At 53.0% G+C, this 57671-nt stretch carries 51 protein-coding genes, 1 pseudogene and 1 other annotated feature (2 of these 53 running past the window's edge); of the genes and pseudogenes, 21 read left to right on the top strand and 31 right to left on the bottom strand.

All coding sequences use genetic code 11. The features are described from left to right. On the top strand, positions 1-155 hold the end of the coding sequence (gene allC, locus ACH0VJ_RS20420) for an allantoate deiminase (RefSeq protein ID WP_000589759.1). It extends 1081 nt beyond the left edge of the window; only the last 155 of its 1236 coding nucleotides appear in the window; the start codon falls outside the window, past its left edge; the stop codon is at positions 153-155. 10 nt (positions 156-165) lie between these two features. Beyond that, the gene (gene allE / locus ACH0VJ_RS20415; RefSeq protein WP_000540985.1) at positions 166-951 is read left to right on the top strand and encodes a (S)-ureidoglycine aminohydrolase; all 786 of its coding nucleotides are present in this window, start codon (positions 166-168) and stop codon (positions 949-951) included. Between the two features lie 79 nt (positions 952-1030). Here the strand turns inward: allE and glxK are convergent, their stop codons facing one another. From glxK to allA, 10 genes are all read right to left on the bottom strand, one after another. Beyond that, a complete protein-coding gene (glxK, locus tag ACH0VJ_RS20410) occupies positions 1031-2179 on the bottom strand; it encodes a glycerate 3-kinase (protein ID WP_000706326.1) in 1149 nt (382 codons plus the stop codon). A gap of 22 nt (positions 2180-2201) precedes the next feature. After that, positions 2202-3500, bottom strand: coding sequence for a uracil/xanthine transporter (locus ACH0VJ_RS20405; RefSeq protein WP_000484505.1), 1299 nt, complete (start codon positions 3498-3500; stop codon positions 2202-2204). Positions 3501-3558: 58 nt separating this feature from the next. Continuing rightward, a complete protein-coding gene (allB, locus tag ACH0VJ_RS20400) occupies positions 3559-4920 on the bottom strand; it encodes an allantoinase AllB (protein WP_000006865.1) in 1362 nt (453 codons plus the stop codon). A 78-nt stretch (positions 4921-4998) separates the two neighbouring features. Continuing rightward, entirely contained in the window at positions 4999-6453 is a 1455-nt protein-coding gene (locus tag ACH0VJ_RS20395; protein WP_000401063.1) for a putative allantoin permease, read from the bottom strand. A gap of 95 nt (positions 6454-6548) precedes the next feature. After that, positions 6549-7796 carry an MFS transporter gene (locus ACH0VJ_RS20390; protein ID WP_000005070.1) on the bottom strand — a complete coding sequence of 416 codons (1248 nt, stop codon included), beginning with the start codon at positions 7794-7796 and terminating at the stop codon, positions 6549-6551. Positions 7797-7861: 65 nt separating this feature from the next. Continuing rightward, positions 7862-8740, bottom strand: a complete 879-nt coding sequence (gene glxR / locus ACH0VJ_RS20385; protein WP_000765809.1) for a 2-hydroxy-3-oxopropionate reductase — start codon at positions 8738-8740, stop codon at positions 7862-7864. Between the two features lie 99 nt (positions 8741-8839). Next, a complete protein-coding gene (gene hyi, locus ACH0VJ_RS20380) occupies positions 8840-9616 on the bottom strand; it encodes a hydroxypyruvate isomerase (protein ID WP_000943591.1) in 777 nt (258 codons plus the stop codon). A gap of 12 nt (positions 9617-9628) precedes the next feature. Then, positions 9629-11410, bottom strand: coding sequence for a glyoxylate carboligase (gene gcl, locus ACH0VJ_RS20375; protein ID WP_001096865.1), 1782 nt, complete (start codon positions 11408-11410; stop codon positions 9629-9631). Between the two features lie 84 nt (positions 11411-11494). After that, positions 11495-12313 carry an HTH-type transcriptional repressor AllR gene (gene allR / locus ACH0VJ_RS20370; protein ID WP_000141265.1) on the bottom strand — a complete coding sequence of 273 codons (819 nt, stop codon included), beginning with the start codon at positions 12311-12313 and terminating at the stop codon, positions 11495-11497. Positions 12314-12391: 78 nt separating this feature from the next. Beyond that, the gene (gene allA, locus ACH0VJ_RS20365) at positions 12392-12874 is read right to left on the bottom strand and encodes an ureidoglycolate lyase (RefSeq protein WP_000764659.1); all 483 of its coding nucleotides are present in this window, start codon (positions 12872-12874) and stop codon (positions 12392-12394) included. A gap of 226 nt (positions 12875-13100) precedes the next feature. Between allA and allS the strand changes: the two genes are divergently transcribed. Both allS and mnmH read left to right on the top strand, forming a co-directional pair. After that, a complete protein-coding gene (allS, locus tag ACH0VJ_RS20360; protein WP_000460169.1) occupies positions 13101-14027 on the top strand; it encodes an HTH-type transcriptional activator AllS in 927 nt (308 codons plus the stop codon). A 69-nt stretch (positions 14028-14096) separates the two neighbouring features. After that, on the top strand, positions 14097-15191 hold the full coding sequence (mnmH, locus tag ACH0VJ_RS20355; RefSeq protein ID WP_001154071.1) for a tRNA 2-selenouridine(34) synthase MnmH: 1095 nt from the start codon (positions 14097-14099) through the stop codon (positions 15189-15191). Positions 15192-15229: 38 nt separating this feature from the next. Here mnmH and ACH0VJ_RS20350 read toward each other — a convergent pair whose 3' ends face one another. The 6 genes from ACH0VJ_RS20350 to ybbA form a co-directional block, all read right to left on the bottom strand. Next, positions 15230-15889 carry a methionine ABC transporter permease gene (locus ACH0VJ_RS20350; RefSeq protein WP_000342247.1) on the bottom strand — a complete coding sequence of 220 codons (660 nt, stop codon included), beginning with the start codon at positions 15887-15889 and terminating at the stop codon, positions 15230-15232. After that, entirely contained in the window at positions 15882-16898 is a 1017-nt protein-coding gene (gene sfbB, locus ACH0VJ_RS20345; RefSeq protein ID WP_000569660.1) for a virulence-associated ABC transporter ATP-binding protein SfbB, read from the bottom strand. The genes ACH0VJ_RS20350 and sfbB overlap by 8 nt, the downstream gene beginning before the upstream one ends. Before the next feature lie 36 nt (positions 16899-16934). Continuing rightward, complete coding sequence (locus ACH0VJ_RS20340; RefSeq protein WP_000524314.1) at positions 16935-17765, bottom strand: MetQ/NlpA family ABC transporter substrate-binding protein; 831 nt, start codon at positions 17763-17765, stop codon at positions 16935-16937. Positions 17766-18021: 256 nt separating this feature from the next. Then, complete coding sequence (locus ACH0VJ_RS20335) at positions 18022-19155, bottom strand: porin (protein ID WP_000152869.1); 1134 nt, start codon at positions 19153-19155, stop codon at positions 18022-18024. A gap of 185 nt (positions 19156-19340) precedes the next feature. Beyond that, the gene (ybbP, locus tag ACH0VJ_RS20330; RefSeq protein ID WP_000561775.1) at positions 19341-21755 is read right to left on the bottom strand and encodes a putative ABC transporter permease subunit YbbP; all 2415 of its coding nucleotides are present in this window, start codon (positions 21753-21755) and stop codon (positions 19341-19343) included. Beyond that, positions 21752-22438, bottom strand: coding sequence for a putative ABC transporter ATP-binding protein YbbA (gene ybbA, locus ACH0VJ_RS20325; RefSeq protein WP_001110598.1), 687 nt, complete (start codon positions 22436-22438; stop codon positions 21752-21754). The genes ybbP and ybbA overlap by 4 nt, the downstream gene beginning before the upstream one ends. Here ybbA and tesA point away from each other — a divergent pair. From tesA to cnoX, 3 genes are all read left to right on the top strand, one after another. Further along, positions 22409-23023 (top strand): multifunctional acyl-CoA thioesterase I/protease I/lysophospholipase L1, encoded by a 615-nt coding sequence (tesA, locus tag ACH0VJ_RS20320; protein WP_001010574.1) that lies wholly within the window; start codon positions 22409-22411, stop codon positions 23021-23023. The two genes, ybbA and tesA, sit on opposite strands and share 30 nt — an antisense overlap. 154 nt (positions 23024-23177) lie before the next feature. Further along, positions 23178-23948: an SDR family oxidoreductase gene (locus ACH0VJ_RS20315; protein ID WP_001172797.1), complete on the top strand. Its 771-nt coding sequence runs from the start codon at positions 23178-23180 to the stop codon at positions 23946-23948. 59 nt (positions 23949-24007) lie between these two features. Beyond that, on the top strand, positions 24008-24862 hold the full coding sequence (gene cnoX / locus ACH0VJ_RS20310) for a chaperedoxin (protein ID WP_000116060.1): 855 nt from the start codon (positions 24008-24010) through the stop codon (positions 24860-24862). A gap of 85 nt (positions 24863-24947) precedes the next feature. Here cnoX and fetB read toward each other — a convergent pair whose 3' ends face one another. Then, complete coding sequence (gene fetB / locus ACH0VJ_RS20305) at positions 24948-25727, bottom strand: iron efflux ABC transporter permease subunit FetB (protein ID WP_001002132.1); 780 nt, start codon at positions 25725-25727, stop codon at positions 24948-24950. Further along, positions 25714-26391: an iron efflux ABC transporter ATP-binding subunit FetA gene (gene fetA, locus ACH0VJ_RS20300; RefSeq protein WP_000140192.1), complete on the bottom strand. Its 678-nt coding sequence runs from the start codon at positions 26389-26391 to the stop codon at positions 25714-25716. The genes fetB and fetA overlap by 14 nt, the downstream gene beginning before the upstream one ends. Before the next feature lie 146 nt (positions 26392-26537). Here fetA and ACH0VJ_RS20295 point away from each other — a divergent pair, with 146 nt between their 5' ends. Then, complete coding sequence (locus ACH0VJ_RS20295) at positions 26538-27455, top strand: SPFH domain-containing protein (protein WP_000906146.1); 918 nt, start codon at positions 26538-26540, stop codon at positions 27453-27455. Next, the gene (locus ACH0VJ_RS20290; protein ID WP_000561177.1) at positions 27452-27904 is read left to right on the top strand and encodes an NfeD family protein; all 453 of its coding nucleotides are present in this window, start codon (positions 27452-27454) and stop codon (positions 27902-27904) included. Before ACH0VJ_RS20295 ends, ACH0VJ_RS20290 begins: the two co-directional genes overlap by 4 nt. Here ACH0VJ_RS20290 and cueR read toward each other — a convergent pair whose 3' ends face one another. Next, positions 27905-28321, bottom strand: a complete 417-nt coding sequence (gene cueR, locus ACH0VJ_RS20285) for a Cu(I)-responsive transcriptional regulator (RefSeq protein WP_001026760.1) — start codon at positions 28319-28321, stop codon at positions 27905-27907. A gap of 109 nt (positions 28322-28430) precedes the next feature. Here cueR and copA point away from each other — a divergent pair, with 109 nt between their 5' ends. From copA to ybaK, 4 genes are all read left to right on the top strand, one after another. Beyond that, positions 28431-30932: a copper-exporting P-type ATPase CopA gene (gene copA / locus ACH0VJ_RS20280; RefSeq protein WP_000083909.1), complete on the top strand. Its 2502-nt coding sequence runs from the start codon at positions 28431-28433 to the stop codon at positions 30930-30932. Between the two features lie 153 nt (positions 30933-31085). Continuing rightward, positions 31086-31913 (top strand): lysozyme inhibitor LprI family protein, encoded by an 828-nt coding sequence (locus ACH0VJ_RS20275; RefSeq protein ID WP_000488531.1) that lies wholly within the window; start codon positions 31086-31088, stop codon positions 31911-31913. An 85-nt stretch (positions 31914-31998) separates the two neighbouring features. Beyond that, positions 31999-32793, top strand: coding sequence for a TraB/GumN family protein (locus tag ACH0VJ_RS20270; protein ID WP_000421861.1), 795 nt, complete (start codon positions 31999-32001; stop codon positions 32791-32793). Between the two features lie 201 nt (positions 32794-32994). Beyond that, positions 32995-33474: a Cys-tRNA(Pro)/Cys-tRNA(Cys) deacylase YbaK gene (ybaK, locus tag ACH0VJ_RS20265; protein WP_000186618.1), complete on the top strand. Its 480-nt coding sequence runs from the start codon at positions 32995-32997 to the stop codon at positions 33472-33474. A gap of 116 nt (positions 33475-33590) precedes the next feature. On the opposite strand, the pseudogene ushA reads toward ybaK, so the two are convergent. Next, positions 33591-35243: pseudogene (ushA, locus tag ACH0VJ_RS20260) on the bottom strand (bifunctional UDP-sugar hydrolase/5'-nucleotidase UshA). Between the two features lie 172 nt (positions 35244-35415). Here ushA and ACH0VJ_RS20255 point away from each other — a divergent pair. Beyond that, positions 35416-36636: an MFS transporter gene (locus ACH0VJ_RS20255; RefSeq protein WP_001251593.1), complete on the top strand. Its 1221-nt coding sequence runs from the start codon at positions 35416-35418 to the stop codon at positions 36634-36636. Positions 36637-36850: 214 nt separating this feature from the next. After that, complete coding sequence (gene ybaL / locus ACH0VJ_RS20250; RefSeq protein WP_000546211.1) at positions 36851-38527, top strand: YbaL family putative K(+) efflux transporter; 1677 nt, start codon at positions 36851-36853, stop codon at positions 38525-38527. A 48-nt stretch (positions 38528-38575) separates the two neighbouring features. On the opposite strand, the gene gsk is transcribed toward ybaL, so the two are convergent. Then, entirely contained in the window at positions 38576-39880 is a 1305-nt protein-coding gene (gene gsk, locus ACH0VJ_RS20245; RefSeq protein ID WP_000671592.1) for an inosine/guanosine kinase, read from the bottom strand. A gap of 152 nt (positions 39881-40032) precedes the next feature. On the opposite strand from gsk, the gene aes reads away from it, so the two are divergent. Then, the gene (gene aes, locus ACH0VJ_RS20240) at positions 40033-41004 is read left to right on the top strand and encodes an acetyl esterase (protein ID WP_000801787.1); all 972 of its coding nucleotides are present in this window, start codon (positions 40033-40035) and stop codon (positions 41002-41004) included. Here aes and hemH read toward each other — a convergent pair. The 8 genes from hemH to ACH0VJ_RS20200 form a co-directional block, all read right to left on the bottom strand. Next, positions 41001-41963, bottom strand: a complete 963-nt coding sequence (gene hemH / locus ACH0VJ_RS20235) for a ferrochelatase (protein ID WP_001250077.1) — start codon at positions 41961-41963, stop codon at positions 41001-41003. The genes aes and hemH overlap by 4 nt on opposite strands. Before the next feature lie 228 nt (positions 41964-42191). Next, the gene (gene adk / locus ACH0VJ_RS20230; RefSeq protein ID WP_001220237.1) at positions 42192-42836 is read right to left on the bottom strand and encodes an adenylate kinase; all 645 of its coding nucleotides are present in this window, start codon (positions 42834-42836) and stop codon (positions 42192-42194) included. Between the two features lie 357 nt (positions 42837-43193). Then, entirely contained in the window at positions 43194-45068 is a 1875-nt protein-coding gene (htpG, locus tag ACH0VJ_RS20225) for a molecular chaperone HtpG (RefSeq protein WP_001523272.1), read from the bottom strand. Between the two features lie 110 nt (positions 45069-45178). Beyond that, positions 45179-45784 carry a recombination mediator RecR gene (recR, locus tag ACH0VJ_RS20220; protein WP_001195023.1) on the bottom strand — a complete coding sequence of 202 codons (606 nt, stop codon included), beginning with the start codon at positions 45782-45784 and terminating at the stop codon, positions 45179-45181. Next, complete coding sequence (locus tag ACH0VJ_RS20215) at positions 45784-46113, bottom strand: YbaB/EbfC family nucleoid-associated protein (protein ID WP_000467098.1); 330 nt, start codon at positions 46111-46113, stop codon at positions 45784-45786. Before ACH0VJ_RS20215 ends, recR begins: the two co-directional genes overlap by 1 nt. Positions 46114-46158: 45 nt before the next feature. Then, complete coding sequence (gene dnaX / locus ACH0VJ_RS20210) at positions 46159-48087, bottom strand: DNA polymerase III subunit gamma/tau (protein ID WP_000121967.1); 1929 nt, start codon at positions 48085-48087, stop codon at positions 46159-46161. Then, positions 46762-46826: a sequence feature (DnaX frameshifting element), on the bottom strand. Its footprint overlaps the gene before it by 65 nt. Before the next feature lie 113 nt (positions 48088-48200). Further along, positions 48201-48752 carry an adenine phosphoribosyltransferase gene (gene apt, locus ACH0VJ_RS20205; RefSeq protein ID WP_000127350.1) on the bottom strand — a complete coding sequence of 184 codons (552 nt, stop codon included), beginning with the start codon at positions 48750-48752 and terminating at the stop codon, positions 48201-48203. A 152-nt stretch (positions 48753-48904) separates the two neighbouring features. After that, positions 48905-49282 (bottom strand): DUF454 family protein, encoded by a 378-nt coding sequence (locus ACH0VJ_RS20200; protein WP_001189860.1) that lies wholly within the window; start codon positions 49280-49282, stop codon positions 48905-48907. Positions 49283-49350: 68 nt separating this feature from the next. Here ACH0VJ_RS20200 and priC point away from each other — a divergent pair, with 68 nt between their 5' ends. The 3 genes from priC to ACH0VJ_RS20185 all read left to right on the top strand — a co-directional run bounded on the left by priC (position 49351) and on the right by ACH0VJ_RS20185 (position 51052). Next, positions 49351-49878, top strand: coding sequence for a primosomal replication protein N'' (gene priC / locus ACH0VJ_RS20195; RefSeq protein WP_001519637.1), 528 nt, complete (start codon positions 49351-49353; stop codon positions 49876-49878). Between the two features lie 13 nt (positions 49879-49891). Beyond that, positions 49892-50059 carry a pleiotropic regulatory protein RsmS gene (gene rsmS, locus ACH0VJ_RS20190; protein ID WP_000051159.1) on the top strand — a complete coding sequence of 56 codons (168 nt, stop codon included), beginning with the start codon at positions 49892-49894 and terminating at the stop codon, positions 50057-50059. 69 nt (positions 50060-50128) lie between these two features. Next, a complete protein-coding gene (locus ACH0VJ_RS20185) occupies positions 50129-51052 on the top strand; it encodes an Rpn family recombination-promoting nuclease/putative transposase (RefSeq protein WP_031622068.1) in 924 nt (307 codons plus the stop codon). A 41-nt stretch (positions 51053-51093) separates the two neighbouring features. On the opposite strand, the gene mscK is transcribed toward ACH0VJ_RS20185, so the two are convergent. Further along, positions 51094-54456: a mechanosensitive channel MscK gene (gene mscK, locus ACH0VJ_RS20180; RefSeq protein ID WP_000178249.1), complete on the bottom strand. Its 3363-nt coding sequence runs from the start codon at positions 54454-54456 to the stop codon at positions 51094-51096. Between the two features lie 118 nt (positions 54457-54574). Beyond that, a complete protein-coding gene (gene acrR, locus ACH0VJ_RS20175) occupies positions 54575-55228 on the bottom strand; it encodes a multidrug efflux transporter transcriptional repressor AcrR (protein ID WP_000101755.1) in 654 nt (217 codons plus the stop codon). A gap of 141 nt (positions 55229-55369) precedes the next feature. On the opposite strand from acrR, the gene acrA reads away from it, so the two are divergent. Together acrA and acrB are read left to right on the top strand one after the other, a co-directional pair. After that, positions 55370-56563 (top strand): multidrug efflux RND transporter periplasmic adaptor subunit AcrA, encoded by a 1194-nt coding sequence (gene acrA / locus ACH0VJ_RS20170; protein WP_001039202.1) that lies wholly within the window; start codon positions 55370-55372, stop codon positions 56561-56563. 22 nt (positions 56564-56585) lie between these two features. Next, a protein-coding gene (gene acrB, locus ACH0VJ_RS20165) for an efflux RND transporter permease AcrB (protein ID WP_001132508.1) crosses the window boundary here: on the top strand, positions 56586-57671 show its beginning. It continues 2064 nt past the right edge of the window; only the first 1086 of its 3150 coding nucleotides appear in the window; its start codon is at positions 56586-56588; its stop codon lies beyond the right edge, outside the window.

Here is a 57671-nt window from a genome sequence, read left to right as displayed (position 1 = left end):
AAATTTTCGCACCGCGCGTCCCTACCTGTATGATTTTCGTCCCCAGCATTAATGGTATCAGCCATAACCCGGCGGAACGTACCAACATTAATGACCTTGCTGAAGGGGTCAAAACTCTGGCATTAATGCTGCATCAACTTGCCTGGCAAAAATAAGGAGCCATCAATGGGATATCTGAATAACGTCACGGGTTACCGCGATGATTTACTGGCGAACCGCGCCATTGTGAAACACGGTAACTATGCGCTCTTAACGCCGGACGGTCTGGTGAAAAATATTATTCCTGGCTTTGAAAACTGTGACGTCACAATCCTTTCGACGCCGAAGCTGGGTGCTTCTTTCGTCGATTATCTGGTCACCTTACATCAGAATGGCGGCAACCAGCAGGGCTTTGGCGGCGAGGGGATTGAAACTTTTCTCTATGTCATTACGGGAAATATTGAAGCTAAAGCAGAAGGAAAAACATTCTCTTTAACTCAGGGCGGATACCTCTATTGTCCACCGGGCGAGATGATGACCTTTAGCAACGCTCAAACGGAAGACAGCCAGCTATTTTTATATAAACGCCGCTATACTCCTGTCGAGGGGCATGCCCCGTGGTTGGTTTCCGGCAATGCCAGCCAGCTGGAGCGTATTCATTATGAAGGCATGGAAGATGTTATTCTGCTGGATTTCCTGCCTAAAGAGCTGGGCTTCGATATGAATATGCATATTCTGTCGTTCGAACCGGGCGCCAGCCACGGCTATATTGAAACCCACGTCCAGGAACATGGCGCTTATATCCTTTCCGGCCAGGGGGTTTATAACCTCGACAACAACTGGGTGCCGGTGAAAAAAGGCGACTACATCTTCATGGGCGCTTATTCCCTGCAGGCCGGATACGGTGTGGGTCGTGGCGAAGCATTCAGCTACATCTACTCCAAAGACTGTAACCGCGACGTTATGATTTAACGGCGGACAGCCCTCCTGATTATTTTTAATTTAGCTATGTTGGATTTTGCCACGGTGAGAACCGTGGCTTTTTTTATGCTTAACGAGTCCCGATGTCCTGGCCAAGTTTGATGACGCGGGCAATATTACAGGCGCTGTGGTAGAGATTTTGTTCACCGTTCGCCAGAACTTCCGGCAAAGGCGCCAGCCGCGGCAAAATACTGAATACCGCATCAATACCGTGGCGATGGACCACTTCCACGCCGTCGCCCAGTACGCCGGCAATGCCGATAACCGGGACGTGATGCCGTTTCGCCACTGACGCAACGCCTATCGGCGCTTTTCCTCCCGCCGTTTGCGAGTCGATTCGCCCTTCTCCGGTAATCACCAGCGAGGCCTCTTTTACCGCCTCCTCCAGCTTCACCGCCTGCATAACAATCTCAATACCGGGCTTCATTTCCGCTTCCAGGAAGACGATAGCGGCAATCCCCATTCCTCCGGCCGCTCCACCGCCCGGTATTTGAGACATGTCGCGTCCGGTCAGGGCATGTAAGACACGGGCATAATTACGTAATCCATTTTCCAGCGTCTCGACCATTTCAGGCGTCGCCCCTTTCTGCGGACCGAATACCGCCGCCGCGCCGCGTGGCCCCACCAACGGGTTATCAACATCACAGGCGACCTCAATACGACACTCTGAAATTCGCGGATCGCACCCCTGCAGGTCAATGCTCGCCAGGCGCGATAAATTGCCCCCTCCGGCGCCAAGCGGCGCTCCCTGCGCGTCCAGAAAACGCACACCGAGCGCCTGCGCTACTCCCATTCCGCCATCCACCGTGGCGCTGCCGCCGATACCCAGAATAATATGGCGAATCCCCGCGTCCAGGGCGTGACGAATCAATTCGCCGGTGCCGAAACTGGATGCCAGCAGCGGATTACGCGCCTCGGGCGCCACCAGCATCAATCCGCTCGCCGCCGCCATTTCAATAATCGCCGTTTTGCCGTCGCCGGTCAGGCCATAAAATCCGTTTACTTTTTCCCCCATCGGCCCGCTAACGTCCACAGAAACCCGTTTCCCGCCGGTCGCAGCCACCATCGCGTCCACGGTTCCTTCTCCGCCATCGGCGATCGGTAAACAAACATAGCGCGCATCAGGAAATACGGTTGAAAATCCCGCTTTAATAGCCTGACAGCATTTATCAGCGCTTAAGCTCTCTTTAAATGAATCTGGCGCAATTACAATCTTCATCATGTCTCCTTGTTTTCTCACGTTATTTAATGCGTTCCCACGGAATAAGATTTTCCATAAGCACTGCCAGTAAGATTCCCACCAGTAATCCGTTACTAAGCAGAGGACGAATCATCAGTGGAAGATCCTGTAAATAGACCGGAGGAAGCCCCATCAAAAAAATGCCGACAAAAAGCGGTAATGCCAGGCGATAAATATTCCGCGCGGTAAACGTAATTTGCTGGCTAAAAACCAAACCGGAATAAAGTAAAGGTAAATAAGAGACCAGCATAACGGCGCTGCTGATCGCCAGTGGAATAGCGCAAAATAAGCGGGTTAACGGCGTTATAATGGCAACCAGCAGACACAGCGCGCTACCGCAGATAAAGGATTTGCGAGAACTGTCGCCGGTTTGCGTTAATAAACCAATGGAAGATACAAAAGGCGAAAAAGGCACGACCGCGAAAGGCACCGTCACTAACGTCATCAGTCCGGAAATCATAAAGCTTCGGCGATAACGAGAACTGCCCGACCCTTGATGCAGATAAAAGATATCGGTACCGCGGATGGCGCCGTAAGTGTTGCTGATGTTGACTAACCCCGTCATCACCGCCGTCACAATAATACCCGGCATCAGCGTGCCGTGGCTGCCCAGAGGAAACCATCGCCAGCTTAATTCACCCGGCGGTAAGTGTGATGAAGGAAAGCATAACCGCCATAGCCCCCACCCGACCACGGTCCCTACCAGTAACGCGTAACGGGAGATACGCTGTTGCAGGAAAATAATCATCGCGAGGATAAAACACATCACCGCGACCGCCAGCCCAAAGGGGGCCAATTTGATTCTGGCGCTGGTATCGGCAATGCCAAAAGGCAGCCCCAGCATGCCTTTAAAAAATATTGAGGTCAGCTGCGCGCCCAAAAGCAGCATGAAAAAAACCATTACCGCCGGCGTAAACAGGCGAGCCAGACGGTGTCCTAAGCCGCTAATGCCGATAAATATCGTCACCATTGCGGAGATCGCGATCCCGACCGACAGGCTGGAGGCGATATCGTTCAGCGGCGTGCCGCGAGACGCCTCGCCAAGCGTAATCGTAAGAATAGCGCCCCACCACAGCCCTGTCGGCCCTTCCATAATGGCCCGGCGATGGCCGCAAAATGCCTGAACCAGGCAGGCCAACGCGGTGGTCAAAAAAGCGTATTGTGTGAGCATTAACAGGTTATCAGCGGGAAGATGAAAAGCGGACAGCAAGGTAGGGGGAACCACAACCGTGTTACAGAAAATAAAGAAAAACCACTGAAAGCCGGACAACACACTTTCGCGGTTAATAACAGGGAACATATCCACACCTTAAAATAGAGAATGCCCGTCGTGACGACGGGCATTAAATCACACCGGATTACTGCTGATGTTTAAGGATAAACTGACCTTTTGGCGGCACAGGGAAGCCATGCTCGATGTCATAAATAACATCGCCGCGCAAAATCGTTTTGGTAATACGCGCGCCAATAGTACGGCCAACATACGGACTGACTTTATGGCGATATTCCAGGTCTTCATTTTTCAGAACATAGCTGCTGTCAGGCTGAATAAAGACCAGGTCAGCATCTTTGCCGGGGGCAATACGTCCTTTATGTTTCAGACCAAAAATATCGGCGGCGTTGGTCGCCATTAATTTGCCAAACATCGGCAACGACATACCGCGTTTTTGCACCGCTTCATCAAACATGACGTCCATGCAGTTTTGCAGTCCGGCAATTCCACCCCATGCTTGCATGATATTGCCTGCTTTCATTTCCGGAGGACATGGAGAGTGGTCGGATACCAGGCAGTCGATTTCGCCGTTAAACAGTTTTTCCCACATCCCTTTCTGGTTTTCCTGGTCGCGAATTGGCGGAGAACATTTTGCCAGGGTGCCAATCTCTTCGAACTGATCGGTATCGAGGACAAAATAGTGCGGGCACGATTCACAGGTGACATCCTGACCTTCCTGACGCGCGCGCGTTACTTCCTCTACCCCCTCCGGGCTGCTGATATGGCAAACGTGCAGACGGCAACCTGCCGCTTTCGCCAGATACAGCACGCGACGAATGGCTTCCACTTCAGTAAATACCGGACGTGAGGCGACATAATCATGCGCCGTTACGCGACCTTCGCGTTTAGCTTCTTCGCCCAGCTCATCGCAAATCAGAGCATTTTCGCAATGTACCAGTACCGTCTGGTCCATTTCCCCCAGTTTTTGCGCGCCTTTGTAAAACTGCCAGTCATTAACGTCGCGAAAATCATTATCGATGCCACGATCGCCGCAGGTGGCGACAAAGCACTTGAAGCCGACAACGCCCACTTCGTCCAGCTCATGCAGCCGATCCAGGTTATAAGAAACCAAACCACCCAACTGCGCGGCGTCGATGGTCAATTTACCTTTTGCCGCGTCAAACTTGAGTTCAATCGTCTCACGATCGACCGTCGCCGGCAGCTGATTGAGCGGCATCTCAATCATCGTGGTAATACCGCCTTTCGCCGCCGCGCGCGTACCGGTTTCATAGCCTTCCCAGTGGGTACGGCCCGGTTCAGAAATGTGGGTATGCGCGTCAACCATGCCCGGCGAAACGATCAATCCCGTCGCATCCAGCACATTTTTCGCTTCCCCCAGGTTCTCGCCAATCGCGGCGATTTTTCCGCCCTGGACGGCGATATCGATAACTCTCGCTTCGTTTTCTAAGATGACAGTACCGTTCTTAATAATTAAATCAAAAGACATAACAAACTCCTTGTATGGATACAGATAGTTTTTAAATAGCGCACACTTCATTAAATACGCTTAATGCTTTTTCAATATTTAACCTGCGAGTTTTTTCTCTCCTGTATTTTCAAAACCCGTGCGTTTCTTCAATAGCGCATAAGCAACGAACGCAACTATTACGCCTACAAACCAGGACACGCGGGATAAAGGCTCCATAAATGGTATAAACTTGCCGCCTAATGACAGAATGACTGCGACCAGGGTGACTGAAAATGCAGTCAGGTTAAATCCATTATCATAATATTTGTAATCACCGCTGGCGGTGTACAGCTCATCAAGATTAATTTTTCCACGCATTACCACAAAATAATGAGCTAACATTACGCCGATTACCGGGCCAAGCATACCGCCGATAATATCGAGGAACAGATAAATACTGTCCTGATTCTCCATTAATTTCCATGGGCAAATCAGTAGACTGATAATACTGGCAATCATTACGCCATTTTTATAGTTAAGCTTTGTCGGGGCAAGCGCCGCAATTTGATACCCCGCAGGTATAATATTACCGGTGGCGTTGGTTGAAATTGTCGTCATCAGAATCACCAGCACCGCAAAAAATGAAGCAAACAGGCTGTCCCAGCGCTGCACAATATCCAGCACGTTCCAGGTATCCATACCATAATGAATACTGGCTCCGGCAATAATGCACACGCTGGCTACGGCGAATAATATATACGCTACGATAAGCCCCAATGTTTGTCCCAATGCCTGAGCGCGAAATGAATGCGCGTTTTGCGTGAAATCGGACGCACTCACCGCTGGCGCAGCCCAGACGGCGACTACGGCGTTAATCACCACCAGGAATAGAAAGCCGCTGTGCTCTGCTTTTTGCACGCCTGAAGGCAGATAGTCCAGAATCGGGCCAATGCCGACCAGCGATATTGCCCAAATAGCCATGCCGCCAAAGACAATGTAAATACATGGATTGAGGATAGCGGTAAATTTATTTAATACTTTACCACCGCCAAAACCGATGCCAACGTTAATAATCCAAAAAATTAGAAAAGTAATTAGTCCTGGCAGTGAAAGACCCAGCAGCTTGAAATCTCCGCCTAATGTCAGAAATCCTGGCCAGATCTTCCCAATCAAAATAAGAAATGCCAGCGATCCCGCGTAACACTGTAAGCCGAACCACATAATTGCCGCGATTCCCCCTCGCAATAATCCAGGGAATAGCGCGCCGCGGACGCCGTAAGAACCTCGCAATATCATAGCAAAAGGAACGCCATATTTGCTGCCTGCCGCGCCATTCATTACCATCGCCGCCGCAATAAATAATGCGCTGATAATAATGGCCAACATGATATTAAATGTTGATAGCCCCAGTATAAAAAAACCGCCGACCATAACGTAATTTGGCACGTTATGTACAGATCCCATCCATAAGGTGAAATAGTTAAATGCCTTCCAGTTTCGTTGGGTTTCTGTTTTAGGTAATAAGTCTTCGCTATAACCGCGCTGCTGGTATAGCTCTCTTTGATGTTCCATAAATCCCTCTTTTCACGCATCGGATAACGTTGTTATGGGTTTAGCTATGAGGAACAAATAAATATAAAATAAAGAATTAGTAGATATAATTATTTTTAAGCTGAAGCAATACGTTGCGTTGCTTTCTTTTTATATAAAGTGACGACAGCAAAGATCAGCGTTCCGGTGACCACTAAACATGCTGAAATCACAAAACTGATCTCCTTCGACCCCGTTACATCCGAAATAAATCCGGTCAACGTTGGGGCGACAACCGCCGAGCTCATGCCAAAGAAATTAAAAAGGCTGAAAGCTCTTCCCAGACTTTTTGCCGAAGCCTGTTCAGATACAAAGGAGATCAGGATCGGGTCTACCGCCATTTTCCCCAGCAAGCCGTATAGCGTCAGACTGACCATCAGCATCGTGGTATTCGGGGACAAAACCGTAAACGCCAACATTGCTGCCGCCACAATTTCCAGACCGAGAATAACCTTAACTTTACTGTTACGGAATTTATCTGACAGATGGCTAAAAAATAACGCCCCCGGTACGCCAACCACCGCTACCAGCGCTGATGCCAGCCCGATAGCTCCGCCATCAAATCCTCTTTCAGTCTGTAGATAAGAGGGCAGCCAGGTCACTATCAAATAATAACCGTAGCAGGTACAGAAATAGAGGAAGTAAACGCTACACAATAAACCAGAGAATAAAGGCGCGCGTTTCTCATCTTCCGTAACGGTTTGGGTTTGCTTTTCCGCTTGCGCAGAGTCGCTTTTGGCTTTACCGCGAATGATCAGCGTAAAAACGCACAGCATGATTACTAATATCGCGGCCACGATATACAGTACATTTTGCCAGGCCATGCTCATGTTTTTTACTAATACGCTGGAACCGATTAAGCCAATCCCCATCCCTATAGCCGACCCGCTGTTGATAATCGCGTTGGCTAATGCCCGACGGGCCTGCGGCACGTTTGCCGAAGAGAGTGAATAAGCCGAGCTAAAGAAAGAAGCGCATCCGCCACCTGCCATTAGCGACCCTATATAGATCATGGTCAGGCCATTGGCTTTCGCGATACAGAGTGTACCAATAATAAAAAGCGTAAATCCGGCCATCAGCATGATTTTTTGACCGAATTTATCGACCAATATTCCGCAAGGAATTTGCATACTGCAGTAAGCAAAAAAGTAAAAACTTGCAATGGCGCCTATTTCTGCATTACTTACATTGTCTAAAGATGCCTGAATTTCTGGATAAATTGGCGTAAGCACGGTGCGATAGATCCAAATCGCTACCCAGCCCAGACTCATTACGACAACAATTTGTTTCCAGTAATCAATTCCGGATTTTTTAGTTTCACTCATGTTCTTCACCTTTACAGAGTGTTCCTTGTGAACAGGTATCGCTGCAGCCGCAGCGATACACATAATTAGGACAATTTATGATTGGCCATTAATTCCAGCGCCTGTACCATTGCCGAATGATCAAGCTGGCTCCCGCCATTTGCCGCACAGGTATTGAATAATTCCTGGCAGGTCGCCGTATTCGGTAAATTCAGCGCCAGCGCTTTTGCGCTTTGCAATGCAAGATTAAGGTCTTTCTGATGAAGCGCGATTTTGAAACCAGGCTCGAACGTCCGGTTGATCATCCGCTCGCCGTGAACTTCCAGAATGCGTGAAGAGGCGAACCCGCCCATTAACGCCTGGCGCACGCGTACCGGATCGGCACCTGCTTTTGAAGCAAACACTAAGGCTTCAGAAACCGCTTCAATATTCAGCGCAACAATAATTTGGTTAGCCACCTTACAGGTTTGCCCATCCCCATTGCCGCCCACCAGGGTGATATTTTTTCCCAGGATGTCAAAGAGCGGTTTAACGCGGTCAAAGACTTTCTGCTCGCCGCCGACCATAATCGACAGAGTGCCTTCACGCGCCCCGATTTCTCCCCCGGAAACCGGGGCATCCAGGTAATCAGCGCCCATTTCATTAACGCGCTGGGCAAAAAGTTTGGTTTCGATAGGAGAAATAGAACTCATATCGACGATGGTTTTTCCCTGAAGCGATGTTTTAGCGCAACCGTGTTCGCCAAATAACACGTCTTCAACCTGCGGCGTATCCGGCACCATTATGAAGATGATGTCTGCAAATTCAGTTACCTGACGTGCAGTCTCAACATTTACCGCCCCCAGCGAGAGCAGTTCGTCCGCGACCGGACCAATAGTCGTAACGTGTAATTGATGACCGGCGCGTGCCAAATTGATAGCCATTGGCGAGCCCATAATTCCCAGGCCAATAAATCCCAGTTTCATATACAACCTCTTTTATTGCTTTCGGTGTTTCCAGATTCAGGCAACACAATCCCCTTCCAACACAGTGGAAAAAAAGCGCTGCCCGAATTATTCTGCGTTTTAACGGTACTGATTAATCCACGATAATCCCGCTTCCGTGGTAGTCAGTGGTTTATATTCACAGCCAACCCAGCCATCATAACCAGACTGTTTAATGACATTAAAAATAAAGTCATAATTAATTTCCCCGGTCCCCGGCTCGCCGCGACGCGGGTTATCAGCAATCTGTAAATGGCCTATTTTATCGGCCCATGCCGTCATGGTTTGCGTTAATTCCCCTTCCATGCGTTGCATGTGATAAATATCATACTGAATTTTGATATTATCGCTGCCGATATCCTTAATTAAGGCTAACGCCTGTTGAGTGCCGGTGAGATGGAATCCCGGCATATCAAAGTGATTAATAGGTTCGATAAGTAATAAAATGTCTTCTTTCGCCAGCATATTTGCCGCATAGCGCAGGTTTTCGACCAACGTGTCGTGGATCTCCGTTGCGGAGAATCCTGACGGCGTTTTACCCACCAGACAATTTATTTTCTTATTGCCTAATGCACGTGCATAGCGGATTGCGGCCGCTACGCCATCGCGAAACTCTTCTTCGCGCCCAGGAATACAGGCAATTCCACGTTCGCCAGCCGCCCAGTCGCCAGCCGGTAAATTATGTAACGTATGTTCCAGATTATTATCCCTGAGCTTACGTTTTAACACTTCGATGTCGTTATCGTAGGGAAACATGAATTCCACGCCGCGAAATCCCGACAACGCCGCTTTATCAAAGCGTTCCAGGAAATCATATTCCGTAAACAGCATAGAAAGATTGGCAGAGAAACGTAACATCGATTACCTCCCTTACTCATATTTCATAAAACAGGTTTCTGTTGGCGCATCTTTCGCACTATCCGCAACCTCTTCAAACTCGGTTACGTTATCCAGTTCGCTGCCCATGGAAATATTGGTTACGCGTTCCAGAATGACTTCCACCACCACCGGAACGCGATATTGCGCCATTAGCGCTTTGGCTTGTTCAAATGCAGGCGCAATATCTTCCGGTTTAAAGACACGAATTGCTTTACAGCCTAACCCTTCCGCCACTTTTACATGGTCAACGCCATAGCCATTCACTTCGCTGGAGTTGATATTTTCAAAGGCGAGCTGTACGCAGTAGTCCATGTCAAATGCGCGTTGCGACTGGCGAATCAGGCCAAGATAAGCGTTGTTAACCAGCACATGGATATACGGAATGTTAAACTGCGCGCCGACGGCTAACTCTTCGATCAGGAACTGGAAGTCGAAATCGCCGGAAATCGCCACCACATTGCGTTGCGGATCGGCAGCACATACCCCTAATGCCGCTGGGATTGTCCAGCCAAGAGGCCCCGCCTGGCCGCAGTTGATCCAGTGTCTGTCTTTAAACACATGCAGCATCTGCGCTGCCGCGATTTGCGACAATCCAATGGTGGTGACATAGCACACATCGCGACCAAAGGCTTTGTTCATCTCTTCATAGACGCGCTGCGGCTTCACTGGCACGTTGTCAAAGTGGGTTTTACGCAGCAAAGTCCGTTTACGCTGCTGGCATTCGTCCACCCAGGTTTTCCGGCATGGCAAACGCCCCGCTTTTTGCATCTCCTGCGCGACATCGATCAGCAACGTTAGCGCCGCTTTGGCGTCCGAAACGATGCCCAGATCCGGACACAACACGCGGCCAATTTGTGTTGGTTCAATATCGATATGGATGATTTTTCGCCCCTGAGTATATTTCTCAACGGACCCCGTATGACGGTTAGCAAAACGGTTACCGATGCCAAAAACCATATCGGATGCCAGCAGAGTGGCGTTGCCGTAGCGGTGTGCCGTTTGCAGGCCGACCATCCCCGCCATTAAGGGGTGATCGTCCGGGATACAGCCCCAGCCCATCAGGGTAGGGATCACCGGTACGTTGGTCAGTTCGGCAAACTGCTGCAGCAGTGGCGCGGCGTCGGCGTTAATAACCCCGCCGCCCGCGACAATTACCGGACGCTCGGACTGAATCAGCATCTCCAGCGCCTTTTCAATCTGTACGCGGCTGGCGGCTGGCTTATATACCGGCAGCGGCTCATACATATCCGGATCGAATTCGATTTCCGCAACCTGGACATCAAACGGTAAATCAACCAGCACAGGACCTGGGCGGCCTGAGCGCATCAGATGAAAAGCCTGCTGTAATACGCGCGGCACCAGCGCCGCCTCACGAACCGTTACTGCCATCTTGCTGACTGGTTTTGCAATCGCTTCAATATCGACTGCCTGGAAATCTTCCTTGTGCAGACGCGCTCGTGGCGCCTGACCAGTAATGCATAAAATCGGGATAGAGTCGGCAGAAGCGGAATAGAGCGCGGTGATCATGTCGGTTCCCGCCGGGCCGGAAGTGCCCAGGCAAACCCCAATATTACCTGCCGCCGCACGTGTGTAGCCCTCAGCCATATGTGAAGCGCCTTCCACATGACGCGCCAGTATATGGCGAATGCCTCCATGCTTACGCATTGCAGAATAGAAGGGGTTGATTGCAGCCCCAGGAACGCCGAATGCTGTGGTGATACCTTCTTTTTCCAGCACATACATTGCCGCATCCACGGCTCTCATTTTTGCCATTTTATTGCTACCTCTTTTTATTGGAAAAAGTTTCCAACTTTTAAAAATTTTAAAAAAGTCCCGCTCCAGCGAGCGGGATGCGGCTCAGGCTACAGGGGGTTTTAGCCCAAGCGCCGTACTGATGTCTTTCGCGGTATCCCGTACCAGTTCACCCTGGCTGATAAAGCGATCTTCCGTCAGCCGGGAAGCCGGTCCCGATATTGAGATAGCGGCGACCACGCTGCCCGCATCGTCATAGATAGCGGAGGCGATACAATTCAGCCCGACAACATGTTCTTCCTGGTCAACGGTGTAGCCCTGTTCACGCGCCTGCTCCAGATTTTTAAGCAGGATAGGTAAATCCACCAGAGTGGTCGGCGTAAACCGCCGCAAACCGGTATTGACGACGATCCCCACCAGCTCTTCTTCGGTGAGCGGGTAAAGCAGCGCTTTTCCGGCGCCGGAAGCATGTAACGGCAGACGACTCCCTAAGGGCGCGCACATTCTGACCATCGATTTGCACTCCTTTTGACCGATTAACACCGCTTCATTACCGTTGCGAATCGCTACGTTGACCGTCTCGCCAGAAAGCAGCATAAGTCGGTGCATAAAGGGTCCGGCCACCGAGAGGACATCGCGATTATGAATATACGCAGAGCCCACATTAAATACGCCTAAACCAATATGCCACCAGCCAAGCTGGCTATCCTGGTACACAAAATCAGCCGCTTGCAGTACCTTTAACAGGCGAAACGTCGTAGAAAGCGGTAAATCCAGGCTGCCGGAAATATCGCTAACTGATGAACTGCCGCCGCTTCTTTCGAGATATTGCAATATCGCTATGCCCCTCTCCAGCGCCTGAGCGCCTTTCTGCGCAGTCGGCTCTGCCTGTCCTGGCCTGCCGCGTCGTCTTACTTCCGTCATATTTACGTTAACTCCGGCCCAAAATATGAGCATAAACAATGAACAATATGTTCATCTTATGCAAGAAGGCCAATAGCGTCACGCAAAACAGAGTTCATGTGTCGGGATACTTTCAACATCACAGTTATCGCTGCCACCGCGATCCACCGTCAGAAAATCGGTAACCGTCTGCCACGCAAACAGCGGGTGATGCCATACATTACGGTGATAATTGACGCCCTGCCGTCCATTGCTAATAAACGCCCGCAGCGTGGAGAGATCGGGTTTATCATCGCCGAGCGCGACAATAACGACAAAAGCCTCGCCGTTCATCGGCACAAACGCCTGCGTACCTAAAGGATGACGTTCCAGTTCATGTACCACAATAGGCATCGCGGCCGGTTGCGCCCTGTTAATACTGATCAGCGTGCGATCCTGCTCCAGAACTTCAACCTTCGCCAGGTCGTGATATCGCTCAACTAACCCGTTGTTTATATGAAAAAAGTCACGTTCCTGCGTCTCAATAACATCGCCATAGGCGCTGAACGTCTTCTGATCTAACGGTAATACCTCAAGTTTCATTATTTTTCCCTTGTAGCTCGATTCCGTTTAACCGCGGTTTGGACTCTGTCCGGTTTCAATACCATGCAATCTAAAACCTTCGGGATTTAACATCAACATAAAAGTTGGAATATTTTTCCAAAAGTAGATTTAGACCACAAATCAAACATGGCTATTATGTAAAACTACTTAAAAATCATAGGAAAACAATTCTGGTTTTATCAGGATCGTAAGGAGGCGTCTGACGATGTTTGACCCGGAAACACTGCGTACCTTTATCAGCGTTGCCGAAACGGGGAGTTTCTCCAAAGCGGCGGAGCGCCTGTGTAAAACCACGGCAACCATTAGCTACCGCATCAAACTGCTGGAGGAAAATACCGGCGTAGGGCTGTTCTTTCGTACAACGCGAAGCGTCTCGTTGACGGCGGCGGGCTCTCACCTTCTCTCTCAGGCAAAAGACTGGCTTGCGTGGCTGGACAGCATGCCTGACGAGCTACGCCAGGTTAACGACGGCGTAGAGCGTCAGGTCAATATTGTGGTGAATAACCTGCTCTATAGCCCGCAAGCGGTCGCCAGTCTCTTATCGTGGCTTAATGCGCGTTACCCTTTCACCCAGTTTCACTTTTCCCGGCAAATTTATATGGGCGTCTGGGATTCGCTCCTGTATGAAGGTTTTTCGCTGGCGATTGGCGTAACTGGCACCGAGCCGTTGGCTAATACCTTTATGCTCGACCCTTTAGGTTCCGTACAATGGCGTTTTGTGATGTCCGCGGATCATCCTTTAGCTCACGTCAGCGGGCCTCTAACAGAAGCGCAGTTGCGCCGTTTCCCGGCAATTAATATCGAAGACAGCGCGCGTACGCTGACCAAGCGGGTAGCCTGGCGCCTTCCGGGGCAGAAGGAAATTATCGTGCCTGATATGGAAACCAAAATCGCCGCTCATCTGGCAGGCGTCGGTATCGGTTTTGTTCCGCAGCCGCTTTGTCAAACGCTGATCGACAAAAACGAACTGGTGAGCTGTACCATCCCTACGATGCGTCCGCCCTCACCGTTAAGCCTCGCCTGGCATAAATTTGGCGGAGGCAAAGCGGTAGAAGACATTGTGAAATTATTTACCCAACGACAACCCGAAATAGCCGGTTTTTTATCCATTTTCAACACGGTACGCTGTTAAAAATCAAGCCACTTTGCGAATTGGCGCGTAAAATAGCGCAAAGGATGATTTAAGGTTACGTTTTACGTTATGCAAGACAGACAAAAAGCACAGGACTATCGCGCGCTCCTCCTTGCCGATACGCCTTTAATTGATGTACGCGCGCCGATTGAGTTTGAACAGGGCGCCATGCCGGGCGCTATCAACCTGCCATTGATGATGGACGACGAGCGGGCCGCCGTCGGCACCTGCTACAAACGTCAGGGCGCGGATGCGGCGTTAGCGCTGGGGCATCGGCTGGTTTGCGGCGACATTCGCCAGCAGCGGCTTGAGGCCTGGAAAGCCGCGTATCAACGTTTCCCCAACGGGTATCTGTGCTGCGCGCGCGGCGGTCAGCGGTCACATATCGTACAACGTTGGCTGCAAGAAACAGGGATTGACTGCCCGCTTATTGAAGGCGGCTATAAAGCGCTGCGCCAGACAGCAATTCAGGCGACCTGGCAACTGGCGCAAAAACCGATACTTTTAATTGGCGGCTGTACGGGCAGCGGCAAAACGCAACTGGTACGACAACAGCCCAACGGCGTGGATCTGGAAGGTCTCGCGCGTCATCGCGGCTCCTCTTTTGGCCGCACGCTGAAACCCCAGCTCAGCCAGGCCAGTTTTGAAAACAAACTTGCCGTTGAATTGCTGAAAATTAACGCGCGTCAGACGCTAAAAAGGTGGGTACTGGAAGATGAAGGGCGAACGATCGGCGCCAACCATCTGCCTGAGTGTTTACGCGAAAGAATGGCGCAAGCCCCCATTGCGGTAGTGGAAGATCCGTTTGCGCTTCGTCTGGAACGACTGCGTGAAGAGTATTTCATCCGTATGCATCACGACTTCACCCACGCCTACGGCGATGAGGCCGGTTGGCAGGCATATAGTGAATATCTTCATCATGGACTGTTCGCTATTCGCCGCCGTCTGGGGTTACAACGCTTTGCCGAACTGACGGACACGCTGGATAGCGCGCTGGCGGAGCAATTATCCAGCGGCAGCACCGACGGCCATATGGCATGGCTGGTTCCGCTACTTAACGAATATTACGACCCAATGTATCGCTATCAACTGGAGAAAAAAGCCGCGAATATCGTTTTTCGCGGCCCATGGCAAGACGTTGCCAACTGGCTAAAAGCGCAATAGCTTATTTTTATTGCCGGCTGACGCTACATTGAGCCGGCTTAGTGTCTGTCGCGCTTGTCGGCACGTTTTGCCAGCCAGTCGCCCAGCATCTGAACGACCTGAACCAGCACAATCAGCGCCACTACGGTAACAACCATCACTTCGGTTTCGTAACGGTAGTAGCCATAGCGAATCGCCAGGTCGCCTACCCCGCCGCCGCCGACAATCCCGGCCATCGCCGAGTAGCCGATTAAGCTTACCAGCGTAATCGTCAGGCCGCGCAGCAGCCCTGCGCTGGCTTCCGGCAACAGTACGGTACAGATAATACGCATCGGACTAGCGCCGAATGCCAGCGCCGCCTCAATAATCCCTTTATCGACTTCACGGAGCGCGCTATCTACCAGGCGTGCATAAAACGCGATTGCGGCCACCGACAGCGGGACGGAGGCTGCAATCGGGCCAATGGTATTGCCCAGCAAAAGCTGCGTTAGCGGCAGTAACAGCACCAGTAAAATAACAAATGGCACCGAGCGGATAATATTCACCAGAACCGAGGCGACGAGATAAATAAAACGGTTCTGCCAGAACAGATGACGATCGGTGACAAAAATCAGAAAACCGAGCGGTAGACCGCCAAGAATCGCCAGCACCGTTGAAATACTCAACATCTGGAAAGTTTCATTGAACGCCAGCGTTAAATCCGGCAATAAATCATCCACGGATCACCTCCACCTGTGCGGTACGTTGACGGATATGCTCCACGGCGGCGGCCACCGCCGTTGGATTATGCGGCGCGGTTAATTGCACCACCAGAATGCCCAACGCGCGTTCGCCGATATATTCAATCTTGCCATGCAGGATATTGACCGCGACGCCAAACTTGATCGCCACCTCCGACAGTACCGGCTGCTCCGCCGAATCGCCGATAAACAAAATTTTCAGCAACTGCCCGGGCAGGTGTTCCCGTAAACGTTCCGGCAGGGTCAAATTAAGGGTATGAGACACCAGTTGCTGTGTGAAAGCGTGTTGCGGGTGGGCAAACACATCAAACACCTCGCCCGATTCCACAACCTTACCGCCCGACATCACCGCCACGCGATCGCAAATAGATTTGATCACGTTCATTTCATGGGTGATCAGCACAATAGTAATCCCAAGCTGTGCGTTGATCTGTCTGAGCAGGGCCAGAATCGTGGCGGAAGTTTCCAGATCCAGAGCGGAAGTCGGTTCATCACACAGCAAAACATCCGGATGGTTAGCGATGGCGCGCGCTATCCCCACCCGCTGTTTTTGCCCGCCGCTGAGCTGTACCGGGAAACGGTTCGCTTTATCGGCAAGGCCCACCAGCGTTAAAATTTCCGCCACCCGCGGCGCGATTTTGCTGCGTTCCCAGCCAGCCGCTTTCAGGCTAAACGCAACGTTTTGCGCCACTGTCCGGGTATGCATTAAGTTAAAATGCTGGAAAATCATACCAATACGCTGCCGCGCCTGGCGTAACGCTTTTCCGTCCAGCGCAGAAATTTCCACGCCGTTGACGTTGACGCGCCCCTGGCTGGGACGCGTTAAGGCGTTCAGGGTACGCAGCAGAGTGCTTTTTCCTGCGCCGCTGGTACCAACAATGCCAAAAATCTCGCCCGCGGCGATATGCAGGCTCACATCATCCACCGCGCGCGTGGGGGTACCGCGACCGGCGGTAAAATCGACGCAGACTTTTTCTATTTCAATCATATTCACCTCAGAAATTGGGGATGGCTACCGCTGCGATCAGGGTGTCGCGGTCATCCATTCCGGTTTCTGGAAGGCGCTATAAATATTCTTTGGATCGTCGATAACCGCGCGATAAGCCGGCGATTTCACCGCCTCGACAATATCTTTGGCAAACGGCTTATCGGCATCTTCACTGCGTACCGCAATGATATTTTTCAGATTCTCATCCAGGTGTTCCTGCTTAATCGCGCTGGAGAGATCGAGTCCTGCCGCCACCGCAAAGTTCCCGTTAACCAGCGCGCCGGTCACGCCATCCAGCGTGCGCGGTAGCTGTGCGGCTTCCAGCGGTTTGAAAACCAGTCCTTTTGGATTGCTGGCGATATCTCGTTCAGAGGCTTTGGTCGGATCGATATTGTCCTTAATCGTGATAAGCCCCAACGATTGCAGGAAGCGAAGGCCGCGCGCCAGGTTGGTCGGATCGTTGGAGAGGGTAATAATGTCCCCTTTTTTAAGCGCATCCAGCCTGTTGATTTTACGTGAATAGAAGCCCATCCCGGCGGTCGGTACCACAATAAGTTTGCTGAGCTTCAACCCTTTGTCAGCGGTGAATTTGTCAAAATAGAGGGTATGTTGAAAGAGGTTGGCGTCAATGCTGCCGTTAGCTAACGCCATATTGGGCTGGACATAGTCGCTAAACTCGCGCACCACAACCTTATACCCTTTTTCTTTTAATGTCGGCGCAATCGCCTGCTTCACCATGTCGCCATACGGCCCTGGCGCGACGCCAAATACGATCGTTTGCGGGGAACTATCGGCATGGGCAAACTGTAATCCGCAGGCCAGTAATAGCGTGCTGGCCGCAATGCGTAAACTCTGACGCAATCCCATAATTTCTCCATTTTAAATAGTGTGATGCTGTGCCGGATGCCGTTCATGCGGCATCGTCTGTTTTGGCCCAAACGAAAGGCTATTTCTTAACATGACACAGATCACAGCCTGCTGTCCTTGAAATTATTTCATGATGTTTCCTGGTGTGTCGTTAAATGTACGAGGCAGGCGCTCAGGCGTGTGTCAGGCGGGAATGGCGTAAAGGGAAATGCCGGATAAGAGGTCTTAACGCCAACATCCGGCAGAGGAAAACGCTTTAGAAATCGTAACGCAGACGCACCAGGTTCATATCGCCCAGATTGTCAGTGCTGGAGGTGAAAACATGTTCATAATCAACGCGGAAACCATAATCCAGTTGGAAGGTGATCCCCACGCCGTTATCGGTACGCAGATAGTCGCGGCCATTCACATATTCAATGCGGTCGCCCATAAAGTACGGTTGAATAGCTTTCACGGCATACTGACCAATCGGGAAAGCGTAACCGACAAAATATTCCAGACCCCACGCATCGCCGGCAAAGTAATCATTCACAGACACTTTTTTGGTCGTCATAAAGTTCTGATACCAACCGCCGCCTGCGGCGATAGTCCAGTTTTCCGGCGTCCAGCTTAACGCGGTACCGACAATATTTTGATCGTAAGTTTTATTGCCGTTGCCGCGCATCTCCGCACGGGTATAGTTCCATGCCGTCCCCCAGGTCAGATCGTCGGTGAGATGGTAATCCGCGCCTAAAGAACCGCCACCTTTACGTTTGTAATTCAGACCGTTATTGGCATTATAATCGTCGCTGAACAGATAAGACGCGTAGAGATCGACATTGCCAATGCTTTTCTTATACTTCAATGACTTACGCGTACGGTAAGAACCATCGTAGTCGCCGTTAATCCCGTTGCCCGGCGCCTGACCTATCATGTCGTAATCCCAGATATCGGTTTTTACGCCCACCACATCGTAATAAATGCTGTTCTGTTGACCGAAGGTCAGCGTTCCCCACGTCGCGCTCTTGAAGCCGGTATACAGCATACGGCGAGTGGTATCAGTCGCGCCCTTCGCATAATGGTTATCCCAGTCAAATACCGCAGGGATATTGACGCCCAGCTCGTAATAGCTAATCCAACTGATATCATCAAACAGATAATAATCCGCGGCGAAGCGGAAACGCGTCCCGCCATCAAAACCATTACGTTTATAACCGTTCGCGCCGTCATTACCGGTCATATTCTGGAACTGCGGACGAATACTCCCGCCAACGGTGAAATTGAGTCGGCTGAGTGGATTACCCGCCTGGGGATCTTGTTTTAAAACGGTGATTTCCGCCTGAGTGGCGAAAGGCATGAAAGCCACTGCCGCGCCGATCGATGCCGCCAACGCTGTTATTTTAATTGTCATTATATTTTCCTTGATAGATAGCCAATCCAAATCATTTAGCAGGCAAATAATAACTGTTATAAAACCTTACGTGTTGTGTATTTTTTAATGATTTGTGCTACTAAAAATCAAGGAGTTAGCAATTTGTGCGACTAAAAAAGTACGCGCCGTTTTAAAAACCGGCGCGAAATTATTCACATCATGAATCATCCGCTAAACTGTCGGAATAGCGCTTTGCCTTTCAGCAAACGAACGCCAAGCCAGCCGCCGCATACGGAAAGCAGCAGCGCGCCGCAAAACGGCAGTGCGCCCCATAAACGCCAGTCCGGCTCCCAGGGGAAATCAAAAACGTTGATTTGTAAGATCGCCAGCGCCGTTTCCGCGCCAATCGCGGCGACCAGCCCGGCAACTAACCCCAGCATGGCGAATTCGCACCAGAGTGTGGTACGCAACAGTTTCTTTCCGGCTCCTAACGTGCGCCACACCACCAGCTCCTGATGGCGCTGACGCATCCCGACCTGTACCTGGGCCAGTAATAGCAACATGCCGCAGAGGGTGACTAGCACAACCATCACCTCCAGCGCCCGGCTGACCTGCTCCAGCACCTGTCCCACCTGTTTCAGGATCGCCCCGATATCTAACAGGCTGACGGTAGGAAACTCGCGGTTAAGCTGCGTTAACATGCCGTTGCCATTCTCCCAGCGAAAACTGGTCAACCAGCTTTGCGGTTGCCCGTCCAGCGCCCCGGAAGGAAAAATGAAGAAAAAGTTGGGCCGCAGGCTTTCCCAGTCCACTTGACGCAGGCTGGTGACTTTAGCGCTAAATGCCTGGGTATCGCCCATAAAGGTTACGCTATCGCCGAGTTTGACGTTCAGCCGCTTCGCCAGCCCCTCTTCCATGGAGACTTCGCCCGATTTTGGTGGCCAGTGACCGGCGACCAGCGGATTATGCGCCGGGCGCGTATCCTGCCAGGTCAAATTCAGTTCACGGTTGAGCGACTCATCCTGCTGACCTTCCGTCGGATTACCGTTTATCTTCGTTAACCGCGCCCGCACAATCGGATAAAACGTCTGCGGAATCACCTGATGTTCCGCCAAAAAGGCTTTCAGCGGCGCGACCTGTTCTGAAGCAATATTGATAAGGAAATAGTTCGGACTTTCCGGCGGGAGCTGCTGTTGCCAGCGATCAAGGAGGTCGCCGCGCAGCACCAGCAAGAGCGCCAGCAGCATAAACGAAAGCGAAAACGCCGAAAGCTGACTCAACGTTGACCACGGCTGACGCAGAAGTCGGCTGACGGCCAGACGCAGCGGTAGCGACGTCAACGTCATGCCGCGCAGCACGTTAAGCAGCATCCAGCCCACCAGACCGCACAGCAGCGCCAGTATCACGGCGCCCGCCAGAACCGCCCACAACAGCATACTTCCGCCCATCAATCCGGCGAGCAGCGCCACCACGACGGCGCAGGCGACAGGCAAATAAATTTTTAACGGCCAGACGCGAGCGACAACATCGCGGCGCAGCACCCGTAGCGGCTGGGTCGCCAGCAACAATCGATAAGGCCGTAAACCGACCAGCAGAGAGATGACCGTCATCGCGCCCAGCGCCCACAGCCAGGGCCACAGGCTGGCGGGCGGCAAATCGGCGGGCAGTACCGGTTTTAGCAGCACCAGCAATATGTTTTCAAACAGTAACCCAATCGCGCCTCCCGTGACGGCGGAAAGCCCCAGCACCATCAACCACTGTCCGATGATAAGTTTACGCAACTGGGCCCGGCCCGCGCCCAACGTTTTTAAAATCGCCACCAGATCGTAGCGGCTACGGCAGTAATGGCTCATCGCCACCGCGACGGCAGCTACCGCCAGCAGTAGCGTTAATAACGCCGAAAGCAGCAAAAACTGCTGCGAACGTTCGAGCGACTTCCCCAATGCCCCGTCATCCTGCTCCAGTCCGTACCAGCGATGTTCCGGTTTAAGCTGCGGTAACAGCCAGCTTTCATAGCCAGCAAGCTGTTGCGGCGTTCCGCCGAATTTATACCGCCACATCACGCGGCTCCCCGGCTGTATCGCACCGGTTTTTGCCACATCGGCCATATTCATCATCAGACGCGGCGCCATCTGAAAAGGGTTAAACCCGGAATCCGGCTCCTGCACCACTTCACCGGCAATACGCAAGGTCACGTCGCCGACATCAATGGTATCGCCCGTTTTCAAATTAAGCAGCGCCATCAGACGCGGCGCCAGCAGTACGCTACCCGGCTGCGCTTTTACTCCGCCTGGACGGGTTTGCAATTCGCCGTACATCGGATAAACGCTATCTACCGCCTTCACGCTGGCCAGTTGCGGCGTATCGCCGGCAAACGTCATGGTCGCAAAGGTTAACTGCTCGCCCACGTTAAGGCCGCGTTTACGCGCCTCTTCAAGCCAGGCTTTCGGTACCTCTCGCGAACTTTGCAGCGTCCGATCGCCTGCCATAAACTCGCGGCTTTGCTGACTTAACCCTTTTTCCATCCGGTCGCTGATACTGCCGAGCGCCAGTACGCAGGCCACCGCCAGACTCAACGCCAGCCAGACAATAATCAGCGACGGCGAGCGCCATTCGCGCCAGAACCAGCGGGCTATCATGCCTCCTCCTGTAACTGACCGTTGACCAACCGCAGCCGCCGGTCGCAGCGCGCCGCCAGCGCCGGGTCGTGCGTCACCAGAATCAGCGTGGTGCCATGCTCGCGGTTAAGCGAAAATAGCAGGTCGGCGATTTTATCTCCGGTCTGACGGTCAAGGTTGCCCGTCGGCTCATCGGCAAACAGCACATCAGGACGCCCGTTAAACGCGCGCGCCAGCGCTACGCGCTGCTGTTCGCCGCCGGAAAGCTGTGCCGGAAGGTGGTCAAGCCGTTTTCCCAGTCCCAGTTGTTCGAGCAGCGCTTTCGCCCCCGCCTTACTCTGACCGCTGTTTTCACCGCGTAGCAGGGCCGGTAGCTCAACGTTTTCCAGCGCGTTAAGCGTAGGAATAAGCATGAAGGATTGAAAAACAAAACCGACATGCTGAGCGCGAAGCTGCGCCCGCGCCTCTTCGTCCATCTGGTGAAGCGGTTTCCCCACCAGACTGACCTCTCCGCTACTGCCGTCATCCAGTCCGGCGAGAATCGCCAGCAGCGTAGATTTTCCCGATCCTGATTCGCCAATCAGCGCAATGGTTTCACCGCGTTTGACAACCAGTTCAACTCCGGTAAGGATGGAAAGCTCATGCTCACCCTGACCGACGGACTTCCTGAGACGATGAACTTCAACACTGTTTTCCGCTGGCATTTGCCCTTCCTGTTTTTGATCCTGTTAACTTTCCGTGCCGCCGCCGCAGACACCTTATTAATTCTGGGCGATAGCCTCAGCGCCGGTTACCGTATGGCCGCCAGCGCGGCATGGCCGTCGCTCCTTAATGATAAATGGCAAAACAAAACGTCGGTCGTTAATGCCAGTATAAGCGGAGATACCTCGCAGCAGGGACTGGCGCGTTTGCCGGCGCTGTTGCAACAGCATCACCCGCGCTGGGTAGTGGTGGAACTTGGCGGCAACGATGGCCTACGCGGTTTTGCGCCTGCGCAAACCGAACAGACGCTACGTAAAATCATTCAGACGGTGAAAGCCGCCGATGCCCAACCGTTACTGATGCAAATTCATCTGCCCGCTAACTACGGTCGCCGTTATAATGAATCCTTTAGCGCCATTTATCCTAAGCTCGCCAAAGAGTTCGATATTCCTCTGTTACCGTTTTTTATGGAAGAGGTATATCTGAAACCGCAGTGGATGCAGGATGACGGCATTCATCCCAACCGCGACGCCCAGCCGTTTATTGCCGACTGGATGGCGAAGCAGTTGACCCCTTTTCTCTCCTGAATAATTCGAGTTGCATGAAGGCGGCACGTAAGAGAATGTCCAGGAGCATAGATACCTATGTGACTGGAGTAAACGAACGCACAGGCAACTTGAAGTATGACGGATATAGTTAACCACGACTCTTAAATCAACGGAGATCCTGACAGGTAAAGTTATGCAAAAATCGGTCTTAATAACAGGATGTTCCAGCGGAATCGGTCTGGACAGCGCGCTTGAACTTAAACGCCAGGGCTTTCAAATCCTGGCGGGCTGCCGCAAACCTGATGATGTCGCCCGGATGAACAGTATGGGATTTACCGGCGTGTTGATCGATCTCGACTCCCCTGAAAGCGTGGATCGTGCCGCCGATGATGTGATCGCCCTGACCGATAATCGTCTGTATGGGATCTTTAACAATGCCGGCTACGGCGTGTATGGCCCCCTTTCCACCATCAGCCGTGAGCAGATGGAGCAACAGTTTTCCAGTAATTTCTTCGGCGCGCATCAGCTTACTATGCGCTTACTTCCCGCCATGTTGCCGCATGGCGAAGGACGCATTGTGATGACCTCATCGGTGATGGGGCTGATTTCCACCCCAGGGCGCGGCGCTTACGCCGCCAGCAAATATGCGCTCGAAGCCTGGTCTGACGCGCTACGTATGGAGCTACGGCACACAGGCATTAAAGTGAGCCTGATAGAACCGGGGCCGATTCGTACCCGTTTTACGGATAACGTTAACCAGACGCAGCGTGATAAACCGGTAGAAAATCCCGGCATCGCCGCACGTTTCACCCGCGATCCTGACGCGGTAGTAGCGAAAGTACGTCATGCTTTTGCAAGCGATAAACCCAGGCTGCGCTATCCCGTTACGCTGGTCACCTGGGCGGTGATGGCGCTGAAACGCCTATTGCCGGGCCGGATGCTGGATAAAATTTTACAAAGCTGAGTTGAAGCGCGCCAGTCAGCCCCCATGTAAACGTGACACAGACAAAAGAGAGCGACGCCATGTCCGTACAGAACATTGTCAATATTAATGAATCCAACCTGCAGCAGACCTTAGAGCAGTCCATGACCACGCCGGTACTGTTCTATTTCTGGTCTGAACGCAGCCAACACTGTCTGCAATTAACGCCAGTGCTGGAAAGTCTGGCTGCCCAGTACCACGGTCAGTTTATTCTGGCAAAGCTGGACTGCGACGCCGAACAGATGATCGCCGCTCAGTTTGGTCTGCGCGCCATCCCGACAGTCTATCTGTTCCAGAATGGCCAACCGGTCGATGGTTTCCAGGGGCCGCAGCCGGAAGAGGCAATCCGCGCTCTGCTGGATAAAGTACTGCCGCGTGAAGAAGAGCTAAAAGCGCAACAAGCGATGCAGTTAATGCAGGAGGGCAACTACATTGACGCGCTGCCGTTGCTCAAAGACGCCTGGCAGCTCTCTTCGCAGAACAGTGAGATTGGCCTGTTACTGGCGGAAGCGCAAATTGCGCTGAACCGCTCTGAAGAGGCCGAAGCGGTATTAAAAACTATACCGCTACAGGATCAGGATACCCGTTATCAGGGGCTGGTTGCGCAGATCGAACTGCTTAAACAGGCGGCGGATACGCCGGAAATTCAGCAACTTCAGCAGCAAGTCGCGGAGAATCCGCAGGATGCGGCTTTGGCAACGCAACTGGCGTTGCAGTTGCACCAGGTCGGACGTAATGAAGAAGCGCTGGAATTGCTGTTCAGCCATCTGAGAAAAGATCTTGCCGCCGCCGAGGGACAAACGCGCAAAACCTTCCAGGAGATCCTTGCCGCGCTCGGCACCGGCGATGCGCTGGCGTCGAAATACCGCCGCCAGTTGTACGCGCTACTGTATTAATCCTCTCTTGCCTGATGGCGCGCTTATCTGGCCTACCTGTCGTCCTCAGGCCGGATAAGGCGCTTGCGCCATCATCCGGCAACTATCATGATTTCTTGAGCGGCATCACTACCAACTGATGACGCGAATTATAGAACTTCCGGTAGGTTAAATAGCAGGCAATGATGGTAGACAGGCTGGCTGTCGACAACAGCATAAACGTTACCATAATTTGATATTTAATCGCTTTTACCGGATCGATCCCGGCAAAAATCAGCCCGGACATCATCCCCGGCAGGCTCACCAGCCCAACGGTCTTAGCCGAGTCGATCGTCGGGATAAGCGATGCGCGGATGCTATCGCGGATAAGCCCGGTGGAGGCCATTTTCGGTGTTGCGCCCAAACTTAACTTTTCCTGGATTTGCTGCTGCTCGCTATGAAAACGTAGCCCCAGTTGGTTGTAGCACAGCCCTACCGCTACCATCGCATTACCGGCGACCATGCCAGCGATGGGAATCACCTGCATCGGCGCAAATTCAATCGAACCGGTAAGCACCAGTACCGTCAGCGTTAGTCCGGCGCCGACGGTGATGGCGATAAACGAGGAGAGAAATGCCTTATCGATATATTTACTGCGCTTTTGCGCGTTCCAGGCGGCGTTAAAACAGATGAACAGCACCATCAGCAGCGTCAGGGCGGCATGATTAACGCCAAAGATGTATTTCAGTACATAGCCGACAATAATGAGCTGTATCACCGCCCGGCATACGCTCCACAGAATATCTTTTTCCAGCGCCAGCTTTTCCTTGTGACTGATGAGCATCGCGACCACCACCAGCAGCATCGATAACGCCAGCGAGGTATTGGTAATATTATGCTCGTTCATAACGCGCCTCCTGCATCTCTCCGGCAGATGGCGTTAACGTTATCACCTTATCCGCGTGTTGAATTTCATCTTTATCATGCGTTACCCACAAGACAGCGACCTGCTTATCGCGAACATAGCGATGAATAATATCATTTACATTCCGTTTGTTATGTTCATCCAGCGCACTGGTTATTTCGTCGAGTAACAGTATTTTCGGCAGAAACTGTAGATTACGAATTAGAGCAATACGCTGTTTTTCCCCGCCGGAAAGCGCGGCAATCGGTTTTTGCAGAATCGTCTCCGGCAGTTCAAAACGCGCCAGATCGTCTGCGAAGGCTGTCGGCTGCGGGCGCTGATGGCGAATTTGCCAGGGAAAAATCAGGTTATCGTAAACCGTATCGCCAAATAGCGCTGGCGTCTGAGCGCAATAAGAAACCTGCTGGCGATAGGCTTCCGGACTCAGAGTAGTAATATCCTGCCCCTCAAAAAGAATCACGCCGATATCAGGGCTTATTAACGAGGCCACCATTTTCAACAACGTACTTTTTCCGCAGCCAGAAGGACCGGTAATTAACTTAAATTCGCCGCGTTGCAGCGTAAAACTGATGTTATTCACTATTTTTGTCGTCGCAGTCCGGTAACCGACCTGCTTTAACTCAAGCAACATGCTACGTTCTGTCATTTATTGCGCATCCGTTGTTCATATTTTTATAGCGATAGTGTATCCCTGTAATTAATAAGGGGGGAACATGCTTTACTGAATCAGGTATAATTCGCTTAATTCGTCAGCAAAATCGGTTTATGGACAACGCAACAGGAGGTTTAGCTATGCTCATTCTTATCCCTATTCTCATTTTCGTCGCGCTGGTGATCGTCGGCGCGGGCGTCAAAATCGTTCCGCAGGGATACCAGTGGACGGTGGAGCGCTTTGGACGTTACACCAAAACCCTGCAGCCGGGATTAAGCCTTGTTGTACCGTTTATGGACAGAATTGGCCGCAAGATCAATATGATGGAGCAAGTGCTGGATATTCCGTCGCAGGAGGTGATCTCAAAAGATAACGCCAACGTCACTATCGATGCGGTCTGTTTTATTCAGGTTATCGATGCGCCGCGCGCCGCCTATGAAGTCAGTAACCTGGAACTGGCGATCATTAACCTGACCATGACCAATATCCGTACGGTGCTCGGTTCGATGGAGCTGGATGAAATGCTCTCCCAGCGCGACAGCATCAACACGCGGCTGCTACATATTGTCGATGAAGCCACCAATCCGTGGGGAATTAAAGTTACCCGTATCGAAATTCGCGATGTCCGCCCGCCCGCGGAATTGATCTCCTCTATGAACGCCCAGATGAAAGCGGAACGTACCAAACGCGCCTATATCCTTGAGGCCGAAGGGGTACGTCAGGCGGAAATCCTGAAAGCCGAGGGGGAAAAACAGTCGCAGATTCTGAAAGCCGAAGGCGAACGTCAGTCCGCTTTCCTGCAGGCGGAAGCGCGCGAACGTTCCGCCGAAGCGGAAGCCCGCGCTACGCAGATGGTATCTGAAGCCATCGCCGCCGGGGATATTCAGGCGATAAACTACTTCGTGGCGCAGAAATACACCGAAGCGTTACAGCAAATCGGCTCGGCGAATAACAGCAAAGTGGTCATGATGCCGCTGGATGCCAGCAGTCTGATGGGCGCTATCGCCGGGATCAGCGAGCTGGTTAAGGACAGCGCCAGCGAACGGAAAAAAGCATGATAGCGATGATTCTGGTACATCCACATATCTTCTGGCTTAGCCTCGGCGGCCTGTTGTTGGCTGCGGAAATGCTCGGCGGTAACGGCTATTTGCTGTGGAGCGGCGTGGCGGCAGTGATTACCGGCTTAACCGTCTGGCTCTTACCGCTCGGCTGGGAATGGCAGGGCGTGCTGTTTGCGGCCTTAACGTTGCTGGCGGCCTGGCTTTGGTGGCGCTGGCTGGCGCGTCGCGTGCGGGAACAGAAGCCGACCGACAGCCGCCTTAACCAACGCGGACAACAACTGGTAGGCCGCCGGTTTATGCTTGATGCCGCGTTAGTGAACGGACGGGGTCATATGCGTGTCGGCGACAGCTCGTGGCCGGTATGCGCTGACGAAGACCTGCGCGCAGGTACGCATGTCGAAGTGATCGCCGTGGAAGGCATCACCTTACGCATTCGTGCCGTTTAATCAACGTGGCTTTTGCGCCTTGTGATGACAGCAGCCGGAAAGATTATCAATAATCGGGCAGTCGGCGCTGTCATCGCCGGGACAACTCTCCGCCAGCGCCAGCAGTTGATCGCGCATTGATTGCAGCTCGCTGATATGGCGCTCGATCTCCGCGACCTTTTCCAGCGTCCGCTTTTTCACATCTGCGCTATGGCGTCGCGGATCGTTAAACAGATTGACCAGTTCGCCACACTCTTCCAGATTAAACCCCACCTGCCTCGCCTGTCGCAGCAACGTCAGCTCGTTTAAATGCTTCTGCGTGTAGGTGCGATAACCATTTTCGCTACGTAATGGCGGCGTCACCAGCCCTTTCTCTTCATAAAACCGAATGGCTTTGCTGGTTAAACCGGTTTTTTTCGCCACATCGCTAATATTCATATTTCCCCCTTGACCTTAACCTTGCTGGAAGGTTTAACCTTTATCACAGTGAGTCACTACGATTACTAAGGTCAATGAATTGATGACCAATCATAAAGGAGTTTTTACTATGTCTCAAACTATCGACCTGACCCTGGACGGTTTGTCCTGCGGTCATTGCGTTAAACGCGTGAAAGAAAGTCTTGAACAACGTCCGGATGTTGAGCTGGCGGACGTCACCGTAACCGAAGCGCACGTTACCGGTACCGCCAGTGCGGACGCGTTAATTGAAACCATCAAACAAGCCGGGTATGGCGCGACGTTAAGCCACCCAAAGGCTAAACCGCTGACAGAGTCATCAATCCCGTCGGAAGCACTGGCAGCGGTTCCTCATGAGCTTCCGGTAGCGACGGCCGATGAAGAAAGCCAACAGTTGCTGTTAAGCGGCATGAGCTGCGCCAGTTGTGTCACCCGCGTACAACATGCGCTACAAAGCGTACCGGGCGTCACGCAGGCACGGGTAAACCTGGCGGAACGCACTGCGCTGGTGATGGGCAGCGCGTCCGCTGCTGATTTAGTGCAGGCGGTGGAAAAAGCCGGCTACGGCGCAGAGGCGATTGAAGATGACATCAAACGCCGCGAGCGCCAGCAGGAAACCGCCATCGCCACCATGAAACGTTTTCGCTGGCAGGCCATCGTTGCCCTGGCGGTCGGTATACCGGTCATGGTCTGGGGGATGATCGGCGATAACATGATGGTGACCGGCGACAACCGCAGCCTGTGGCTGGCTATTGGCCTGATCACGCTTGCGGTGATGGTCTTTGCGGGCGGTCACTTTTACCGTAACGCGTGGAAAAGCCTGCTGAACGGCACGGCGACGATGGATACGCTGGTGGCGCTCGGCACCGGGGTCGCCTGGCTCTACTCCATGAGCGTCAACCTGTGGCCGCAGTGGTTCCCGATGGAAGCACGGCACCTCTATTACGAAGCCAGCGCGATGATTATCGGTCTGATTAATCTCGGACACATGCTGGAAGCGCGCGCCCGTCAGCGTTCCTCAAAAGCGCTGGAAAAATTACTCGATCTCACCCCGCCCACCGCACGCGTCGTGACAGAAGACGGCGAAAAAAGCGTCCCGCTGGCGGACGTTCAGCCAGGGATGCTGCTGCGGCTCACTACCGGCGATCGCGTGCCGGTGGATGGCGAAATTACCCAGGGCGAAGCGTGGCTTGATGAAGCCATGCTGACCGGCGAACCTATTCCGCAGCAAAAAGGCGAAGGCGACAGCGTTCATGCCGGCACCGTCGTCCAGGACGGCAGCGTCCTGTTCCGCGCCAGCGCGGTGGGCAGCCATACCACGCTGTCACGCATTATTCGCATGGTACGCCAGGCGCAAAGCAGTAAACCGGAAATTGGCCAACTGGCCGATAAAATCTCCGCGGTATTCGTTCCCGTCGTCGTGGCCATTGCGCTGTTCAGCGCCGCTATCTGGTATTTCTTCGGGCCGGCGCCGCAAATTGTTTATACGCTGGTCATCGCCACCACCGTACTGATTATCGCCTGCCCTTGCGCATTAGGCCTGGCGACGCCAATGTCGATTATTTCCGGCGTAGGCCGCGCTGCCGAATTCGGCGTGCTGGTACGCGACGCCGATGCCCTGCAACGCGCCAGTACGTTGGATACCCTCGTTTTTGATAAAACCGGGACGCTGACGGAAGGCAAGCCGCAAGTGGTGGCGATAAAAACCTTTAACGGCGTTGAGGAAGCTCAGGCATTACGTCTGGCTGCCGCGCTCGAACAAGGCTCCAGCCACCCGCTGGCCCATGCGATTCTGGAAAAAGCCGGCGATGATAAACTGCCGCAGGTGAACGGTTTCAGAACGCTGCGCGGACTGGGCGTCAGCGGTGAAGCGGAAGGTCATCAACTGCTTCTGGGGAACCAGGCGTTGCTGAACGAACAGCACGTCGCCACGGATGATATGACGGCGGAAATCACCGCGCAGGCCTCGCAAGGCTCGACTCCGGTCCTGCTGGCGATTGACGGTAAAGCGGCGGCGTTACTGGCGGTACGCGATCCATTGCGCAGCGATAGTATTGCCGCGCTTGAACGCCTGCACAACGCCGGATACCGTCTGGTAATGCTCACCGGGGATAACCCAACGACGGCTAACGCGATTGCCAAAGAAGCGGGCATTGATGAAGTGATTGCGGGCGTTCTGCCGGATGGCAAAGCCGATGCGATTAAACGTCTGCAAAGCCAGGGTCGTCAGGTTGCGATGGTCGGCGATGGTATCAACGATGCGCCCGCGCTGGCGCAGGCGGACGTCGGTATCGCGATGGGCGGCGGCAGCGATGTGGCGATTGAAACCGCGGCGATTACGCTGATGCGCCATAGTCTGATGGGCGTGGCGGATGCGCTGGCCATTTCGCGCGCAACGTTGCGCAATATGAAGCAAAACCTGCTTGGCGCATTTATCTACAACAGCATTGGTATCCCGGTGGCCGCCGGTATTCTGTGGCCGTTTACCGGTACCTTGTTAAACCCGGTAGTAGCGGGCGCGGCAATGGCGCTGTCTTCCATTACCGTCGTAAGCAATGCCAACCGGCTATTGCGCTTTAAACCGAAAGCGTAAAAACGCTATATCAGGCAGCATCAGCTGCCTGATATATTATTAAGTCATCAGTAATTTACCGTATCAATATATAAAAATTTAACCGCACATCCTATAGAAAAATAAAAATCAACATTTTATAATATTTTTTTGAATCATAAGGATGTGTTATTTATGTTTAGAAAAGCAGTTCCGCTTCTTTTCCTGCTTTCTCCCGCCGTCAGTTATGCAGGGTTATTTGATTCCACTCCAGAGTTAAAGTGTGGCAACGATAATGCAGTCACGGCGGCAAAAGAATGGATTTACAATGAAGCATTAGGTCGTTTACAGCAAGACTATATTAAAGAGCCCTCCACGCTTTTCTTCGATATCCCCCAGACTCAATACGAGCAGCAACTCCGGGCTATTCCTGTTCAATTCAGTGATGTAATCACGCAGAACCCTCAACCAGAAAATGCCAACCTACGAACTTGCTCGGCTACCGTCGCCATGAGTATTCCTCAGCCATTATTTAAATTAATGAAAGACTTACCAAATACTCTATTCTATATTTCACAAGGGGATGGACAGGTAATAAACAATACGGTGACCTGGAAACAGGTTAACTACAATATTCAGCTAGCAGACAACAACAAAGATATTGTTGTCACCCCTGTGCAAAAAACCGATAAATTGGCGCGGTCTATTTATGTAATGGCAAGAATGACGGTATCTGGTGATAGCATTATAAAGAAAAAAAATAACTCACTGATTGAAATCGCAGCAAAGAAATTTGAGAGTAGAGATCGCGAGCTTAATCAGGTCTGGAAATCGCTACCCGCCTCTGCCCGAACGGCATTAAAACAAGAGCAGCGAGTCTGGGTGACCAAAAAAGAGCAGCAGTGCGGCAAACTTAGCGATGCAAAATCCGAGGCCATACCCGCTGAAAAGCGCATCAGTATTTATAAATGCCAGCTTGAAATGACCATCGCCAGAACGGCCTATCTCGACGGCAGCGAATAACCCGACCGATCGTTGACGTCCCGTCAGGGCGCATTGCGCCCTTTTCTCCAACGCGCTAGCATGAGCTTTTTCAAAGGGAGCGCGTATGGAGCTATTAAATCAACTTAAACGTTTATGGCGCGCGCTGCGTGGTACCCCAAATAGTTGGCCTGCTATCGATCTCTCCCTGCCCGGCGGTCGTCATCTGCATCTGGTTGGCAGTATTCATATGGGGACACGCGATATGGCTCCTCTTCCAGCAAAGCTGGTGAAAAAACTACGCCAGGCCGACGCGCTGGTCGTTGAAGCGGATATTTCTGGTAACGAAACGCCATTCAGCAATCTCCCCAAATGCCCGCCGTTGGTCGAACGTCTCAGCGCCGGGCAGCTAAGCGCACTGGAAAAACGGGTCAGTGAGTTGGGTATGCCGCTGATCCATTTTGATAATCAACCTTTATGGCAGATAGCTATGGTGCTACAGGCCACGCAGGCGCAACGGCTGGGATTGCGCCCGGACTATGGCATTGATTATCAGCTATTACAGGCTGCCCGCGAAATGTCGCTGCCGGTGCAAGAGCTGGAAGGGGCGAAACACCAGCTCGAACTACTATGCGATCTGCCCGATGGCGGGATGGCGCTGCTCGACGACACGCTGACGCACTGGCACACCAACGCACGGCTTTTGCAGGTGATGATCGGCTGGTGGCTTGAACAGCCGCCGACCAGCGTCGGCGCTTCGCTCCCCAGAACGTTTAGCCAACCGCTGTATGATGTACTGATGGTGAAACGCAATGAAGCCTGGCGCGACGCGCTGCTGGCACTGCCGCCGGGACGCTACGTGGTAGCCGTAGGGGCGCTACATCTGTACGGCGAAGGCAACCTACCGCAAATATTGAAATAAAAAAATGGCCAATATCGCTATTGGCCCGTCAAAGAGGAATTTCATCGTTATTATTATCCCGACGCTTTCGCTTCGGATCTTCAGATTGTCGCTCAAAGTTGCCGCAACTGCCAAGACCTAATGCACAAGATTATACTATTTTTTAGTCCGCTTTCGGGCGTATGCTGATGGCAAATCACGTCTGTAGTAAGAAGGAACGTTATGACACCCGCAGTTAAGTTACTCGAAAAAAACAAGATTCCGTTTAACATTCACACCTACGATCACGATCCGAATGAAACTAACTTTGGCGATGAAGTGGTGCGTAAGCTCGGGCTAAACGCCGATCAGGTGTATAAAACGCTTTTGGTTGCCGTGAATGGCGATATGAAGCAACTGGCCGTCGCCGTGACGCCTGTAGCCGGACAGCTGGATTTGAAAAAAGTCGCCAAAGCTCTGGGCGCGAAAAAGGTCGATATGGCCGACCCGATGGTGGCGCAACGCACCACGGGATATCTGGTCGGCGGGATCAGTCCGCTGGGACAGAAGAAACGGCTGCCCACGCTGATTGACGCGCCTGCCCGCACGTTTGCCACTATTTATGTTTCCGGTGGTAAACGCGGGCTGGATATTGAACTGGCGGCTGACGATTTGGCCGCCATACTGGGTGCTAAATTCGCTGATATCGCGCGTCGGGATTAAGCCTGCGTAAAATACATTGCCGGATAGCGGCGCAAACGCCTTATCCGGCCTACAGCAGACATAATCCGTAGGCCTTAAGGCTGCGCGCCATCAGGCAGTGATGGCTATCCGTACCGCTACAGCCAGCTCACCTCGCCTTTTGGCGTAAACGCCGCCGCATCCAGCGGTGAATTCTGCTGAATAAACTCTTTCAGCACTTCCGCGTCAATAAACCCGGTATTCACGTATCCCGGTTTGTTATCGATGCGCGGATAACCATCGCCGCCCGTGGCGTTGAAACTCAGCGTCGCCATGCGGTAGGTTTTGGCCGGATCAACAGGCTCGCCTTTGATTTTCAGATCGGTGAGCTTGCCCTCTTTGGCGACAAAGCTCACATTGGCGAACTGTGGATAGGCGCCGGAATCCGGTTTCATCTGCGCTACGGCGGTGAGATAATCAACCACCTCTTTACCGCTCATATCGGCATACACCACAATGTTGCCGAATGGCTGTACCTTGAGCACGCTTTTATAGGTAATATCTCCCGCCTCAATCGAGTCGCGAATACCGCCGCCGCTCATCACGCCAAAATCGGCGCCGGTGCGCGCGATCTGCGCAGCCAGAATCACCCGTCCCATATTGGTCTGGACAAATCTGACCTTACTGCGATCGCCTTCAAGAAGGCCATTCACGCTACCAATTTTCACCTCCAGTTGCGCTTTACCTTTATTCTGGAACGGCGTTAATAACGAGAGCATTTGCGGATTTTCGGCGATTTCCGGCGTGTAAAGTACACGCTCGCTTTTCCCGTTATCCCAGGTCACTTTTTTCTTGAGATTTACCGGAATAAGCTGGTAGTTAACCATTTTCATCTCGCCGTTACGGAATTCGAAATCCGCGCGGCCCACATATTTACCCCACTCATGCGCCTGCACGATCCAGATGCCATTTTGCTTATCCGGCGCGCAGGGCGTTCCCGGTACGTAATTCACCTGTTTTTTATTTTCCGACGCCATGCATACCGGGTCTTGTGAGTGACCGCCCACAATCATCGCCAACGAACCGGCAGGCAGGCTACGCGCCATCTCAACGTCGCCCGGCGCGTTCGAACCGTGATCGCCGTTGTCATAATGTCCCATATGCGTGGTCGCGATAATCACGTCCGGTTTTTCATTCATATTAAGTTCCTGAATCACCACCTTTGCTTCTTCAGCAGGTTTACGAAACTCAATATCGGTGAAATATTCCGGGTTGCCTATTTTCGCCGTGTCATCGGTGGTTAAGCCGATTACCGCGATTTTTATATCCTAGAGTGTAAAAATAGCCCACGGCTTAAACAGACGCTCGCCGGTACTTTTTTGATAAATATTGGCGGAAAGAAAGGGAAACTTCGCCCACTTTTCCTGCTGGCGCAATACGGTGAGCGGGTTATCAAACTCATGATTACCGACGGCCATAGCGTCGTAGCCAATCAGATTCATCCCGCGGAAATCAGGCTCCGCATCCTGGAGATCGGATTCCGGCACCCCGGTATTAATGTCGCCGCCGGATAACAACAGGACGCTTCCCCCCTCTTGCGCCACCTCTTTACGGATACTGTCCACCAGCGTTTTTTGCGCCGCCAGACCATATTCGCCATATTCGCTGCGCCAGAAGTGACCGTGGTGATCGTTGGTATGCAGGATAGTAATTTTATAGGTTTTATCTTTTTCGTAAGCCTGTGCAGGCTGAGTCGTCAGCGCGAACGCCGCCAGTAACGCCAGCGCCACACCCCGTTTCAAAAATTTCATCTTTCTCTCCCTGACTCAATATCAACCGCAGAAATTACCTTTCCTTGCAATAATAGACAAATATGTTTTCAGAATTGAGACTTCCTTCAAACACATTTCACAGGTATGTTAGGCAAGTAATAATTACACATCCTACTATCTCCAACATCGCATAAAATTTAAGTGACTTTCTATGGCCATGAGTGAACCAACCCAGCCGTTAGCCGGCGCGCCCGCAGCGGCCGCTAAAGCACGTACTTCGTTTGGTATTTTGGGCGCGATCAGTCTTTCCCATCTGCTGAACGATATGATCCAGTCGCTAATCTTAGCCATTTATCCCCTGTTGCAGGCGGAGTTCTCGCTGACCTTCGTCCAGATAGGTTTGATCACCCTGACGTTCCAGCTCGCCTCATCGCTACTGCAACCGGTCGTCGGCTACTGGACGGATAAGTATCCCATGCCGTGGTCGCTGCCTGTCGGCATGTGTTTTACCCTGAGCGGGCTGGTACTGCTGGCAATGGCGGGAAGTTTTGGCGGCGTATTGCTCGCTGCGGCGCTGGTGGGCACCGGCTCGTCCGTTTTTCACCCGGAATCGTCCCGCGTGGCGCGCATGGCCTCCGGCGGACGTCATGGTCTGGCGCAGTCTATCTTCCAGGTCGGCGGTAACTTCGGCAGTTCATTGGGCCCGCTGCTGGCCGCCGTGATTATCGCGCCCTATGGCAAAGGGAATGTCGCCTGGTTTGTGCTGGCCGCGCTGCTGGCGATCGTGGTGCTGGCGCAGATCAGCCGCTGGTATGCAGCCCAGCACCGGATAGCGAAAGGCAAGCCAAAAGCGATAATCGCTAACCCGCTGCCGCGCAATAAAGTCGTGCTGGCGGTCAGCGTGTTATTGCTACTCATTTTCTCGAAATATTTTTATATGGCGAGCATCAGTAGCTACTACACCTTTTATCTGATGCAAAAATTCGGATTATCAATACAAAACGCGCAGCTCCATCTGTTTGCCTTCCTGTTTGCGGTGGCTGCCGGGACGGTAATCGGCGGGCCGGTGGGCGATAAAATCGGCAGGAAATATGTGATTTGGGGCTCTATTCTCGGCGTCGCGCCGTTTACCCTTGTTTTACCCTACGCCACGCTGTACTGGACGGGGATTTTAACGGTGATTATCGGCTTTATTCTCGCGTCGGCGTTTTCCGCCATTCTGGTGTATGCCCAGGAGTTGCTGCCAGGACGCATCGGTATGGTTTCCGGCCTGTTTTTCGGGTTTGCCTTCGGGATGGGAGGCCTGGGCGCAGCGGTGCTGGGGCTGATTGCCGACCATACCAGTATCTATTTAGTTTATAAAATCTGTGCTTTCCTGCCGCTTCTGGGGATACTGACCATATTCTTACCTGATAATCGACATAAAGCGTGATTTTATGGCGGTTAAAGGTACGCTTTAACCGCCTGTACATCCCGATGCCATCATGCTTTGCCCATCCCATACTTATCACTTTTCCGTTCCGTGCTCTTTTTACCGTCAGATTGTATTTTTTTATAAAACACAACCATTTTTTATAAACATCCTGATTGAAATTGTCATAAACTATTACCCGGAGTTTTGGAGTCCAGCAACCAAAGGAGACGGAATGCATCACGCTACCCCGCTTATCACCACCATTGTCGGCGGCCTTGTGCTCGCTTTTATTCTCGGCATGATTGCCAACAAATTGCGTATTTCTCCACTGGTGGGATATCTGTTAGCGGGCGTTCTGGCGGGACCTTTTACCCCTGGTTTTGTTGCGGATACCAAACTGGCGCCGGAGCTGGCGGAGCTCGGCGTGATTCTATTGATGTTCGGCGTCGGGCTGCATTTTTCGCTGAAGGATTTGATGGCGGTAAAGTCTATCGCCATTCCCGGCGCTGTCGCTCAGATAGCGGTGGCGACGCTGCTGGGTATGGCGCTTTCCGCCGTGCTGGGATGGTCATTAATGACCGGCATCGTTTTTGGGCTCTGTCTGTCTACCGCCAGTACCGTCGTCCTGCTGCGCGCGCTTGAGGAGCGACAACTCCTTGATAGCCAGCGCGGACAAATCGCCATCGGCTGGCTGATTGTTGAAGATCTGGTGATGGTGCTGACGCTGGTCTTGCTGCCCGCCGTTGCCGGCATGGTGGAAAAAGGCGATGTCGGCATAGCCTCGCTGACGGTCGATATGGGGATAACCATTGGTAAAGTGGTGGCGTTTATCGCCATCATGATGCTGGTCGGACGCCGCCTGGTGCCGTGGATTATGGCCCGCAGCGCCGCCACCGGCTCGCGCGAATTATTTACCCTTTCCGTACTGGCGCTGGCGTTAGGCATTGCGTTTGGCGCGGTAGAACTGTTTGACGTCTCTTTTGCGCTGGGCGCGTTCTTCGCTGGAATGGTGCTTAATGAGTCGGAACTGAGTCACCGGGCGGCGCACGATACGTTGCCGCTGCGCGACGCCTTTGCCGTCCTGTTTTTTGTTTCCGTCGGCATGTTGTTCGATCCGTTAGTCTTGATTCAACAGCCGCTGGCGGTGTTGGCGACACTTGCCATTATCGTCTTTGGTAAATCGATCGCTGCGTTTTTCCTGGTGCGTATGTTCGGCCACTCGCCGCGAACCGCGCTGACCATTGCCGCCAGCCTGGCGCAAATCGGCGAGTTCGCCTTTATTCTCGCCGGACTCGGCATGGCGCTCAACCTGCTGCCGCAAGCGGGACAGAACCTGGTGCTGGCAGGCGCTATTTTGTCGATTATGCTTAATCCCGTACTGTTTACCCTGCTGGAGAAGTATCTGGCGAAAACCGAAACGCTGGAAGAGCAAACTCTGGAAGAGGCTATCGAAGAAGAGAAGCAAATTCCGGTGGATATCTGTAATCATGCCCTGCTGGTGGGTTTTGGCCGCGTAGGCAGTCTGCTGGGAGAAAAATTACTGGCGGCGGGGATTCCGCTGGTGGTTATCGAAACGTCCCGTACCCGCGTGGATGAACTGCGCGAACGCGGGATTCGCGCCGTGCTGGGCAACGCCGCTAACGAAGAAATCATGAATCTGGCGCATCTGGAATGCGCCCGCTGGCTGTTATTGACCATCCCCAACGGTTACGAAGCCGGTGAGATTGTCGCCTCAGCGCGGGAAAAAAGCCCTGATATCGAGATAATCGCCCGCGCGCACTATGATGATGAAGTGAAATATATTACCGAGCGGGGAGCCAATCAGGTAGTGATGGGCGAGCGAGAAATTGCCCGGGCGATGCTGGAACTGCTTGAAACGCCGCCCGCGGGTGAAGTCGTCGCCAGTTAAGGGTTTGCCGGGCGGCCCGATGCGCGCAGCGCCATCGGGCAAGCCAGATTAGCGATCCCAGTACGACTCTTCCAGGCTGTCCTCACGCTCCGGCAGCCCGCGTGTCAGACGCGGAGAATGCTGGTTCAGTACCTGATAACTGACACGGTTAGCATATTTACACACCTGCGCCAGCGACGAATAGGTCAGCCAGGTGAATTTGTGCTTACTGGAGTTCGGTACGTTGCTACGATGGTAACTGTTCGCCGTAATATCGTGCAGCAGCGCCGCCAGCGCGCCATCGCCCGCGCCGTTGGTGTTCATGATTTTTTCCGGCCCGCCCATATACGGCGCAATATGCGAATAAACGCGCAGCGGATTAATACAATCTTTATGGCGCATTGCCCGGCTAAATTCATACTGGTTAAATTCAGCAATAGCCCCCGGCAGCAGCGGATGCTGGGTTTTACGTTTTGCTTCCTCTTCGGTGAAGCCTGCCATATATAACCCTATCGGTCCGGCGGTGCATAACACCAGGTCGACCCAGTCCAGCGCCTTATCCGCCGCCAGCAGCGGGTCGTTTTCGCCGGTCAGCGCTTCCGCTTCTTCTTCATTCATTGCCAGAATCGAGACATTCTCTTTGAGAAACGCCTGCCACCACTGCGGATTATCGGCGATCACAAATTTGGTGCCCAGCGTCATGACAACCGGCACGTTATGCTTTTTCGCGTATTCGATCGCTTTCATCGTCGCGTCAGGCATCGGTTCGCCAGGCTTACAGCGCACCAGATATGAGGTCAACACCAGCGCGGAAGCGCCAGCGATCACCGCTTCCGGAATACTTTCCGCCCGTAACTGATTCATATGGCCGGGGCTGATAGCGAAGGTACGCTCGCCGGATTCGCCAATCAGCGTGAAACAGCGGCCAATCGGGCCATCTACCGCTTGCAGATAATTCAGGTCGGTACGGCTGGAAGTATTACACAGGTAGCGATAAGCGTAGCTGCCAATCTCAATGTTGCTGCACATCACGCCCAGTAACACCGAACGGTCATCCGCCAGTACCGAGTAATTATGCATCGTATTGCCTATAGTGCCGCCAGCAAACTGATGGGTGATCAGATTTTCCCGCGTCAGTTCCTGATACAGCTTCTCCGCCACCTCGTCTTCTATCACCAGAGAATGCCCGGCGCTTAATCCATAGCGTGTAATAAAATCGTCATCCACTTTCGCCTCAATATCCACCAACGTCTGGTCGATACCGACGACCCAGGAGGCGTTGGTTTCCTGTTCTGGCTGAATTTGTTGCAACAACGGGTCACGCGCATTGACGGGAAAATAGTGTTTGGATTTACGTTTACCGGGAAATTTCATGATTGTGCTTACGGATGAATAACGGAGCGCTGCATGGTAGCACATTCCCCCTGCTGCGCGCGACGGACGATGGCGTTTCAATATCGGACGACGAGATCGCAGTTTCTCCAGCCGCGTTTTTTACAATGGTTCACTTTCACAAGGAGCGTTTTATGAAGCCGGAAAATAAAATTCCCGTACTCACCCGACTGTCTGACGAAATGACAGCCGTCGTAAACTTCCAGCAACCAGGCCTTCCCCCCTGGCCTGCCGATGGCGATATTGAGACCCAGCGTCAGTATTATCTTCTTGAGCGCCGTTTCTGGAATGCCGACGCGCCGTCCATGACCACCCGCACCTGTGCCGTCCCTACGCCTTATGGCGATGTAACAACCCGGCTCTACTCGCCGCAGCCGACCAGTCAGGCCACTTTATACTATCTGCACGGCGGCGGATTTATCCTCGGTAATCTGGATACGCATGACCGGATAATGCGTCTGCTGGCGCGTTATACCGGCTGCACCGTGATCGGTATTGATTATTCGCTGTCGCCGCAAGCGCGTTATCCGCAGGCCATTGAAGAAACCGTCGCGGTATGCAGCTACTTCTCTCAACATGCCGATGAATACTCGCTCAACGTGGAGAAAATCGGTTTCGCCGGGGATTCCGCAGGCGCCATGCTGGCGCTTGCCAGCGCGCTCTGGCTACGTGATAAGCACATTCGCTGCGGTAACGTTATCGCGATTCTGTTGTGGTATGGGCTGTATGGGTTGCAGGACTCGGTAAGCCGCCGTCTGTTCGGCGGCGCGTGGGACGGCCTGACGCGTGAAGATCTGGACATGTACGAAAAGGCCTATCTGCGTAACGAAGAAGATCGGGAATCGCCCTGGTATTGTCTGTTTAATAACGATCTCACGCGCGATGTGCCGCCCTGCTTTATTGCCAGCGCGGAGTTTGATCCGCTCATTGATGACAGCCGCTTGCTGCACCAGACATTACAGGCGCACCAGCAGCCCTGCGAATACAAAATGTATCCCGGCACGCTGCACGCCTTTCTGCACTATTCGCGAATGATGACAATCGCCGACGATGCCTTGCAGGACGGCGCACGCTTCTTTATGGCGAGGATGAAGACGCCGCGTTAACGGTACGGCGCCGTGAGTTTCAGCATCATATCAATATGTTCCGGCGTCGCGTTCAGCGCCGGAATGTACGCATATTTTTTACCGCCCGCTTCAAGGAAAATCTCGCGGTTCTGTTCCGCTATCTCTTCCAGCGTCTCCAGACAATCCGCGGCAAATCCCGGACACATGACCTGAATATGGCCAGTCCCCTTTTCACCCAACATTTTTAGCGTTTCATCGGTGTACGGCGTCAGCCACGGTTCACGGCCAAAGCGCGACTGGAACGTCATCATTACCTTTTCCAGCGGCAGCCCCAATGCGGAAACCAGTTCGCGCGTGGTATCGCGACAGCGCTGCGGGTAGTCATCGCCTTCATCCGCATAACGTTGTGGAATGCCGTGATAAGAGAGCAGAAGCACATCCGGCTCGCCGTGTCTGGCGAACGACTCACGCGCGCTTTTCGCCAGCGCATCGATATAAGCGCCGTCATCCGCGTAATCGCGAATAAATGAGATACCGGGAATACGACGTTTACGCGCCAGTATCCGCCCCAGTTCGTCCCAGACTGCGCCCACCGTTGAGCAAGAGTATTGCGGGTACAACGGCAGCACGACGATATGGTCGACGTCGCTTGCTAACAGTTCATCGACAGCGCTTTCCAGCGAGGGCGAGCCGTAGCTCATCCCCAGCGCGACGGGCGTGTCTGGCAACCGCGCGGCCAGCGCCTGTTGCTGTTCGCGGCTATATACCATGAGCGGCGAACCGCCATCCATCCAGATAGATTGATAGAGTTTCGCGACGCGCGGCGAACGCAGCGGTAAAATAACGCCACGCAGCAGCGGCCACCACAGCAGACGAGGAGTATCCACCACGCGTCTGTCGCTTAAAAATTGTTTCAGGTAGCGCTTTACCGCTTCAGGAGTTGGGGCATCTGGCGTGCCAAGGTTAGCCAGCAGGATACCGGTTTTCGTCTGACGCATTGCCGCCTCTTATCTATTCAAATTGTTGATAATTGTAGCGGAAAAGTGATAAAGAAGAACTAATTGCTGCGAGAGGTAAGACGAGAATTTGCCGAATGGCGCTAACGATGCCAGTAGGCCAGATAAGGCGTTCAGGCCGCCATCCGGCACCGATTGCCTGATGGCGCTACGCTTATCAGGCCTGCGGGATAATGGCAGGCCTGATAAGCGGTTCACTACGCGAAAAAATTAACCGAGGATTTTTTCCAGCGCTGCGCGCACGTCGGCAACGGCCTGCGTACCGTCAACTTTAGCGTATTTGGTGTTGCCCGCTTCCGCTTCTTTCTGATAGTAGCCAATCAGCGGCGCGGTCATCTGATGATATTCCACCAGACGTTTGCGAACGGTCTCTTCCTGATCGTCTTTACGGGTGGTCAGATCTTCGCCGGTGACGTCATCTTTGCCTTCCACTTTCGGCGGATTAAACTTAACGTGGTAAACGCGGCCAGAGGCGGCGTGTACGCGACGACCCACAATACGGTCAACGATCAGTTCGTCCGGTACGTCGAATTCCAGCACGTAATCCACCACAATACCCGCTTCTTTCATCGCGTCAGCCTGCGGGATCGTGCGCGGGAAACCGTCCAGCAGAAAACCGTTACGGCAGTCTTCCTGGGCGATACGCTCTTTAACCAGCGCAATCACCAGTTCATCGGTCACCAGTTTACCGGCGTCCATGATATCTTTCGCCTGTTTGCCCAACTCGGAGCCTGATTTCACTGCGGCGCGCAGCATATCGCCAGTGGAGATTTGCGGAATACCATATTTCTCCATGATGAACTGAGCCTGAGTTCCTTTACCCGCGCCCGGAGCGCCAAGCAGAATAATACGCATTACGAAAATCCCCTCAAAGGTTGTCGATATTTTTTAAAAAGCGCTAAACGATACCACCATCACGCATTTCGCTCAAGGAAGCCGCCTGATGCTGAAACGGTTAACGAAGAGAAATCGAGAAAAGAGAAGGTATTATAAAAAATGCCGGATGGCGCTGGCGCTTATCCGGCCTACAAACAGTACTCGCCCGTAGGCCGGATAAGACGCTTCGCGTCGCCATCCGGCAGTCACAAAACAGTACCCGTCCGTAGGCCGGATAAGATGGTTCGCGTCGCTATCCGGCAGTCACAAAACAGTACCCGTCCGTAGGCCGGATAAGACGTTTCACGTCGCCATCCGGCAATCAGATGAGCGTTATCAGGACACCAGCAACTGGTTCATACGGCGGATAAACTGGTTCGGATCTTCCAGCGTACCACGTTCAGCGAACAGCGCCTGATCCAGCAGCAGCTCGACCCACTCTTTAAACTGCGCTTCATCCTCGGTATCGGCAGTGCGTTTAACCAGCACATGATCCGGATTGAGCTCAAAGATGTATTTCACTTCCGGCACGGACTGACCGGCCGCGGCGAACAGTTTCGCCATCTGGGTGCTCATTTCATCCGCATCGGTGGTGACAATCGCCGGCGTGTCGGTTAAACGATGCGTCAGACGCACCTCTTTCACGCGATCGCCCAGCAGGGTTTTGACACGCTCCACGAACGGCTCAAGCGCCTTTTCCGCTTCTTTCGCGTTTTCGTCGACTTCATCCGCCAGTTTTTCGATGGACTCATCGGCTTTAGCGACCGACTGGAATGCTTTACCGTCAAACTCGGTCAGGTAGTTCATCATCCACTCGTCGATGCGATCGGAGAGCAGCAGCACTTCGATGCCTTTCTTACGCAGCAGCTCCAGGTGCGGGCTGTTTTTCGCCGCCGCATAGCTGTCTGCGGTGATGTAGTAGATTTTTTCCTGCCCTTCTTTCATCCGGGAGACGTAATCTTCCAGCGACACGGTCTGGGCGGAAGAGTCGGTATGGGTGGAGGCAAAGCGCAACAGTTTAGCGATCGCTTCCTGGTTGGCGTGATCTTCCGCCGGGCCTTCTTTCAGCACCAGACCGAACTGTTTCCAGAAGGTTTGGTATTTTTCCGCGTCGTCTTTCGCCAGTTTTTCCAACATTTGCAGAACGCGTTTGGTCAGAGCGCTACGCAGATTACGCGTTACCGTGCTGTCCTGCAGGATTTCACGGGAGACGTTCAACGGCAGGTCATTAGAATCAATCAGGCCGCGCACGAAACGCAGATAGTTCGGCATGAACTGCTCGGCATCGTCCATAATGAACACGCGCTGTACGTACAGCTTCAGACCATGTTTGTGATCGCGGTTCCACAGATCCCACGGCGCCTGCGACGGGATATACAGCAGGCTGGTGTACTCCTGCTTACCTTCCACGCGGTTGTGGCTCCAGGTCAGCGGATCGGTGAAATCATGCGCGATGTGCTTGTAAAACTCGTTGTACTCGTCGTCTTTAATTTCCGACTTGTTGCGGGTCCACAACGCCTGAGCCTTGTTGATTTTCTCCCAGGAAATCACGGTTTCGCCGTCTTTTTCTTCCCGTTTTTCAATCTCTACCGGCAATGCGATGTGATCGGAATATTTACTGATAATCGAGCGTACGCGCCAGTCATCGAGGAATTCATCTTCGCCTTCACGCAGGTGTAAGGTGATTTCCGTACCACGGTCATTTTTGGTGATATCGGCAACGGTGTATTCGCCTTCGCCTGCCGATTCCCAGAACACGCCATTTTCCGGCTTGTCGCCTGCCGCACGGGTACGTACGGTCACTTTATCGGCCACAATAAACGCGGAGTAGAAGCCTACGCCAAACTGACCGATGAGCTGGCTATCTTTCGCCTGATCGGACCCCATTGATTCGAGGAAAGATTTGGTGCCGGACTTGGCAATGGTGCCTAAGTGGTCAATCACCTCATCACGATTCATCCCCACGCCGTTATCGGCAATGGTCAACGTACGCTTATCTTTATCGAAAGAGACGCGCACACGCAGCTCGCCATCTCCTTCATACAGGTCCGGGTTTGACAGAGCGCGGAAACGCAGCTTGTCCGCCGCATCTGAGGCGTTAGAGATGAGTTCACGCAGGAAGATTTCTTTATTGGAATAAAGAGAATGGATCATCAGGTGCAGAAGCTGTTTAACTTCTGACTGAAAACCACGCGTTTCTTGTCCTTTCATGTGGATAGACCTCAACAATGCCATTTTTAATGGTAAAAATACGTTGAGGGTGAGATGGGGACAAGCGGGTGTGATTTCAAGCGGAGGCCGCGAATGCCGCCTCCGTTTGTTCAGAAAATAATCTTATGGCGTCCCGCCAGCGAGTGGGACAGCGTCGTACCGTCGACCATCTCCAGTTCGCCGCCAACCGGCACGCCGTGGGCGATACGACTGGCTTCGACGCCGGCCTCCGCGCACAGCTCGGCAATATAGTTCGCGGTAGCCTCCCCTTCAACCGTCGGGTTGGTCGCGAGGATCAGCTCACTAATTTTTTCTGACGCCAGCCGCTGTTCCAGACGATCGAGACCGATATCATCCGGCCCGATGCCGTCCAGCGGCGACAGGTGGCCCATCAGCACGAAGTAGCGGCCGGAAAATTGCCCGGTCTGCTCAATGGCGTAGATATCCGCAGGACTCTCCACCACGCAAATCTGGCCGTTTTCCTGACGCCGCGGGTTCGAACAGATATTACAAACATCCTGCTCGGTAAAGGTGCGGCAGTCGGCGCAGTGGCCGATTTCCGACATCGCCCGGGTCAGCGCCTGCGCCAGGCGCATTCCGCCGCTACGATCGCGCTGCAACAGGGTAAACGCCATCCGCTGCGCCGACTTAGGGCCGACGCCCGGGAGGCAGCGCAACGCTTCCATAAGCTGAGTTAACAGCGGACTGGTTTGCATCAGAATGGCATCTTAAAGCCTGGCGGCAGTTGCATACCGGAAGAGACGGAAGCCATCTTCTCTTTTTGCGTCTCTTCAATGCGGCGCGCCGCATCGTTGAAGGCCGCAGCGACCAGATCTTCCAGCATCTCTTTGTCATCTTCCAGCAGGCTTGGGTCAATTTCCACGCGGCGGCAGTTATGCGCGCCGTTGATGGTAACCTTCACCAGACCCGCGCCGGATTCGCCGGTCACTTCCAGCTGCGCAATCTCTTCCTGCATTTTCTGCATTTTTTCCTGCATCTGCTGGGCCTGCTTCATCAGATTGCCCAGACCGCCTTTTCCAAACATAAGCTCTCTCTCTTGATGGTTCACAATCGCAAGCCAGGCTTACGATCAAATGGGGCGGATACTCTCTTCATCCAGCTCGGCGTCGAAGAATCGACGCAGCGTCTGAATGTTATTATCCGCAATAATTGACTCACGCGCTTGCGCGAGTTTCTCTTCATAAATGGCCTGACGCCATTCCAGCGGCGTACGCACCGCGGGATTATCATCTTCAACGATGGTCAGTTCAACCGTCGTTCCCGTCAGATCGCTGAGCGCTTGCGCCAGCTTTTGCTGCGCGCCGCTGGAATTGAGGTGCCGCTGCGTCGAGCGCAGATGCAGACAAACCGCGTTGCCGTTCTGCTCCTTCCAGGCATTGAGCGCCACCTGCTCCACCAGCTTAGGCAAAGAAAGCTGGCTTACCTGCGCCGCCCACGGATCGCGCTCAATCGCTTCCGCCGCCAGTTTAGCCGCCAGCTCCGGCGTTTTTTCATGCTCCAGAGCTTTCTTAAGCGCTTTTGGCGTAGCCACCACTTCTTTGGTTTGTACTACCGGCGTGGTGGCCTTCCAGCGATAAGCCTCTTTCTTTACTGGCGCCGTTTCCAGCGCGGACGGCGCCGGGCGCGCCTGTACGCGCTCCGAAACCGAGGCCAGCCGCTCCAGCGCAGAGTTATTCACCGGCCGCGCGCGGGATGCGGCTGCCGGTTCACTCTTTTTTGTTTTGGTTACTCCCTGCGCGCGCTGTAGCTGATTGCGCGCCGCCAGCACCTGACTGGTAGACGCCGGCAGCGGCGCTGGCGATGTCTGCGGCGCGGGCGCCGACGGCTGCTGCACCTGCGGCGGCGTCATTACCGCCGTTGGGGCCACGGGCGCAAAAGACTGCCGCGGCGTTTCAGGCTCCGGCAAGGGCATACGCGGATGAAACGCCAGCGCACGCAGTAACGTCATTTCAACGCCCATCCGCCGGTCCGGCGCCCAGGGCAATTCTTTGCGACCAATCAACAACGTCTGATAATAGAGCTGAAGATCGCCGGGAGGCACCGTCCGGGCAAGTTCGCGCATCCGTTGCTCGATAGCCGCCATATCGCTGCCTAACGCGGCAGGCGAAAGTTGCACCATCGCAATACGGTGCAGCAGGCTAAGCATTTCGACCAGCAGCGCTTCCCATTCAATACCGCGCGCCGCCGCCTCGTTGATAAGCGACATGACGCGTTCGCCGTTAGCGTCAACCACCGCCTCGACTAATGACAAAGCCTGGTCGTCGTCCAGCGTACCGAGCATGGCGCTTACCGCCTGCGTCGAAACCTGCCCGTCGCCGCTGGCGATCGCCTGGTCAGTCAGACTTAATGCATCGCGCAGGCTGCCGTCAGCCGCACGTGATAACAACTGCAACGCGCGGGGTTCGTGAGCGATATGTTCCTCATTGAGAATATGCTCAAGCTGATGGCGAATCTGTTCAACATCCAGCGCTTTGAGATGAAACTGTAGGCAGCGCGACAAAATGGTCACCGGCAGCTTCTGCGGATCGGTGGTCGCCAGTAAAAATTTCACATGCGCTGGCGGCTCTTCAAGCGTTTTAAGTAGCGCATTAAAGCTGTGGCGCGACAGCATGTGGACTTCATCGATCAGATAGACTTTAAAGCGACCGCGCGCAGGCGCGTACTGGACGTTATCCAGCAGGTCGCGGGTGTCTTCGACTTTGGTACGCGATGCGGCGTCAATCTCAATGAGATCGACAAAACGCCCCTGCTCAATTTCCCGACAGTTATCGCAAACGCCGCACGGCGTCGCGGTAATACCGGTTTCGCAGTTCAGCCCCTTCGCCAGCAGTCGGGCGATAGAGGTTTTACCGACGCCGCGCGTGCCGGAAAAAAGATATGCGTGATGAATGCGCCCTAACGACAAGCCGTTCGCCAGTGCGGTCAGCACATGTTCCTGGCCGACGACGTCAGCAAAGGTTTGTGGGCGCCATTTTCTGGCTAAGACCTGATAACTCATTGGCAGGCTCTGAAACGCTGGAAGGTGGATTCATAGAAGGGTAATGCTAACACAACCTCGCCGATACAGCGAGGTTGTCTCTCTGGCTAAAATAGCAGTGCGAATAGCCTGAATCAATGCCCTGGAAACGGCACCAGGCTATAACAGGTAATCCCCTGCTTTTCCAGACGCTGCTCGCCGCCCAGATCGAACAAATTAATGATGAACGCCGCATCGGTGACTTTCCCGCCCAGACGACGGATCAGCTTCACGGTCGCCTCAATGGTGCCGCCAGTCGCCAGCAGATCGTCCACGACCAGCACGTTGTCGCCAGGTTTAATCGCGTCGACATGGATTTCCAGCTGATCGGTGCCGTACTCTAATTCATAGGTCTCGGCAATAGTTTCACGCGGTAATTTGCGCGGTTTACGTACCGGAACAAAACCAACGCCCAGCCCAAGCGCAACCGGCGCGCCAAACAGGAAGCCACGCGCTTCGGTGCCGACCACTTTGGTGATACCCGCATTTTTATAACGCTCAACCAACAGTTCAATACTGAGCGCGTACGCTTTCGGGTCTTCCAGTAAGCTGGTGACATCACGGAAAAGAATGCCCGGTTTCGGGTAATCCTGAATGCTTTTGATGCTGTTTTTGAGAAACTCAAGCTGCTGTGCAGTCGCGGTCATGGATATATGCCTGCTAAGTACGGTGTTACTCACGGCGCAATACTTTTCAGTCAGGGGTAACGCTCGGTTACTCTTTGACCGCCTGCGCCTGTGCTCGAAAACGGTCGAATTTACTGGCTGTGAACGACAATTGCAACAGCGATTCGTGTGCTTCAGCGCTTTTGTTGCTTTTCATCAATCACCGGTATCCGCCACATAAAAATCAGCAGGCAGGCCAAAATAACCAACAGCAGCACCCGCACCCACATCATATTCACCAGCCACAGCGAAATACCAAAGGTCAGCAATATCAACGCGATCGCTCGCGGTTTCGCTCCCGGCGGCATGGCCCGATAGCGCTGCCAGTGGCGCAGATAACCGCCAAACCATGAGCGGTATAACAACCAGGCATGGAAACGCGGCGACGAGCGGGCGAAACACCAGGCCGCCAGTAAAATGAACGGCGTAGTCGGCAACAGGGGCAAAACCACGCCCAATGTCCCTAATACTACCGCCAGCCAGCCAATGATGATTAAAATAGTACGTTGCATAATGCGAATCGTTATCAAACAGAAGGCTACTGTAGCACAGCCTGTCTTATTTTCATCGGGGTGTTGAATTGAAAACCGCTATGCTGTTACAGACGCTGGAAGAGAGGCTGGCGACGCTACGCCAACGCTGCGCGCCGCTGGCGCAACATGCGACGTTAAGCGCGCGCTTTGACCGACACCTTTTCCGTACCCGCAGTACTCTGTTGCAGGGATATCTGGAAGAGGCTGACGCCAATCTCGCCGCGTTGCGTCAGGCGGTAAAACATGAGCAACTGCCGCAAGTCGCCTGGCTGGCGGAACATCTGGCTTCGCAACTGGAGGCGATATCGCGTGAAACCGCCGCCTGGTCGCTGCGCCAGTGGGACACCGCCGCGCCAGGGCTTGGCCGTTGGCAGCGCAGACGAATACAGCATCAGGAGTTTGAACGTCGACTACTGGCGATGACACAGGAGCGCAAAATTCGTCTGGCGCAGGCGACCGGCCTTGTCGAACAACAAACGCTGCAAAAGGAAGTCGAGATCTATGAAGGACGGCTGGCGCGCTGCCGACATGCGCTGGAGAAAATAGAAAACGTACTGGCGCGTTTAACCCGTTAACTCTGGAGAAAGTATGTCGCTTGAAAATGCCCCTGATGAAGTCAAACTGGCCGTGGATTTAATTATGCTGCTTGAAGAGAATCGCTTACCGGCACGAACGGTGCTACGCGCGCTGGAAATAGTTATGCGTGATTATGAAAACAAGTTAAAAAGTACGGAAGACGACTCGCAAACAGAGTAATTGCCCGCTGGTTTGTCCTCGTTGTCGCTGACAGAGTGGTCGCTACCGTCAGGCAACAAGGGACAGGTCATGGAACGTCTACCCACCACGCCGCACGATGCGGTATTTCGACAGATGCTGATGCAAAAAGAGGTCGCCCGCGACTTTCTGGCTATCCACTTGCCAGAAGCCTTTCTTGCAATCTGCGATCTGGATTCACTGAAGCTGGAGTCAGGGAGTTTTGTTGAAGACAATTTACGCAGCCGCTATTCAGATATTCTCTACTCTCTGCATACCCAACACGGCCCCGGGTATGTTTACGCGCTCATTGAACATCAGAGCAAATCAGACCGGCTGATGGCTTTTCGCCTGATGCGTTACGCCATTGCCGCCATGCAGCGTCATCTGGATGCCGGCCATGATACCTTGCCGCTGGTGGTACCAATCCTCTTTTATCACGGTCCGGAAAGCCCGTGGCCCTATAGCCTTAACTGGCATAATATGTTTGTGAAACCGGATATGGCGAAGGCCTTATACAGCTGCGAATTTGCGCTGGTCGACCTGACGACAATGCCGGATAATCAGCTTTTGCAGCATCGGCGGATAGCGATGTTAGAGCTCCTGCAAAAACACATTCGTCAACGCGATTTAAGCGAACTGCTCGACCCCCTTATCACGCTTTTAACGCAGGATCATTTGACGGACGCGCAGCTCAGTGTGCTGATCAACTATATGTTGAAAGCAGGAAACGCCGCAGAACCCGGGGCGCTAATTCGTCAACTGGCGCAGGGCGCGCCGCAGTATAAGGAACAACTGATGACAATAGCGGAATGGCTGGAAGAAAAAGGCCGAACGGAAGGGTTGCAAAAAGGCCTTGAGCAAGGGTTAGCACAAGGCCGTGAGGCCGAAGCGCGCGCTATTGCCCGCAAAATGCTTGCCAACGGGCTGGAACCTGGGCTCATCGCCAGCGTCACCGGCATTACGCCGGAAGAGCTTTCTACGCTTTCGCATTAGCGGCGCCGCGCGCACTCATAAAGCGCGCAGCCCACCGCCTTTTAGCTTGCCGTAGGCGCCAGATCGCCGCCGTTGAGATCGCGCTTCACTTCAGTGACTTCGTCGCCCTTCGCGTTATGCAGATGCACCTCAAGCTGGTTAAAGGCGATATTGATATCATTTTCACGGCACAGTCGATCGATCGCGCGGTTCAGTTCATCCACCGTATGGCTACGATCGCGCAATTCACGCACGTACAGACGCAGTTCATGATCCAGAGTGCTGGCGCCAAAGGTGGTGAAGAATACGGCAGGTTCCGGATCGTGCATCACCTTCGGATGCTCCATCGCCGCCTGTAGCAGGACTCTTTTCACTTTCTCCAGATCCGAGCCATAAGCCACGCCAAGCCGGATCACCAGACGTGTCGTGGTATCGGAGAGGGACCAGTTAATCAGCCGCTCCGTTACGAATGCTTTGTTCGGAATGATCACTTCTTTACGATCAAAATCGGTAATAGTGGTGGCGCGAATACGAATCTTACTGACCGTGCCGGAATAGGTGCCGATCGTTACCGTATCGCCAATGCGTACCGGACGTTCGAAGAGGATGATTAAACCCGAGACAAAGTTACCGAAGATCTCCTGTAGCCCAAAACCGAGACCCACCGACAACGCCGCCGCCAGCCACTGGAGTTTATCCCACGAGACGCCGAGCGATCCGAATACTGTCATCGCGCCAACAGCGATAATGACGTAGTTAAGGATCGTGGTGATCGCATACGAAGCCCCCTGGCGCATATTCAGGCGTGAAAGCACCAGCACTTCCAGCAGGCCGGGTAAGTTGCGGATGAGCGCCCAGGCCACCATCGCGGCAATAATGGCAAATAGCAAGCTGCCCATCGTCACGCTTTTCACCACCGCAGCGCCAGCTTCGGAGCCGTTGTAGTGCCACAGCGTGATGCTATCAAGATAGCTGAATACGGTGATCAAATCGGACCAAATCGCCCAGAACATAACGCCAAACAGGGCAAGCATTAGCAGCATCGTGATACGTAATGTTTGCTGGTTAATCTGCTCCAGCGCGATGGTGGGTTCTTCCTGTGGCTCCGCCCCTTCCGCTCCCTCTTTTACCAGGTTCTGACGACGAGCCAGCGCGCGTCGCCAGGCAATCCGGCGCGCCGCTACACTTAACCCGCGCAGCACCGTTTGATAAAGCAGGTTCCAGATAATGACCAGATAGACGGTTTCAATCCAGCGCCCCGCCAGGCGCAGGGTGGTATAGAAATAGCCGGTCGCCGTTAATACCATTAACGCCACCGGAATGATGGAAAGAATCGTCACGGTCACCAGTCGAATGCCGTGAGATTCTTTATCGCGCCAGCTTTCCCGGCACAGTGGCCACACCAGCAATGTTATGACCAGCAGATTGAGGAAAATAACCGCCTGCCCCAGCACGTCATCCATCAGATTCAGCGGCGACAACTCCGCCACCACAGACCAAAAGTGCAGCGGCAGCAATGCGAGGCTAATGCGTACAATCTGGCGACGCCAGTGGCTGGTCAACTGCGCCGGCATACCAAAATGGCGTATCGCCACGCCCTCTTTTTCCAGCACCTTCCAGCACAGCCCAAAGACCAGCCAGAACATCGCGAGCTTTTTACTAAAGGCCCAGAGCAGATCGCTGATATTTAGCTGCATGGTCAGCAGGATCAGTCCAAGCGCGAGGATAATCAGGCACACCGGCAGCGCGCGGATCAGATCGATCAGAATAGCTTTTGGCGTATTGAGCTGACTATCGTTACGCAGCGATCCCACGGCGGCGGCCAGCTTCTGTTGATACGCTTTTAACCATTTCAGACGCCAGCGGATTAAACCGGCGATGAGCAAGAGCGGCAACCCGGCCAAAAAAGCAATAAATACCGCGGGCCAGGCTTTTTGCCAGTTCACCGTGATTTTCATGGCGCTGAATTGCTCTTTTAACGTTTGGGGGAACGCTTTAAGCCAGTCCCAGTCCATAGGGCGGTTACTGTTCACCCAAAAAATCTGCTGCGTCAGAATGGCTTTCAGATTTTTCGAGACGCTCATCAGCTGCTGCTGGTTAACTTGCAGGTTAATCGCCATCATCAGCTGGTTACCCAACTGTTTATTTAGCTGATCCAATAGCTCACGGCGCATCTCCACCACCTGAAGCAACGCATCATGAACTTCATCATTCACCTCGCTGGTATGCCCCTCCTCCAGCTTGTCGACAAAGGCATCGCTTTGGAATAAGGCATCACGCTGCTGGTTGATTTCAAACTGCTCCAGACGCAAATCCGCAATACGGTTGGTCATATCTTCGAGTTCGTCGGCGGAGGGCAGAGTTTGCTGCTGTTGATAAAGAATACGCGACAGCAACAGGCTGCCTTTTAAGACGGCAATCTGTTCTTTGATATTTCTTTCCGACTGCAGCGCGCGATCGAGCCAGTTTTTTACTTTAATGTTTTGCTGCATCAACATATTGCCGTTTTCGGTCGCGACAATCAGACGCTGGCTGAGTTGATGGTTAATATCCAGTTCCTGTTTTACCAGCGGGTTTGCCTGGATACGCGCCGTTTCGTCCGGCGAAATGGCCTCCTGGGCCGTTTTTTCCGTTAGCGTAAGTCGTTTACTGTTGACCGCCTCCTGTAAAAGTTGAAGCTGATGTTCAAGACGATTACTGTTGGCCGTCACGTAATCCCGCTGTTTTTGCAGGGTGTCCTGCAAAACGGTATTTCCTTCAAGACTCTTACGTTGCTGGTCGATCTGCGCATTAAGCAGCGCCTGTTGTGCCTGTAATAACACCTGTTGGCTGGGGCGAAGCGCGGCTTCGCCGACGTTATTGCCGTCCAGACGGTTACGGATTTGCTGTATTTGCTGTGAGGCGGTATACATGGCGTTTTGCACGCGCTCAGGCTGGGTCTGTAGCGAAACAAGCTGGCTGTTATAAGCGGCAAGATCGTTTTGCGAATTTTGCAAATCATCCAGTACCTGCGCCACGCGCAGCTCAAGCTGACGTAGCGAAAGCGCACTCAGCGTTTTTCGCATTTCATCATCATTATCGACGTCGCTCAGCGCATTCAACGCAGCCGTCGCCTGACGCATTTTTTCAGGCGCCTGCGCCACCTTCTGCCGTAGCTGTACGGTCTCCTCTTTCACCCGCTCGATTTTCTCCAGCGTAGCTAACGTATCAATAAGGTCCTGCTGGACGAGCTTATCCTGGGCGGAGAGATCTTTTTGCTTATTCAGCGTATCCAGCTGGTTTTGCACATCCGCTTTTGACGGCAGGTCGCCATTCGTTTGCCCCCGGGCAAATGCCAGAGACTGACAGGACAGCAGGATAATAAGGACGCTAATTGTAATAAAAACAAAATGCTGTGAACGTTTATAAAGCTGCAACATAGTCATGAGAATGAAGTGTCTGAACCGGCAAGCAGACCGGAAATAATTGAGTCGCAAGAATATCACGCCTGTAACAAACAGAATAGCGACACAGAAAATGTCCAGGAGTTTTCCTGGAATATTATCAGGGGGAGCCGTTGACCGTCGACGCGCGCAGCGTCGGACACAATTGATACATCTCCAGCAGGATCGTGACGTAGGCGCGAGCTTCTTTTTTTAAATCAAACGATTGCGGAGCAAATAACCAGTTTTCCATGAGCCCTGAAATAAAGCTGCGCATCAGTATCGCCGCACGACGGGTCAGCAGATTTTCAGGCAGCATTTTAGCATTAATACAATGTTTTAACGTTTGTTCAATCCGATCGTAACTTTCCAGACAAAGGCTACGTTGCGCCTGTTGAACCACAACCATTTCTCCGACAAACTCACATTTATGGAATATAATCTCCATCAATAAGCGGCGTCGTTCTTCTGTTACAGTAGCTTCAAGAATATGAACTAAAATTTCTCTTAATACAGATAGTGGATCGTCGGGGAATTTTGCCTGATACTCAATCTCAAGCTCACCAATATTGGATTCTGATAGCTCCCAGATCTCACTGAATAAATCCGACTTATTTTTGAAATGCCAATAGATTGCGCCGCGCGTCACGCCAGCAGCGTTCGCAATCTCCGCCAGCGAGGTTGCCGATACGCCTTGCTGCGAGAACAAACGCAGGGCCACATCCAGGATGTGTTGTCGTGTCTCCAGCGCTTGTTGTTTGGTTTTTCGTGCCATATGTCGGTGAATTTACAGGCGTTAGATTTACATACATTTATGGATGTATGTACCATAGCACGACGATAATATAAACGCAGCAATGGGTTTAAGGACCTTTGACCATTGACCAATTTGAAATCGGACACTCGAGGTTTACATATGAACAAAAACAGAGGGTTAACGCCTCTGGCGGTCGTTCTGATGCTCTCAGGCAGCTTAGCGCTAACAGGATGTGACGACAAACAGGACCAGCAAGGCGGCCAGCAGATGCCAGAAGTTGGGGTTGTCACACTAAAAACGGAACCACTGCAAATCACAACTGAACTTCCGGGTCGTACCGTTGCTTACCGTATCGCCGAAGTTCGCCCGCAGGTAAGCGGCATTATCCTGAAGCGTAATTTCGTTGAGGGAAGTGATATCGAAGCGGGAGTCTCTCTCTATCAGATTGATCCTGCGACCTACCAGGCGACTTACGACAGCGCTAAGGGCGATCTGGCAAAAGCGCAGGCCGCCGCGAATATCGCTGAACTGACGGTGAAGCGTTATCAAAAGCTGCTGGGTACGCAGTACATCAGTAAGCAGGAATACGATCAGGCGCTGGCTGACGCACAACAAGCGACTGCCGCCGTTGTCGCAGCAAAAGCCGCCGTTGAAACCGCACGTATCAACCTGGCGTATACCAAAGTCACCTCACCGATTAGCGGTCGTATTGGTAAGTCGTCCGTAACGGAAGGCGCGCTGGTACAGAACGGTCAGGCGTCGGCGCTGGCGACAGTGCAGCAGCTGGACCCTATTTATGTCGATGTGACCCAGTCCAGCAATGACTTCCTGCGCCTGAAGCAGGAGCTGGCAAATGGTTCGCTGAAACAGGAAAACGGCAAAGCGAAGGTCGACCTGGTGACCAGCGACGGTATCAAATTCCCGCAGTCCGGTACGCTTGAATTCTCCGATGTGACCGTTGACCAAACCACCGGGTCTATTACTTTGCGCGCCATCTTCCCTAACCCGGATCACACCTTATTGCCAGGAATGTTCGTTCGCGCACGTCTGCAGGAAGGGACAAAACCGACGGCATTACTGGTTCCACAACAGGGCGTTACCCGTACTCCACGCGGCGATGCCACGGTGCTGGTGGTTGGCGCTGATAACAAAGTGGAAACCCGCCAAATCGTCGCAAGCCAGGCGATCGGCGATAAGTGGCTGGTGACTGACGGGTTGAAAGCGGGCGACCGCGTAGTCGTCAGCGGGCTGCAAAAAGTACGTCCTGGCGCACAGGTTAAAGTGCAGGAAATTACCGCGGATAACAAACAGCAAGCCGCAAGCGGTGATCAACCTGCTCAGCCCAGGTCTTAACTTAAACAGGAGCCGTTAAGACATGCCTAATTTCTTTATCGATCGCCCTATATTTGCGTGGGTGATCGCCATCATCATCATGTTGGCAGGGGGGCTCGCGATCCTCAAATTGCCGGTAGCGCAATATCCGACGATTGCGCCACCAGCAGTGACGATCTCCGCAACCTACCCTGGCGCTGATGCGAAAACGGTACAGGATACCGTCACGCAGGTTATCGAACAGAATATGAACGGTATCGATAACCTGATGTATATGTCCTCCAACAGTGACTCCACGGGGACCGTGCAGATCACGCTGACCTTTGAATCCGGCACCGATGCGGACATCGCGCAGGTTCAGGTTCAGAACAAGTTGCAACTGGCAATGCCGTTACTTCCCCAGGAAGTACAGCAACAGGGCGTGAGCGTTGAGAAGTCCTCAAGTAGCTTCCTGATGGTAGTGGGCGTCATTAACACCGACGGCACCATGACCCAGGAGGATATTTCGGATTACGTTGCCGCCAATATGAAAGATCCGATCAGCCGTACCTCTGGGGTGGGCGACGTCCAGCTGTTTGGTTCGCAGTATGCGATGCGTATCTGGATGAATCCGACAGAGCTGACCAAATACCAACTGACGCCTGTCGACGTGATTAACGCGATCAAAGCGCAGAACGCCCAGGTCGCGGCAGGTCAGCTCGGTGGTACGCCGCCGGTTAAAGGCCAGCAGCTTAACGCATCGATTATTGCCCAAACGCGTCTGACCTCAACGGATGAGTTTGGCAAAATCCTGCTGAAGGTGAATCAGGATGGCTCTCAGGTTCGTCTGCGGGATGTAGCGAAAATTGAGCTTGGCGGCGAAAACTACGACGTCATCGCGAAATTTAACGGTCAGCCAGCGTCAGGTCTTGGCATCAAACTGGCTACCGGCGCCAACGCGCTGGATACCGCTACCGCTATTCGCGCCGAACTGAAAAAAATGGAACCGTTCTTCCCGCCAGGGATGAAAATCGTCTACCCATATGACACCACGCCGTTCGTGAAGATCTCTATTCATGAAGTGGTAAAAACTCTGGTCGAAGCGATTATCCTCGTGTTCCTGGTGATGTACCTGTTCCTGCAGAACTTC

The organism is Salmonella sp. 2020_1459, assembly GCF_043847915.1.
Classification (GTDB): domain Bacteria; phylum Pseudomonadota; class Gammaproteobacteria; order Enterobacterales; family Enterobacteriaceae; genus Salmonella; species Salmonella enterica.
The sequence above is the reverse complement of the archived record's forward strand: the minus strand, read 5'-3'. Positions and strand labels throughout refer to the sequence as shown.

Excerpts from the sequence above, each read along its gene's own strand:
- ybbP (WP_000561775.1), bottom strand. The coding sequence starts at position 21,755 with ATGATAGCCCGCTGGTTCTGGCGCGAATGGCGCTCGCCGTCGCTGATT.
- cueR (WP_001026760.1), bottom strand. The coding sequence starts at position 28,321 with ATGAATATTAGCGATGTGGCGAAAAAAACCGGTTTAACCAGCAAAGCC.
- hemH (WP_001250077.1), bottom strand. The coding sequence starts at position 41,963 with ATGCGTCAGACGAAAACCGGTATCCTGCTGGCTAACCTTGGCACGCCA.
- ACH0VJ_RS20185 (WP_031622068.1), top strand. The coding sequence starts at position 50,129 with ATGGAACGTCTACCCACCACGCCGCACGATGCGGTATTTCGACAGATG.
- ACH0VJ_RS20395 (WP_000401063.1), bottom strand. The coding sequence starts at position 6,453 with ATGGAACATCAAAGAGAGCTATACCAGCAGCGCGGTTATAGCGAAGAC.
- tesA (WP_001010574.1), top strand. The coding sequence starts at position 22,409 with ATGAACTTCAACACTGTTTTCCGCTGGCATTTGCCCTTCCTGTTTTTG.
- gcl (WP_001096865.1), bottom strand. The coding sequence starts at position 11,410 with ATGGCAAAAATGAGAGCCGTGGATGCGGCAATGTATGTGCTGGAAAAA.
- aes (WP_000801787.1), top strand. The coding sequence starts at position 40,033 with ATGAAGCCGGAAAATAAAATTCCCGTACTCACCCGACTGTCTGACGAA.
- htpG (WP_001523272.1), bottom strand. The coding sequence starts at position 45,068 with ATGAAAGGACAAGAAACGCGTGGTTTTCAGTCAGAAGTTAAACAGCTT.
- ACH0VJ_RS20390 (WP_000005070.1), bottom strand. The coding sequence starts at position 7,796 with ATGAGTGAAACTAAAAAATCCGGAATTGATTACTGGAAACAAATTGTT.
- allR (WP_000141265.1), bottom strand. The coding sequence starts at position 12,313 with ATGACGGAAGTAAGACGACGCGGCAGGCCAGGACAGGCAGAGCCGACT.
- gsk (WP_000671592.1), bottom strand. The coding sequence starts at position 39,880 with ATGAAATTTCCCGGTAAACGTAAATCCAAACACTATTTTCCCGTCAAT.
- ACH0VJ_RS20315 (WP_001172797.1), top strand. The coding sequence starts at position 23,178 with ATGCAAAAATCGGTCTTAATAACAGGATGTTCCAGCGGAATCGGTCTG.
- ACH0VJ_RS20295 (WP_000906146.1), top strand. The coding sequence starts at position 26,538 with ATGCTCATTCTTATCCCTATTCTCATTTTCGTCGCGCTGGTGATCGTC.
- ybaK (WP_000186618.1), top strand. The coding sequence starts at position 32,995 with ATGACACCCGCAGTTAAGTTACTCGAAAAAAACAAGATTCCGTTTAAC.
- acrR (WP_000101755.1), bottom strand. The coding sequence starts at position 55,228 with ATGGCACGAAAAACCAAACAACAAGCGCTGGAGACACGACAACACATC.
- dnaX (WP_000121967.1), bottom strand. The coding sequence starts at position 48,087 with ATGAGTTATCAGGTCTTAGCCAGAAAATGGCGCCCACAAACCTTTGCT.
- ACH0VJ_RS20335 (WP_000152869.1), bottom strand. The coding sequence starts at position 19,155 with ATGACAATTAAAATAACAGCGTTGGCGGCATCGATCGGCGCGGCAGTG.
- recR (WP_001195023.1), bottom strand. The coding sequence starts at position 45,784 with ATGCAAACCAGTCCGCTGTTAACTCAGCTTATGGAAGCGTTGCGCTGC.
- ACH0VJ_RS20215 (WP_000467098.1), bottom strand. The coding sequence starts at position 46,113 with ATGTTTGGAAAAGGCGGTCTGGGCAATCTGATGAAGCAGGCCCAGCAG.
- mnmH (WP_001154071.1), top strand. The coding sequence starts at position 14,097 with ATGCAAGACAGACAAAAAGCACAGGACTATCGCGCGCTCCTCCTTGCC.
- allS (WP_000460169.1), top strand. The coding sequence starts at position 13,101 with ATGTTTGACCCGGAAACACTGCGTACCTTTATCAGCGTTGCCGAAACG.
- ACH0VJ_RS20270 (WP_000421861.1), top strand. The coding sequence starts at position 31,999 with ATGGAGCTATTAAATCAACTTAAACGTTTATGGCGCGCGCTGCGTGGT.
- hyi (WP_000943591.1), bottom strand. The coding sequence starts at position 9,616 with ATGTTACGTTTCTCTGCCAATCTTTCTATGCTGTTTACGGAATATGAT.
- ACH0VJ_RS20275 (WP_000488531.1), top strand. The coding sequence starts at position 31,086 with ATGTTTAGAAAAGCAGTTCCGCTTCTTTTCCTGCTTTCTCCCGCCGTC.
- ACH0VJ_RS20340 (WP_000524314.1), bottom strand. The coding sequence starts at position 17,765 with ATGGGATTGCGTCAGAGTTTACGCATTGCGGCCAGCACGCTATTACTG.
- allB (WP_000006865.1), bottom strand. The coding sequence starts at position 4,920 with ATGTCTTTTGATTTAATTATTAAGAACGGTACTGTCATCTTAGAAAAC.
- glxK (WP_000706326.1), bottom strand. The coding sequence starts at position 2,179 with ATGAAGATTGTAATTGCGCCAGATTCATTTAAAGAGAGCTTAAGCGCT.
- rsmS (WP_000051159.1), top strand. The coding sequence starts at position 49,892 with ATGTCGCTTGAAAATGCCCCTGATGAAGTCAAACTGGCCGTGGATTTA.
- ACH0VJ_RS20200 (WP_001189860.1), bottom strand. The coding sequence starts at position 49,282 with ATGCAACGTACTATTTTAATCATCATTGGCTGGCTGGCGGTAGTATTA.
- ACH0VJ_RS20290 (WP_000561177.1), top strand. The coding sequence starts at position 27,452 with ATGATAGCGATGATTCTGGTACATCCACATATCTTCTGGCTTAGCCTC.
- acrA (WP_001039202.1), top strand. The coding sequence starts at position 55,370 with ATGAACAAAAACAGAGGGTTAACGCCTCTGGCGGTCGTTCTGATGCTC.
- ybbA (WP_001110598.1), bottom strand. The coding sequence starts at position 22,438 with ATGCCAGCGGAAAACAGTGTTGAAGTTCATCGTCTCAGGAAGTCCGTC.
- copA (WP_000083909.1), top strand. The coding sequence starts at position 28,431 with ATGTCTCAAACTATCGACCTGACCCTGGACGGTTTGTCCTGCGGTCAT.
- fetA (WP_000140192.1), bottom strand. The coding sequence starts at position 26,391 with ATGACAGAACGTAGCATGTTGCTTGAGTTAAAGCAGGTCGGTTACCGG.
- sfbB (WP_000569660.1), bottom strand. The coding sequence starts at position 16,898 with ATGATTGAAATAGAAAAAGTCTGCGTCGATTTTACCGCCGGTCGCGGT.
- apt (WP_000127350.1), bottom strand. The coding sequence starts at position 48,752 with ATGACCGCGACTGCACAGCAGCTTGAGTTTCTCAAAAACAGCATCAAA.
- allE (WP_000540985.1), top strand. The coding sequence starts at position 166 with ATGGGATATCTGAATAACGTCACGGGTTACCGCGATGATTTACTGGCG.
- fetB (WP_001002132.1), bottom strand. The coding sequence starts at position 25,727 with ATGAACGAGCATAATATTACCAATACCTCGCTGGCGTTATCGATGCTG.
- ACH0VJ_RS20255 (WP_001251593.1), top strand. The coding sequence starts at position 35,416 with ATGGCCATGAGTGAACCAACCCAGCCGTTAGCCGGCGCGCCCGCAGCG.
- adk (WP_001220237.1), bottom strand. The coding sequence starts at position 42,836 with ATGCGTATTATTCTGCTTGGCGCTCCGGGCGCGGGTAAAGGAACTCAG.
- ACH0VJ_RS20405 (WP_000484505.1), bottom strand. The coding sequence starts at position 3,500 with ATGTTCCCTGTTATTAACCGCGAAAGTGTGTTGTCCGGCTTTCAGTGG.
- cnoX (WP_000116060.1), top strand. The coding sequence starts at position 24,008 with ATGTCCGTACAGAACATTGTCAATATTAATGAATCCAACCTGCAGCAG.
- allA (WP_000764659.1), bottom strand. The coding sequence starts at position 12,874 with ATGAAACTTGAGGTATTACCGTTAGATCAGAAGACGTTCAGCGCCTAT.
- ybaL (WP_000546211.1), top strand. The coding sequence starts at position 36,851 with ATGCATCACGCTACCCCGCTTATCACCACCATTGTCGGCGGCCTTGTG.
- glxR (WP_000765809.1), bottom strand. The coding sequence starts at position 8,740 with ATGAAACTGGGATTTATTGGCCTGGGAATTATGGGCTCGCCAATGGCT.
- mscK (WP_000178249.1), bottom strand. The coding sequence starts at position 54,456 with ATGACTATGTTGCAGCTTTATAAACGTTCACAGCATTTTGTTTTTATT.